Genomic DNA, 55,624 nt, shown 5'->3' with positions numbered 1-55,624 from the left:
GGTTAGACGCCCAGCTCTTCCTTCAGCGCCTGGACGTGGCCCTGCGCAGAAACCTGGTACTGGGCGAGCTGGACTGTGCCTTCGCCATCCAGGACAACGGTGGAGCGGACGATGCCCTCGACGATTTCGCCGTCTACCAGCTTCTCGCCCCAGGCACCGTAGGCCAGGGCAACCTTGTGGTCTTCGTCGGAGAGCAGCGGGAAGGTCAGCGCGAATTCGCCGGTGAACTTGGCGAGGGCCTCGGGGCCGTCGGGGGAGATTCCGATGACTTCGTAGCCCTTGCCCTGCAGGCTGGCCAGGTTGTCACGGAAGTCGCAGGCTTCGGTGGTGCAGCCGGGAGTGGCGGCCTTGGGGTAGAAGTACACAATGACGTTGCGTCCGCGGTAGTCGGACAGCGAGACCTTGGTGCCGTCGGCGTCGAGAAGCGCGAAATCAGGTGCTTGCGTTCCGACGAGGAGTTTCTGGGTCATGGCGATCCTTTACATTCAACCGGTGTGCACCGGCGGTCATTTCAAACAACAGCGATCATTCAAAGAACGAAGTCAATGAAGTAGAACAGCGAAATCAGATGCTGTATTCCGCAGGTCCGCGCACTGTGGCATAAGGCCCTGGCACGAACTGGTAGCCGCCACCACGGACGGTGGCGACAGTGTGTCGGGCAGAGCCGAGCTTCCGCCGAACCCTTCCAACATAAACGTCGATCGAGCGAAATGCCGCCCCCGGGAGGTCAAATGACTCCAGGAAGCGTTGCAATTCTTCACGTGCAATGGCGCGGGAGCAGTTCACCACGAGGTAGCGCAGCAGCTTGTATTCCATGCCAGTAAAGGAAACCGGCTCCCCGTCCAGCAGCACTACTTCAGCGGCGAGGTCCACCGCAAGTTGGCTGCGGCGGCTCGCCAACGTTACGGGCTCGACGGCGGTGCTGTCGCCCGCTGACGGTGACTGGTCGCCGTCGGAACGGTTGCTGCTGCGTGCCTCGGCGAGGGCGTCCGCGAGTGTCACGGTCGCCGCCGACTTGGTACCGGCGTCGGCGGCTTCCTGCGGAGTGCCGCCCCAGGAAGTGTCGCCGACGCCGGAGTGTTCTGCCCCGATGGCGGGCCAGATGCGGACTTCCGCCTCCGGGGCAAGTTTGATGGCACGGGCCAGCACCAGGCGGGCTGCCCGTTCCCAGATTTCGGGATCAATGTCGTCGCCCTCGGCCGGGTTGACCCAGAGCGCCAGCCCGTGGGCTGTCAGACCGTTGCGTTCGTGCAGGCCCGGCCGCCGGCCCGCGGCACCGCGCGAGGCGGTGCCGCGGGACGGCGGTGGCCCGTAGGCATTGACTGCCATGGCGGTGGGCCTAAACGTTGCCGCGGCGGAGCAGCTTGCCGCCGGGGTTCTGGCCGTCGATCGGGGTGCCGCGCAGGTAGGTCTTGCGGACGACGCCGGCCAGGGGACGGCCGTCGTACGGCGTGATCGGGTTCTTGTGCTTGAGCTTGCTGACGTCCACAACGAACGCTTCGTCCTGGGCGAAGATGGAGAAGTCGGCGTCGTAGCCCAGTGCCAGCTGGCCCTTGTTGTGCAGGCGTGCCAAGGCTGCAGGCTTCTCGGCCATCCAGGAGACGACCTGTTCCAGCGGGATGCCGCGGTGGCGGGCTTCGGTCCAGATCAGGGACAGGCCCAGCTGCAGTGAGGAAACGCCGCCCCACGCCACAGCGAAGTCACCGTTCTCTAGGTCCTTCAGATCAAGGGTGGAGGGGGAGTGGTCCGAGACGATGCAGTCGATGGTGCCGTCCTGCAGGCCCTTCCAGAGGAGCTCGCGGTTGGAGGCCTCACGGATGGGCGGGCAGCACTTGTAGGCCGTGGCGCCGTCGGGGATTTCTTCGGCCATGAGCGTCAGGTAGTGCGGGCACGTCTCAACGGTGAGGTTGACGCCGTCGCGCTTTGCCGAGGCGATCATGGGCAGCGCGTCCGAGGAGGAGAGGTGCAGGATGTGGGCGCGGGCGCCGGTCCAGCGGGCACGTTCGATGACCTCGGCGATTGCCTTGTTCTCCGCGCCGCGGGGGCGGGAGGCGAGGAAGGTCTCGTAGTGGTCACCGCCGGGGTGCGGGGCGCGGTCGATAGCGTGGGAGTCCTCTGCGTGCACGATCATGAGTGAGTCGAAGGACTTGAGCTCAGCCATGTCCTCTTCCATCTCGTCTGCATCGAGGTGCGGGAACTCGTCCACGCCGGAGTGGAGGAGGAAGCACTTGAAGCCGAACACGCCTTCGTCGTGCAGCGGGCGGAGGTCGCTCTTGTTGCCCGGAATGGCGCCGCCCCAGAATCCGACGTCAACGAATGCCTGGTCCTTGGCGACGACGCGCTTCTGCTCCAGGCCGTCCACGCTGGTGGTGGGCGGGATGGAGTTCAGGGGCATGTCGATGATGGTGGTCACGCCACCGGCGGCAGCGGCACGGGTGGCGGAGGCGAAGCCCTCCCACTCGGTGCGGCCGGGCTCGTTGACGTGGACGTGGGTGTCCACCAGGCCGGGGAGAAGCGTTTCGTCGTCTGCGAGTTCGATGACCTCGGTTCCGGTCAGGCCGTTGCCGAGCGGTTCGATTGCGACGATAACACCGTCGCGGATGCCAACTTCGCGGGCTGCGATGCCTGCGGTGGTGAGGATGCGCTGGCCCCGGATAACGAGGTCATAGGCGCCGATTGCTTCAGACATTGAGGTACTCCTTGTTTTCGGTCCGTTCCGCCAGATACACGCCTATGTGCTTCCCTAATTGTTCAAGCAACGGACCTGCTTCTGCGATACATTTTTGGACATCTTTTTCCAGGTCGGTCAGGGCATGGACCGTGTGGAAGCCTGCGTCCGTGAGTTGTTCCCGGCTCAGGGTACTCCGGCCGCACACTGCGATCACGGGAACCCCGGCTTTGCTTGCTGCCCGGGACACACCCATGGGGGTCTTGCCGAGCAGGCTTTGCTCGTCCAGGCTGCCTTCACCGGTGATCACCAGGTCTGCGCCCTTCAGTTTGTGTTCCAGTCCAGTGAATTCAAGAACGACGTCGATGCCCGGCCGCCGCTCTGCCTTCAGGGCCGCGATGGCAATGTAGCCAACGCCGCCCGCCGCTCCAGCACCCTCTGCTTTGGCCGCAAACTTGGCGTGTTGCCCGGTTGCGGCTGCGAGCACGTCCACGAAGTGGCTCAGCGCCGCATCGAGTTCGGTGACGTCGTCCGGCGTCGCGCCCTTCTGCGGACCGAAGATGGCTGGGGCGCCACTGGCCCCCAAAAGGGGATTGTCGACGTCGGACGCCAACACGAATTCTGTCGCTTCGATGCGGACGTCGAAGTTGGAGAAGTCGATGCTTTCCACCTGGGCGAGGGCTGCGCCGCCGCCGGGGAGCTCGTTGCCGTTCTTGTCCAGGAACACGGCGCCCAGGCCCTGCAGGACTCCGGCTCCGGCGTCGGTGTTGGCGCTGCCGCCGACACCCAGGATGATCTTGCGGCATCCGAGGTCCAGCGCGGCGCGGATGAGTTCGCCCGTGCCGATGCTGTTGGCCTTCTTGGCCGTGACGCTGCTGGGGCCCTCCGGGAGGAGAGCCAGGCCGGAAGCTGCCGCCATTTCGATGACAGCTTCCTGGTCCTTGATGGCGAAGTCCGCTTTCACGGGTTCGCCCAGAGGACCGGTGACCGTGGTGGTCCGGCGGGTGAAGCCGGAGCCGATGGCGGCGTCGATTGTTCCCTCGCCGCCGTCGGCCACCGGAATGCGTGTTGCTTCAAAGTTGCCCTGTCCGTAGCCGGCGAGCAGTCCTGTTGCGAGATGCTCAGCGACGTCGGGCGCGGACAGCGAGCCCTTGAATTTGTCCGGGGCGATGACAACACGCATTCCGGTGCCTCCTCTTCCTTTAAGCCTTGGTCAGGATCGCGGTAGGTGCGTCTGCCGCGGTCTCTGCCAACTCTTCGAACTCGTTCACGCCGTTGATCTCAACACCCATGGAGATGTTGGTGATCTTTTCCAGGATCACTTCAACAACCACGGGAACCTTGAACTCGCCCATCAGTGCCTTGGCCTTGTCGAAAGCGGCAGGCAGGTCGTTGGGGTCCTCAACGCGGATGGCCTTGCAGCCCAAGCCCTCGGCAACCTTGATGTGGTCCACGCCGTAGCCGTTGGTCTCCGGGGAGTTGATGTTCTCGAACGCCAGGGAAACGTTCTGCTCCATGTTGAAACCGCGCTGGCTCTGACGGATCAGGCCCAGGTAGCTGTTGTTCACCACAACGTGGATGTACGGCAGGTTGAACTGTGCGCCCACGGCCAGTTCCTCGATCATGAACTGGAAGTCGTAGTCACCGGACAGGGCAACAACGGTGGCGTCCGGGGTGCCACGAACAACGCCCAGCGCAGCGGGAGCGGTCCAACCCAGCGGGCCGGCCTGGCCAGCGTTGATCCACTTGCGAGCACCGAACACGTGCAGCATCTGCGCACCGGCGATCTGCGACAGGCCAATGGTGGACACGTAGGTGGTGTCGCGGCCGAAAGCCTTGTTCATCTCCTGGTACACGCGCTGCGGCTTGATCGGCACGTTGTCGAAGTTGGTCTTGCGGTGCAGGGAGCCCTTGCGCTCCTGGCACTCGGCAACCCAGCCCGAGTAGTCCGGCAGGGTCTTAGCTGCCTGGCGCTCGCGGGCCAGCTCCAACAGACCGTCCAGCGCCGCACCGGCATCGGACGCAATGCCCAGGTCCGGGGAGAAAACGCGACCGATCTGGGTGGGCTCAATGTCGATGTGCACGAACCTGCGGCCAGCCGTGTAGGTGTCCAGGCCGCCTGTGTGGCGGTTGGCCCAACGGTTGCCGATGCCGATCACGAAGTCGCTCTGCAGGAAGTTCTCGTTGCCGTAGCGGTGCGAGGTCTGCAGGCCAACCATGCCGGCCATCAGCTGGTGGTCGTCCGGGATGGCGCCCCAGCCCATCAGCGTGGGGATAACAGGTACGTTCAGGATCTCGGCCAGCTCAACCAGCTGGGCCGAAGCGCCGGCGTTGATGATGCCGCCACCGGCAACGATCAGCGGGTGCTTGGCCTCGGTCAGCAGGTCCAGTGCCTTTTCCAGCTGCTTGCGTGAAGCCTTGGGCTTCTCGATGGGCAGGGGCTCATAGGCGTCAATGTCGAACTCGATTTCAGCCATCTGAACATCGATGGGCAGGTCCAGCAGGACCGGGCCCGGACGACCCGAGCGCATCAGCTGGAAAGCCTTCTGGAACGCGCCGGGAACCTGGCCCGGCTCCAGGATGGTCATGGCGAACTTGGTCAACGGCTTGGCGATGGACTCGATGTCCACAGCCTGGAAGTCTTCCTTGTGCAGCTTGGCAACAGGTGCCTGGCCGGTGATGCAGAGCATCGGGATCGAGTCGGCCTGGGCTGCGTACAGGCCCGTGATCATGTCCGTGCCCGCGGGGCCGGAGGTGCCGATGCAGACGCCGATGTTGCCATCAGCTGCGCGGCTGTAACCGTCAGCCATGTGGCTGGCGCCTTCAACGTGGCGGGCCAGCGTGTGGCGGATGCCGCCGTGGGCACGCATTGCTGAATAGAAGGGGTTGATCGCTGCGCCGGGCAGACCGAAAGCTTCGGTTGCGCCTTCCTTTTCCAGGATGGCTACTGCCGCATCAACGGTGCGCATCTTTGCCATGGTGTACTCCTTGGTTTTGCCCTTGCGGGCCAAGTCTGTGGTGTTTTTGGGTGTGGTGAGGGAACCGCCGTCGTTTTTGATGTACGACGGCGGGTTCCCTGCTGTTTGTTTCTTTGGCGCTTTAGCGCCTTGGCTTACTTGCGGCCGCTGAGCTGGAGGACCTGCTTGAAGAGGCCCGAGTGGTCCAGTCCGCCGTCGCCCTGGTTGACGGTTGCGGCGACGAGCTGCGCGACGACTGCGCCGAGCGGGACCGCGACGTTGGCTTCACGGGCTGCGGAGGTGACGATGCCCAGGTCCTTGTGGTGGAGGGCGAGGCGGAAGCCGGGGTCGAAGTTGCGGTCGAGCATCTTCTGGCCCTTCTGGTCCAGGACCTTGGAGCCGGCCAAGCCGCCGCCGAGGACCTTCAGTGCTGCGTCGGTGTCGACGCCGTAGGCCTCGAGGAAGGCGATGGCCTCGCCGAGGACCTGGATGTTGACGGCTACGATCAGCTGGTTTGCAGCCTTGACGGTCTGGCCGGAGCCGGACGGGCCGACGTGGACGATGGTCTTGCCCACTGCGTTGAGGACGTCCTGTGCTGCGTCGAAGTCGGCCTTCTCGCCGCCGACCATGATGGAGAGGACGGCGTCAATGGCGCCCTGTTCGCCGCCGGAGACCGGGGCGTCGAGGGGGCGGATGCCTGCTTCTACGGCTTCTTCGGAGAGGCGCTTGGCGACGTCCGGACGGATGCTGGAGGCGTCGATCCAGAGGGTTCCCTTCTTCGCGTTGGCGAAGACGCCGTCCTTGCCGGTGACTACGCCCTCAACATCGGGGGAGTCCGGGACCATGGTGATGACAACGTCGGCATCCTTGACGGCGTCAGCGATGCTGCTGGCACCCTGACCGCCCTCGGAGACGAGCTTGTCGATCTTGTCCTGGCTGCGGTTGAAACCAGTGACCGTGTGGCCTGCCTTGACGAGGTTGATGGCCATGGGAAGGCCCATGATTCCGAGGCCGATGACTGCAACGTTGCTCATTGTGGTTCTCTTTCTGAAAGTCTGTGTTTTAACTCGTGCGGGCTATTTGGTGAGCGCCGCCGCTTGGTGAGTGCCGCCGTCGTGCGTTAGTTGGCGTTGGCGCGCTGGCGGATGGCCCAGCTGAAAGCCGATTCCTGCGGTTCCTTGTACTCGAGGCCGATGTAGCCGTCGTAGCCGAGTTCGCGGCTGCGGGCGATCCATTCGCCGAGGGGGAGCATGCCGGTTCCGGGAGCGCCGCGGCCGGGGTTGTCGGCGATCTGGATGTGGCCGAAGTCCTTGGCGTGGTTCTCGATGACGGATTCGACGTCGTCGCCGTTGACTGCCAGGTGGTAGAAGTCGGCGAGGAGCTTGATGTTCTGTGCGCCGGATTCTGCCTTGACGCGGGCGATGACCTTGAGCGCGTCTTCGGCGGTGAGCAGCGGGTACTTGGGTGCGCCGCTCACCGGCTCGAGGAGGACAGTTCCGCCGATACGTGCGACGCCTTCCGCTGCTGCGGCGAGGTTCTTTGCCGCGAGTTCGTCCTGCTCTTCAGGGGTGAACTCGTCCTGGCGGTTGCCGTAGAGGGCGTTGAAGGCCTTGCAGCCCAGGCGCTCACCGATGCCGGCGACGACGTCGATGTTGTCCTTGAACTCGGAGCAACGACCCTTCCAGGAAACCAGGCCGCGGTCGCCGCCAGGCATGTTGCCTGCGTTGAAGTTCAGGCCCGTGAGCTGAACGCCGGCGTCCTTGATGGCTGTTTCAAACTCGGTAACTTGGGCGTCGGTGGGGACGGAGGTTTCGAAGGGCCACCAGAACTCGACGGCGTCAAAACCAGCTGCCTTCGCGGCGGCGGGGCGCTCGAGCAAGGGCAGCTCCGTCAGGAGGATGGAGCAGTTCACTGTGTACGTCATCGTAGGTCCTTCCGAGGAGGGGCTTGGATCCAACTTCCTGCTGCTTGGCTGCTGCCTTGGTGCTTGGCCTCAGTTTCCGCTTAGTGGAATTTAGATTCTGCTTTATGAAAAGTTTAGGGAAGGTGGGGGTGTGAGTCAAGGGGGCGTGTGGGGAGGTGGGGGTTTGGGATACCAAAGGCATGCAGGAGGGCTTCTGGAGTGCTGTCGCCGATCCGAGCGTGCCTAGCGCTCATGCTCAGAAGTTTGTTCTAGGCTCGCGTTGTCGACGGAAGGGCTGGGCATATGAGTGACACCAAAAATTTTTTTGAATCTCCACAAGCCGCTGCTGTTTATAAGCACAAGCTGCTTAAGTCCTACATCCCTGCGTGGGCTGGGAAGGTAGGCTCAACTGCAGACGGCCGCAAAGTCGTTGTATACGATGCTTACTCTGGACCGGGGCGGTACGCCAATAATGACCCAGGTTCTCCAGAGCTCCTAGTGGACACTGCCGTCGCGATGGCGGAACTCCGAAACGTATATTCGATTTTCAGTGAGAAGTCGTTAGCGCATTGTGAGCAACTTGAGAACATGCTAAAAAGCAAAGGCGTCGAATCCTCCACTTACGAGATCAGACAGGGCCCAGTCGAGAAGCATATCGATCGCGTGCTGACTGTGAGTGGCGGCCAACCTCTGTTCGTCTTTCTAGATCCTTTCGGCTTGACAGTTCCCTTCGATAGGATCGTTCAAATTCTCAAATCTCGCGACCATCCCGGCCTGCCCCGTCCCCAGCAGCCCAAAACAGAGCTTCTGATGAATTTCTCATATGAAGCGGTCAGGCGTATTGCAGGTGCCCTGAGGTCTCCGAAGGCTTATGCCGCCAAGGATGCCCAGATAGCCGCCCTAGATAGCGCGCTGGGTGGCGACTGGTGGCGTGAGTTAGCCCTTCAGGAAAGTCCTGATTGGGTTCAGCAGGTCTTGGTTGGCTTCGCAGATCGAGTTGGAACAGCTACCGGTTGTAGCTATATCACGGCGGACGTCGCCGACTCGCTGACAGCGAAGCCCGTCTATGAGCTCATCCTGTTTACTCGGCATGATGATGGACTGTGGAAAATGGCCGAGTCCATGTCCCTCGCGCGGAGAGACTGGCGACAGTGGTTGGTAAAACAAAACGATTCGCAAGGGAATGCTCAGCAAGAACTTCCGGGTCTTAACTTTACTGACAATGAGTCTGAATGGGTGCGGGAGATCGCTGAGAACGTCAAGGCTATCCTCTCAAAATTCGGCCGTTTTAGGATTGATGAAAAGCTAGAAAAGGTTTTTGGTCGTACTCTTGGGCTTGCACGCGAGACGCACATTCGAAAGGCCCTCAAATTACTAAAAACTGAGGGAGTGATTTCGATAGTGCCAATTGGGGGTCTACAGCGGGCCTGGGTCGACCCCAACTAGGCAAAGTCGGAGGGCATCTCATCCCATGTGCGGCCGTCCAAGTCTCGGCCTCCTGACTTTGCTCGGAGACCACCCCACTGCTTGAAGAAAAAGGGGGTTCCTGTAGACACGCATGTGTCCCTGACGCCGCGTACCCACTCTGGGTTGAGTGGGCGGGCGTTCGGACCGCTCTCACCGCCAGCAATGACCCAGTCAATGCCGTCGAGGGGTAGGCCAGGAAGCGGTCCAAGTAATGGTTCGCAGGACAAGAAGCGTCGTTTCGCCGGCACAGCAGCTAGGTCTAAAATCCTGTCATATTGGCCGGACGACTCTACGCTGACCCCCATCCACAAGTTTGTGGGCCACTCCAGCTTGTCGGCAATTCGATTCAAACGTCGTGCGCGCTTGGTCAGAACCTGATACGTGTGGTGCGGCGTGTCCGCCATCACGTCGAAGACTTCGCGAATGAAGGATAGCGGCACTTTCGCGTGGAAGAGATCGCTCATCGAGTTTACAAACACCAAGCGAGGGCGTTTCCACTTGTAGGGGGCGTGTAGTGCCTCGGGATGGGTGGCTACACCGAATCCTGGGCCACTGGTTCGGGGGTCTCCGTCCAGTTGATACTTGGCAGCGCCCATCGCTTTGAGTCTTTTGGATAGCGTCAGTGCGTAGCAGTTATCGCACCCAGGCGATATGCGATCGCAGCCTGTGGTTGGGTTCCAAGTTGTTTCAGTCCACTCTATGGCGCTTCTATCTGACACACCGAAAGCCTAGTGGATAGAACAAATATTCGATACCGCTTGTGTGCCAGTGCATGAGGAGGCGATCTGTGGCCATATGGCCGTCCGCAGAGCCTGGCAGCTAGTCCTCGTAAAGGTACAGCTGCGCTCCATCGGCGGCAGCTCCGAAGCCGTAGGTATCGACAGCCGTTCGAATAATCCCCGCGATTCGCCGAATACTCGGGATTCGTAGGTCAACATTCTGTCCTGTTGTATCAGACGGAAGTTGTAGTCGAATGAGTTCATCGAGGCTAATGCCCCACATTCTAGGCTGTTTTGCTGTTTGCGAGCTCAGAAGCTTCTGACGCTTCTTGAGGGCAAGCCATGTTTGCGTCGCAATCCAAACGTCGAGAGTCTCAAGTTCCGAGTCATGATCGACAAGTGGAAAGAATGACATTGCACCCTGAAATGTCATATCAGGAACAGAGCCGCGCTGAAATCGTCTGACTTGGTTCTCGCTCAGAGGGCCATAAAGATATCTTCGAAGTTGCCAAATGTAGGTTGCATAGTCTCGGTCCGTGGCCGTCAGTCGATCAAGGTTCTGGTTGCCTCTCAGAGGCTCCATAAGCAAGTTAGTAAAAAGCAGGTTCTGCACCCGGCTCTTTATGCGGTTAACTGCCGTAGATTTCATTTGTGTCGAGCGAAGGCCGAGAGTGTGCCCCAAGTAGTCAACGCGCTTGGTACCGGACATCTCGTGCGTTTGCGCATCGGCCGGTAGGAGCAGTCGTACGCCTGGGCTTTTGGCAACATTGATCGGGGATCCGATGGCATCCGCAGCGCTGTGAAGGGCCGCGGCGGCATCGCAAACTTTTTCATAATTGGGACTCCAGATGAGAGTGTCATCTGCGTAGCGGGCAAAGCCGACACCGAGGCGTTCCAACGAACGGTCTAGTTGTGATGCAGCAACGTTAGCCAAAAAAAGGCTGATTGACGTTCCTTGTGGTAGCCCCTGCGTGCGGGGTTTGGGGTTGACTTGGTTTTCTGTATCCAAGCTAGGCGGATAGGAAGTCAAGAATGCTGCTATCAATGACCTCTCAAGAGGGGTTGTGATGACTCCCAGATCGGCAATCGCATTCCATAGAAAGTCATGGGATATCTTGTCAAAAAAGCTGCTGAAGTCGTATTCGGCCACAAAGAGACGTTGCTCACGTCCGAACTCTGCGCGAATATGGGATATTGCGTCATGGGGCGTTCTATCGTAACGGTAGGCATATGCATGGCCACTGAGACGCGACGAATTTTTCCGCATCAACGAGCTGTAGAGCCTTTTTGAAATTACCTCATCGGCAATTGCAAAGGTGCTTACCGTGCGATCTTCTCCGTTACCTTTAGGGACAGTAAAACCTGCAGGTCGCCCGGGTAGGTATGATCCGCTTTTGAGTTTCAACGTGACTGCGTGTGCGATCGAAGGTGCACGTTTTCGGACGAGATACGGATTGAAAGCCGGATTGGTCGCCCATCGATCTGGGCGCCGTACTTGAAGGAGTGGGGAAGGGGTCAGAGCTCGGCGTTTTCGCCGTTTATTCTCGTCCAAAACTGCTCGAGAATAGGTTTCGAACTCACGAATTTGCCTGTTAGCGGCTCGAACAATTCCAGATTCCAGATGTTGCCACATGCTTCCTCCAAAGAGCGAGAGGGCTCGTTTGCACGAACCCTCTCGACGGCCACCGACACATGCAGAAAATGAGCTTCACGCAGGCAGTGCACTCGCGCACCCTGCCTCAAGTAGGTCGGTGATGATCAATCAAAACCCGACTACGAACGGAAGGGAGCCTAGTTCCTCTTGGAACCCAGAGGCAGTATATATGCCGAGGTGCGAAGCTGCGCAAATGTATGCCACGTCATTTCCGCACCGCCTCTCGTTCTGGGTCGAGGTCAATGAGAGCTCCGCCATGGGTAATGGATAGGCTGCGAACTCCTTCATTCGTCCTCCCGCTATGCTGAGGAACGCCGACAAGATCTCGGCGGAACGAGCCCATGAACAGCTCGCGGAAGGATAACGAATGGCTCGGCCGACAGTTCAAGACGTCGCCAGGACTGCGGGTGTTTCCGTGGGGACGGTGTCGCGCGTCTTGAACGGGAGTTCGGCGGTCAGCGCGTCGGCCAAGGAAAAGGTCAATGCCGCCATAAAGGAGCTCAGCTACCGTCCGCTCGCCTCAGCACGAGATCTAAGACGAGACCGCACCATGCGCGTCCTGGCCTTGGCCAAGAACCTCGACTCCCTTGTCATCAATGAAGTCTTCCGCGGAGTAGGCGACGCCGCCGCGGATTCCGGCTACGTCAGCCTGATCGCAGCCACTGACGGGGACTTGGATCGTGAGCAGCAGCTCGTGGACATGCTGCGCAACGGCTCAGTGGACGGCCTGGTGATCTTCTCGCCAACGATGCCGGATGAGGACGTGAACATCGTCGCTGAACAGTTGAGCGTCGTCCAGGTCTGTGAAATCGTCGATGCCGAGGCAGCGTTCGGAGTGTCGATCGATGACCGCCAGGCAGGTTACGACATCACCAAACACTTGATCGACTCCGGCGCAAAGAAGCTGGCCATGCTTGCCCATAGGAGTGCCCGTTCGGGTCGGCTCAGGGAAGAGGGCTTCCGCCAGGCGCTCAGGGAGGCAGGGCTGGAGCCGGACATGATCCTGGCCGGCGAGGGCAACTTCGGTTTCCACGCCGGCCGGAACCTCACCAAGGAGCTCCTCAAAGCAAAAGAGCTCCCGGACGCAGTCTTCTGCGGGACCGACGTAGTCGCCGCTGGCTGTGTCCGCGAGCTCACCGACGCCGGTCTAAGAGTTCCACAGGACATCGCCGTGGCGGGTTTTGACGACTCCGCCCAGGCCGAAATGTGCGTCCCCGAGCTGACCACGGTAAGGCAGCCAGCGTATGAGATGGGCCGAGCGGCCTTCGCTGAACTACTGGAACGCATGACAGTCGAAGGCGCCCACCGCAAAGGCCGTACGTTCTTCCCGCACGAACTCGTCATCCGGGACTCCACTAAATAACGAGGGTTGACAGCCCAACGTGGCGCCTGTCACACTACTTTGGAATCGATTCCACGGCCGCAAGGCCGTTTTTCCAAGCAACGTTTGGAATCGATTCCACAGCCCGGCAATGCACCCCGGCAACGAAGCCAAGCACGGGACGCGGGACAGTCAACCGCGGCCGCGAACCACAGTCACCAAAGGAGCCACTCGTGGACTTGAACCGACCTGCTCTCCCGCTCCACAACAAAGCCGCAAACAAAACGGCCCTAGCCGCAACCGCCCTAGCAGCCGCCCTCCTCCTCAGCGCGTGCGGCGGGGGAGTCGCACCCCAAGGTGCCGAGCAAGCGGCAGCTGCCGATCCGTCGTCGGGCGCTAATGCCAGTGGCAACGTGAACATCTGCGGCGTCAAGGACGCGAGCGGCATCTACAAGGGCACGGCGGAAGCGTTCACCAAGGCGAACGGTAAGGTCACGGCCAAGTACACCGAGATCGGCGCCACCACGGACGAGGCCCGTACGCAGATCGTGCAGCGGCTCGAAGGCAAGTCCACCGAGTGCGACCTCTTCGTCACGGACGTCATCTGGACCTCCGAGTTCGCCTCCCAGGGCTGGCTGCTGGACCAGACCAAGCTGGTGGAAGCCAACAAGGACCGGCTCATTCCCTCCACAGTGGAAACCACCAAGTACCAGGACAAGTACTGGGGCTCGCCGTTCTTCACCAACGCCGGGCTGATCTACTACCAGAAGGACAAGGTGGCCAAGCCGGAGACCTGGCAGCAGCTCTACACGGAAGCCGCTAAGGCCCCGGGCAACGGGTTCGTCTACCAGGGCAAGCAGTACGAGGGCCTCACGGTGAATTTCCTCGAAATGCTCTACAGCGCAGGCGGGGAAGTCCTGGATGACCAAGGCAACGTCAAGATCGACTCCGACGAGACCCGCGAGGTCCTCAACTTCATGACCGAGGGCCTCAAGAACGGCTCAGCTGACCGCGCCGTCCTCACCTACAACGAGGACCCGGCCCGCCTGGCCTACGAATCCGGCAACTTCGGATACCAGCGCAACTGGCCGCACGTGTACCGCCTGCTGAACGCAACCCCGCTGGCATCCAGCTTCGCCGTCGCACCGCTGCCGGCCTGGGAAGGCGGCAAGGCCTCGGGCGTGCTCGGCGGCTGGAACCTGGCGATCTCCGCACACTCCACCAACCAGGCTGGGGCAGTTGCCTTCATCGACTTCGCCACGACGCCGGACTGGCAGAAGCACGTTGCTATGGACTTCTCGCAGGCCCCGGTGAATGAGGCAGCCTACTCGGACCCGGGGGTGCTCCAGAAGATGCCGTTCGCTACCGAACTCCTCGCCTCGGTGAAGGCTGCCAAGCCGCGCCCGATCTCGCCCGTGTACCCGCAGATCTCGCAGGCCATCTATAAGAACGTCTACGCCGTCCTCTCCGGCACCGCCTCCACTGAGGATGCGGTGAAGAAGATGGCCGAGGAAATCACCACCGCCAAGGCGAGCTTCTAATCATGGCCCTCAAGACCATCCAACCCGGCAGCGCGCCACCACACGCACCAAGCGCACCCAAAACAAACGCCCGCGACCGCGCCGAACGCCGCCTCGCCTTCCGCATGACCGCACCGTCGCTGATCCTCATGGCCCTCGTGGCCGCGGTCCCCATCGGCTACGCACTCTGGCTCTCCCTGAACCAGTACAGCGTCCGCACCGCAGGGCTCTCCCGCTTCGTCGGCCTGGAAAATTACATCAACGCCCTGGCAAGCCACGAGTGGTGGGCCGCTTTCGGCCAGACCTTCCTTTTCGCGGGCCTCTCGGTCACCCTGGAGCTCATCCTCGGTACGGCCATGGCGTTGCTGCTCAACCTCGCGTTCAAGGGCCGCGCCGTCCTGCGCACGGTGGTCCTGCTGCCGTACGCGATTGTCACCGTGGTCAGCGCCATCACCTGGCAAACGATGTTCCAGCCCAACCTCGGCCTGGTTACCAACGTTCTCTCCGCACTCGGGCTGCCGGGTGGCGACGTCGTGTGGTTGGGTGAGCACGGCTACGCGATGGCCGTGATCGTCCTCGCCGACGTCTGGAAGACCACGCCGTTCGCAGCACTCATCATCCTGGCCGGCCTGCAGGTCATCTCCTCGGAAACCTACGAGGCCGCAGAACTCGACGGCGCCAGCAAATGGCAGACCTTCCTGCACATCACGCTGCCGCTGTTGCGTCCCGCGATCGTCCTCGCCGCAATCTTCCGCACCCTGGATGCCCTGCGCGTATTTGACCTGCCGTTCGTCCTCACCCGCGGCGCCAACGGCACCGAATCGATGTCCATGCTCGCCTACACCGAACTCCGCGAAAACCGGTTGGTGGGTGAAGGCTCGGCCCTGTCCATCCTGACCTTCCTCACCGTCATGGTGGTCTCGGTCATCTATATCCGCTTCGGCGGCGGCAACATCCGCGACGTCGCCAAGGAGGAACAATGAGCACGCTGACTGCAGAACGCACGACGGCGGCACCCGCCACCGGGCGCAAGTCACCGAAGCGTCGGCTCAGGGGAGAAGCGAAACTCCATCCCATGGTGTGGGTGTTCGTTGTGGCGGTCATGGGCTTCTCGCTCATCCCTTTCTACTGGCTGGTCAACACCTCCCTTAAGAAGGGCGCGAGCCTGTCCCAAGGCGAGCTCTTCCCGAGCCAGCCGACCCTCGAGAACTACCTCGTCGTCTTCCAGAACCCCGAATTCCTCCTGGCGTTGCGCAACTCGGTGATTATCGCCGTCGTGACTACAACAGTGGCGCTGGTGTGCGCGTCCTTCGCCGCCTACGCGCTGGCTCGTCTGAAGATGCGCCGCAAGGCGATGATCCTGACGCTGATCCTCTCGGTGACGACGTTCCCGGCCATCGCCATCGCGGCCCCGATGTTCTCCATCTGGCGCGACATCGGCCTGTACGACACATTGCTGGGCCTCATCATCCCGAAGCTGACGTTCGCGTTGCCGTTGGCGATCTACACGCTGACGTCGTTCTTCAAGGAGATTCCGCGTGAGCTGGAGGAATCCGCGTACATGGATGGCGCCACCCCGTTTGTCGCGTTCCGCAAGGTGATTCTGCCGCTGGCGGTCCCTGGCCTGGCAACGACGGCGATCCTGGTGTTCATCTCGGTCTGGAACGAATTCCTCCTGGCCGTCACGCTGACCAGCTCGCCGGAAGCCCGTCCGGTTCCGGTGGCGATTGCGTTCTTCAGCGGAACCAGCGAGTTCGACCAACCACTCGGCACCATCAGCGCGGCATCGGTGATCATCACCGTCCCGCTCGTGATCCTGGTGCTCCTTTGCCAGAAGCGCATCGTGTCCGGCATGACCGCGGGCGCGGTCAAGGGCTAACCCCACTTTCAGCCATCCGAAGTAACCACAGAAAGAACAGGAACAACGTGAGCATTCAGCAGCAGGCCCCGTCCGCAACCCTCAAGGTGGGAGTTGTGGGCATCGGTTGGGCCGGCCAGCAGCACCTCAAGGCGTACAGCACCATCGACGGCGTCGAGATCGTCGCCGTCGCGGGCATGGAGCCGGAACTTCTTGCCCAGCTGAAAGAGGAGTACAGCATTCCTCACGCGTTCGCCCGCTGGGAAGACATGATCGAACTCGAAGACCTCGACGCCGTCAGCGTCGCGGTGCCGACGTTCCTCCACGCGCCCATCTCCATTGCCGCGCTGGAGCGCGGCCTGCATGTGTTGAGCGAGAAGCCGTTGGCGCGTAACGCCGTCGAGGGTCAGCAGATGGTGGACGCCGCCCGTGAGGCCGGACGCGTCCTGGACGTTGCGTTCAACCACCGCCGCCGCGGCGACATCCAGGCGCTCAAGAAAGTGATCGACGACGGGACGCTCGGCCGCCCCTACTACGCCAAGGCGTCGTGGCTGCGCCGCCAGGGCATTCCCATGCTCGGCAGCTGGTTCACCAACCCGGCGCTCGCCGGCGGTGGTCCGCTGGCCGACATCGGCGTGCACGTCCTGGACTACGCGCTGCACCTCCTCGGAGAGCCGAAGGTCCTGTCCGTTTCCGCCTCGACGCACTCGGAACTCGGTCCGCGCGGGCTCGGCGGCAACGCCCGCTATACGGCGTCGAGCGCAAGCCATAAGTTTGAAGTGGAAGACTTCGCTTCGGCGTTCATCCGGCTGGAAGGCGGCGGTACCTTGATCCTTGAGGCAGGCTGGGCCACGTACCGGGACGAGCGGGACCTCATGGATTTCACGGTTTACGGGACCGACGGCGGAGCGGACCTGCGCTCGGTGGGCGCCTCCGAGAACCCCGTCGCTGACGTGCACATCTTCACGGAAAAGGATGGCGAAAATGCCGACTTCGAAGTGGTGGCCGAACCCGGGCGAGCCCACCAGGCCGTCGTCGACGACTTCGTCGCCGCTGTGCGCGGCGGCGAAACCGTGTGGGGAAGCCACGACGGCTCGCTCGCCCTCAGCCGCGCACTGGTGCTCGATGCCTGCTACAAATCCGCCCAGGAACAACGAGAAGTGAGCCTCTGACATGACCGAGACCAAGTTGAAAATCGTTGTCTGGAACGAAGCCGTCCACGAAGCGCGCAACGAGCCCGCGACCATCGGCGAGATGTACCCCGAAGGGATCCACGGCGCCATCGCCGCCGGGCTTCGGGGGTTCTACCCGGACTCTGAAATCACCACCGCTACCTTGGCTGATCCTGAGCACGGACTTTCCGAAGAAGTTCTAGAACAGACCGACGTGCTGCTGTGGTGGGGGCACATCGCTCATGGGGACGTCGCTGACGAAGTAGTGGACCGCGTGCAGCGGCATGTGCTCGGCGGCATGGGGCTGATTGTGCTCCACTCCGGGCACTTCGCGAAGATCTTCACCCGCTTGTTGGGGACCACGTGCTCCTTGAAATGGCGCAACGAAGGGGAACGCGAGCTGGTGTGGACCGTCAAGCCCTCGCACCCGATTGCCGCCGGCATTGAAAGCCCGATCGTGATTCCGCAGCAGGAAATGTACGGCGAACTGTTCGATATCCCGGAGCCCGATGACCTGATCTTCATCAGCTCGTTTGAGGGCGGCGAGGTGTTCCGCTCCGGCGTGACGTTCTCCCGCGGCAAGGGACGGATCTTCTACTTCAGCCCCGGCGACCAGGAATACCCGGTGTACCACCAGCCGCAGATCCAGAAGGTCATCGCCAACGGTGTCGGTTGGGTGGCCCAGCCGGGTGTCTTCCGGGAGGCGCCCGAGGTTTCCAACCCTGCGCGGGACTGGTTCGCCTAAGCCATGAACACTTCTCTTCCTGTGGGGCGTCCCTTGGGCGTTGCTGCGATCGGCTATGCGTTCATGGGGAAAGCCCATTCGAACGCGTGGCGGAATGTGGCCAGCTTCTTCGACGTCCCGGCCTTCGAGCAGAAAGTGCTCGTGGGCCGGGACGCCGGCTTGGTTTCAGCGGCTGCCGCCAAGTATGGATGGGCCGAGTCCGCTACCGACTGGCGCTCCGTGATCTCGCGGGACGACATCGACATCGTGGACATCTGCGCTCCCGGCTGGATGCACGCCGAGATCGCTCTTGAAGCTTTGGCCGCGGGGAAACACGTGCTGGTAGAGAAGCCGCTCGCCAACACGCTGGAAGAGGCCGAGCTGATGGCTTCCGCGGCGGCTTCGGCCCGGGAACAGGGGGTGCAGTCGATGGTCGGGTTCAACTACCGGCGGGTTCCCGCGCTCGCCTTGGCTCGGGACCTGATTGCCGAAGGACGTCTCGGAACTGTGCGGCACGTACGCGCCGCCTACCTCCAGGACTGGCTTTCCGACGTCGACGCCCCCATGAGTTGGCGTCTGCGGAAGGAGACCGCAGGCTCCGGGGCCCTCGGCGACATTGCTTCCCACGCCATCGACCAGGTCCAGCACCTCACCGGGCAGATTGTCACCGAAGTGACGGGGACGCTGCGGACATTTGTGACCGAACGCCCCGGTGCCGCTGGGCTGGAGAAAGTGACAGTCGACGACGCCGCGTGGGCCACCTTGGGGCTGACCGGCGGCGTGGGGGCCTCGGTGGAAGCGTCACGGGTGGCTACCGGGCAGAAGAACTCGTTGAAGATTGAGATCTACGGGTCCTTGGGTTCGCTGACGTTCGACCTGGAAAACCTGAACGAGCTCGGTTTTCTTGACGCTACGCTGCCTGTGCGGGAGCAAGGGTTCCGGCGGATCCTGGTGAATGAGCCCGAGCACCCTTACGCTGCGGCGTGGTGGCCGCAGGGGCACATCATCGGGTGGGAACACACCTTCACGCACCAGGTGCGCGACTTCCTGCTTGCCGTTCGCTCCGGTGAGACGCCGTCGCCGTCGTTCGACGATGGGCTGCAGGTCCAGCGAGTGCTGGCCGCCGTTGAAGAGTCGGCGCGGAACCGGAGTGTGGTGACGGAGGTGGAGAGACGCTTTCACGGACGACTATCTTCGGGTCCGTTGCACCAGTAGATGGACTTCCCGAGTTGATGGGCAACAGATCTACGTGACAGGAGAACCCCGCCGTCACAACAACGTCGCCCTTTGTTCGCAACCTACTAATCCTTAGACCACCATCCGTTGACCAGGCGGGTGCTTCGAATTCCCCGGGTACGCTGCCGATGATTTCGATTCTTCTAACTCGACAACGACATTGCGTCGGTTGCCAGCCGTGACTACGGGATTGGTTCCGCTCCAGTCTCCGGATATCAGATCAACAGTCGTGGCCAGTAGGTGGCTCGGATGCGAAACGAGGCTCTGATTGCCGCTAGAGGCCTACGCTTCTTTGCGAGCCCTGCGGCGCGAGGATATCCCAGCATCGATTGCCAAGGCGGCTGCTGCTACCACGAGCCCGACACCTAGCGAGGGTAAAACGCCGAGGATCGGCCACATAATGGCGAAAGAGATGAATCCAGCCAGAAACACGATTAGAGTGCGGCGCATTTGAGGAGTCACTTTCATAAGGTGACGCTACCACGGCAATTCTGCCGTGGTAGCGCCTTAGCGGGAATGGATCAACTGTTTGCAGCACCGATGACGCCACTGACAAAGGCCCAGAACGCGCCCGCCGCCATCGTGCAGTAGAACGAGTTATCTGAGCACCATTGGTTCAGGTCGAGCTCTGTGCGAGGGGGCTGGTCAGCAATCAGTTGAACCATATTGACTGATCCCACGTTATAGCCGTCCCGGTAGCCGGTGAGGGTACCGCTACAAGCGTAGGGATCGTGGCCGTTCCAAACCGTTGTTCCCCAACTGCTTGCACAAAAGTAGTCGACGCCCCCAGTTGCGTTTGCTGGCGCAATGGCAAGTGGTGTTACTACCGCGCTGACTGCCAGGGCGGCCCCCAAGAGTGTAATTCGAAGCTTGGTGTGCCGCTTTTTCTGGGCTGGCGTCGCGTCATTGACTAGTACATCAGACTGCATAATTCCCCAGATCCGGAATGGCTAAATGGCCCATTCCTCTTCGTCGGTCAAGACCGAGTTGCCTTGATTCGACGAACCTAAATGGGACTTGACTTTGATCTACAACGTCCCGAGAGGTACCTTTCGGTCATGGTTAGCTGGGGGCAGGAGAGCGGAGTGGCATTCGGCGCGCATTGGTTGTGTTTGCGGTTTTGGCTGTCCTAAAGAAGGGCCCAGCTCATGCATATGAAATGACACAAAAACTGCGAGCGGTGCACGAATTGCTGGCATGCGAAAGCGATCTGTATGGACTGTTGAACAGACTCACCGGTCAGGGACTGTTGCAGTACAGGTGGGAACTCTCACCCAGCGGTCCACCTCGAAAACGTTACGAATTGACGGCGGCAGGGTATGACGCCTTGGAGCAACGACACTCAACTTGGAAAGAGTTGCGCGCGGCTCTACTTCAACTACTGGAGACGGGACCTGGGGACTGCAGCTCTTTGGGATTGCAAGCCAATAGACGGAATCAGGTTCAGAACCGGCCGAATCTGCACCGCGGAGACTAAGCTACATGTCCACCCGCCTCCAACCCCGCACCCACAGCAGCCACAAACGCGTCCGTCTCAGCCGACCGACGGCTCTTCAACCACAACGCCGACGTCCGCCACGCCAAGGGATCACCAACCAGCGGTCGCCACACTATTCCTGAAGGCAACGGAGTCCACGGCTCCTCGTTGAAGTGCACGCCACGGCCAGCCATGATCAGCCCGTGCGTGAAGTGTTGGTTCCGGGCATGGACAATCGCGGCCGGCAAGTACCCGGCGTCCCGGCAGGTATGCAGGAACGAGTCGTACAGCGTGGGCGCCATGTGCCGTGGGAAGATGATCAACGGGCTCCCGGCCAGGTCACCCAACCTGACCGATGACAATGAAGCCAGCGGATGTGAAGCATTCATCACCACCCCCAGCGCCCGCGAGAACACCGGCCCTGACGCAAAACCCACGCTGCTCAAAGGGTGACGGACCACTGCAACGTCCAGTTCGCCGTCGCGCAATCGCTCAACCTGCTCCACTGTGGTGAGCTCGTGGAGGTTCAACAGTACGTCCGGCGCCGATGTGGCAAAGGAAGACACCATCGTGGACAGCGCAACCGGGTTCGTGTCCGGCGGCACCGCCACCTGCAGCACCCCGGAAGCCCCAGGGCGGATCCGGCGCATCGACTCCTGCGCCATGGCCACATGGTCCAGCACCCCACGTGCGTGCTCCAGCAGAAGGGCGCCGGCTTCGGACAGCTCCACACCGGTCCGTCGCCGGTGAAAAAGCAGCACCCCGAGCTCTTTCTCCAGGTCTTTGATCCGCTGCGACAGCGGTGGCTGGGCCATGTGCAAACGCTGTGCCGCACGGCCGAAATGCAACTCCTCGGAGAGCACCACGAAGTACTTCAGATGGTGGAGGTCCATCGCCGCACCATATCAGTTTGGTATCAAGGTGAGTAGATATTGATGTTAGACCGGTCACAATTGGCGATGGTCAGATGGGACAACACCAAAGGCAAACCTAAAGGAAACACCGTGTCCCAGGAAGTACTCTTCGAACAGAACGGCCCCGTCGCCACCATCACGCTCAACCGCCCGGACAAGCTCAACGCCTGGACCAAATCCATGCGGGATGAACTCATCGCCCACCTCGAAGGCCTCAATGGCAACGACGAAGTCCGCGCCGTCATCCTCACGGGAACGGGCCGCGCCTTCTGCGCCGGGCAGGACCTCGCCGAAACCGCTGGCATGAACCCCGATGACCACGCCTCGGCCGAGGCATGGATCGACGGCTTCGACCGCCTCTACCGCGCCGTACGCAACCTCGACCAGATCACCATCGCCGCGGTCAACGGCGTCGCCGCCGGCTCCGGTTTCCAGTACTCGCTCCTCGCGGACCTCCGCGTCGGTGACTTGCAGGTCCGCATGGGCCAGCCCGAAGTCCTGTCCGGCATCCCCAGCATCACCGGAATCTGGGCCATGTGGAGCATCCTGGGCAAGTCCAAAACGTCCCAGTTCGTCCTCACCGGCGAACTGGTGGACGCCGCCGAGGCTCAGCGTCTCGGCCTCCTCAACTACTTGGCGGACGACGGCGGCACGCTGGCTTACGCCCAGGAACTCGCCACGCGCTTGAGCCTCCTTCCTCCGGGTGCCGTTCGCTTGACCAAGAACCGCCTGCGCAGCCTGGAAGATGACGACCTCACGGACGCCATGGCGGAAGCCAAGCGCGTGCACCGCGAGGCGTATGGCACGGGCGAACCGCAGCGCGAGATGGCCCGCTTCCTCTCCGGCCGCCGCTGAACCGCTGAATCGCTGAAGGGAGGAGACAACACCATGAAGACCGCAACCCAAGACCGCTACGCCGAGCTGCGCGACAGTCACCGCTGGGAGGTGCCGGAGCTCTACAACATGGCCGTCGACGTCGCCGACCACCACCCAAGGGACAAGCGGGCACTCATCCTGGAGTCCGCCGTCGAAGGTCAACGTGAGGTGAGCTGGGGCGAAATCCAGGACCGTTCCCGCCAGATCGCCGCGACCCTGCAAAAGGCCGGCATCAAGAAGGGCGACCGTGTGGCCGTTCTACTGCCGCAGCGGTCCGACACCCCCGCCGCGTACCTCGGAGTGCTGCGGACGGGCGCCATCCTGGTGACCATGTCTCTGCTCTGGGCCGCGGAGCCGATCCGTTTCCGGCTCGAAGACAGTGGAGCGTCGGTGATTATCGCCGAAGACAAGGCGCGGCATCTGTTCGAGGACTTCGAAGGTACGTTCATCGACATCGACAGTCCGGCCATCCAAGAAGCGCCGACCGAATTCCAGGACGTCGACACCAAAGCCGACGACCCCGCCCTCATCTTCTACACCTCGGGCACCACCGGCCGGGCTAAGGGGATTGTCCACGCGCACCGCACACTCCTGGGCCACAACGAGTTCGAGTATTGCCACCAGCTCGGCGACGGTGATGTGTTCTACGGCGCAGGGGACTGGGCGTGGTCGCTCGCTAAGCTGATGGGTCCGCTGCGGCTCGGTGCCACCCATTTGGTCTTCCGGCCCGAAGGCGGCTTTGATCCCGCAGCCCTGCTGGACAGCATGAGCCGCCACCGCGTCACCAGCGCGCTGGTCAACCCGACGTTCCTGCGCAAGATGCGCGAAGACGTGCCCGACGCCGGCGCCCGCTTCCCGCTGTCCCTGCGGACGGTTTGTTCGTCCAACGAGCCGCTGACACCAGACCTGATCACGTGGTTCGAAGCGCAGTACGGCGTGACGCTGCTGGACTACTACGGCTCCACGGAGTCCTACCCTTTGCTGGGCAACTACCCGGACGTTCCGGTGAAGCCTGGGTCCATGGGCCGTCCACTTCCTGGATGGGATGTCCGCTTGCTGGACGACAATGAGCAGGAGGTGGCCCCGGGTGAGACGGGTGAGGTCTGCCTCCGCGCCCGATCCAACCCCCAGTTTCCCTTGGGATACTGGAACATGCCGGACGCCTCTGCCTCCGCGTTCGGCGGCGGTTGGTACCACACCAAGGACCAGGCCTACGCGGATGAGGACGGCTATTTCTGGTTCCTGGGGAGGACCGACGACGTTATCAAAACGTCCGGCTACCGGGTTGGGCCGTACGAGCTGGAGGCAGTAATCCGCGAGCTCGACGCAGTGAAGGACGTGTCCGTAACGGGCGTGCCCGACGAACTCCGCGGCCAGTCCATCAAGGCCTGGATCGAACTCATGCCTGGTCACGCCGGGGGAGCGGAACTGAGCGAAACCATCGTGGCGCACGTCAAGGAGAACTTCTCCCGGTTCGCGTACCCGCGGTTCATCGAATACGTCGCCGCGCTGCCGAAATCGGCCACGGGCAAAGTCCAGCGCGCCCAACTCCGCGCACTCCCGCACAATCTCCGTGAAGGACAGTCATCATGAATACTGTGACCCAGAATTCCGCCGCCGAAACCGAGGCGTCCCCGCGCCGGAGCCTCAAGCGCGTTGCCGCGGCAGCCGCCGTTGGAAATTTTGTCGAATGGTTCGACTCCGCGGCCTATGCGGTCATGTCCGTCACCATCGCGAAGCTCTTCTTCCCGGATTACAGCACGACGGCGTCACTTCTGGCCGTGTGGGCGATCTTCGCCGGCGGCTTCATCGCCAGGCCGCTCGGGGGAGCTTTCTTTGGACGCTACGGCGACCGGATTGGCCGGAACAAGATGCTCGGGTTGTGCGTCCTGATCATGAGCGCGGCGACGTTCTGCATCGGTATCCTGCCAACGTTCGCGGTCATCGGGGTGTGGGCGCCGATCCTGCTGTTTGTCTTCCGTGCGGTGCAGGGCTTCACGACCGGTGGCGAGTACACGGGATCATCTGCCTTCATTGTCGAATACGCTCCGGAAGGTAAACGGGCAACGTACGCCAGCATCATTCCGGCGACCGTCGGGCTGGCGTCGGTTGCCGGTGCTTTGCTTGGTGTCGCTATTACCTCCACGTTGAGCACGGCCGATCTCCAGGCTTGGGGCTGGCGGATTCCCTTCCTGCTGGCCGCACCGCTGGGTCTGATTGGGCTGTATATCCGGTCCAAGGTGGACGACACCCCGGTGTTCCGTGGCCTGGAAAACAAGGGTGAAGTGGCTAAGCGGCCGTTGGGCGATGCCATCCGGATGTGTTCGCGCCAGATCTTCACGCTTTTCGGCTACAGCATCACCAACGCGATCGCCTACTACCTGATGAGCAGTTACATGATCGCGTACATGACCTCGAGCCTTGGTTACTCCTCGGCCGAGTCGATGCTTACGAGCGTGATCACCATGCTGGTGTACACGGCTGTCTGCCCGCTGGCTGCGCGTTTGAGTGATCGGCATGGTCGGAAGAAGATGCTGCTGGTGGCGTGCGTAGGTTTTGTGGTGATGACCATTCCGGCGTTCTCGATCATGCCACTGGGACTCGGTTTCGCAATCCTGGGAACCAGTGTCCTGGGTGCGTTGGTGGCCGTGATCGGTACGTCGAACGTGCCGGCACTCGTGGAGATGTTCCCGTCATCGGTCCGGGCTTCGGGCTCTGCAATTGGGTACACGCTGGCCTACGTGCTCTTCGGCGGAACAGCTCCGTTCGTTGCTACCGGCTTGGTAGCTGGCTTTGGAACCCCGCTGGCTCCGGCCTTCTACCTGATGGGCATGGCGCTTGTGTCAGCGGTGGTTGTGGTCCTGTTCTTCCGTGAAACCAAGAACCTGTCGTTGTCGCGGACGACAGTTCTGTAGGGGTTCGAAACGAAGCCCCGGCGAGTCTGTTTATGCAGGCTCGCTGGGGCTTCGTTGCGTCCAGTTGCAGGCTGCTGCTTGGCTAGGCAGTATGGAACAACGCTTTGTGCGCTACCAGTCGACTACGCCTGATGCCAAGGGGCGATACCTCGGGATCTTCGCCCTGGCGAACAGATTGGCGAAGGAAGGCCGTCTCAGCCCCGAAGACTGGGGTCTTTGGCGCAGCGCCAACGACTTCTACGACGCTGCATACGCCACGCCTGAGGCGCCAATCTATGCATCCCTGCACGCACAGGCTTGGTTCAAGCTCTCAGCTACACACCTGATAGACAGAATAGGTCTCTATTCCGATCTTCTGCGTCGCCACGACATCCCCTGCGACGCATTCTATTCAGCTGATCCCGGCACGATCCTTTATGAAGACGACGTTCAAGTTGTTGCCGTCCCTACGAATACTCATGCGGTTCCGGTAGCTCCGTCGCAATGAATTCCTCGATTCGCTCAAACACCTCGCCCTGAGCCGTCTGCGAAGCCCGCCAATCGTCCGGGATCTGCAAAGAATGACCGGCTCCCGGCACCTCCAGGAATGTCCCGCAACGCTCGGACTTCCTTCCGCCGTCCCACAGCTTGTCCAGCGAACCGCCAACAAAGAGGTCGTCCTTGGACGTCGCCGCAATTGTGGTCCGTACGAGAGAATCTGTCAGCAGCGGCGTCAGCCAGATACCCGGCACGTTGTTGTTTTCTGCCCACGGAATGCTCAACGTGCTGAATGACTTGGCAACAATCAGCCTCTGGTGGGCATCCGGAGAGGAAGCGAAGGCGCTTTCGACGGCCCTGGCCATAAAGGAGTGCGGGTCAACACTGGGCGAATCATCGGGAGTCCACCGCACGGCCTGAACGTGCCAACCAAGCGAACCCAGCATTTCCCCGACCCAAAACAGGACCGGGCCTTCCACTGGATACCCGGACCCCGGCAGCAGCACAGCGACCTTGGTTTTATCCGGGTTTTCTGCAGGGGCTTTTGCCCACGTGAATGACTCCATATGGCAGGCTACTCCGCTGGTGGAACAGAGCTCCAATTCGATGGCTCGCTGCGCATTAGATGGTTGGCAACGTCTAATGCGCAGCGATCCATCGAAATGGGGTGCCGGGTTCGCCAGCGTGAGGTCCCAGGCCACGTGGACCGCCGACGCCGCCCAGCGAAACCACTCCAGCTGGAACCACGCTCCACCTTTCACCACCTAGATACCCTCAATTCAGCACCTAGGTACCCCTAAATTCCGGCCGAAACGGGCCTGTTCACCACCTAGTTTCGGCTTTCCACCCTGTGGCCCTCCAGCCCGCCCATAGTGTCCTTCCCAGAACGAGCCCGCGGTAAAACACGGCGGCCGCTCCAGAAGAACGTGAACGACTATTGGGGTTGGGGAGTTGAAGCTGAGTCAGCAACAACGCATTGCCGCCGCCACGGATCAGTGGATCACCGGCATTCCGGGTCGCATTCCGGGTCATGTCATTTTCGTAGAGAATCCCGAACACACGGACTACGCCAAGACCCTCGCCGCTGAAGGCTCCACCATCCTCGTCTACAACGGCGACAAGGATGACCAGGCCATTGTCACAGTCACCGGATCGTTCGACACCGCCGGCGAAGAACTTCTGGTGGACGGCACGCTCAGCCTTGAGATCCAGGATTACATAGCCATCCCGTTCGTGAACCTGGTGGGTGTGACGGTCGTCAGGATCACCACCAAGGAGGACTGGCAGGCCTTCTTTGACGATGCGGAGGAAGCCCGCCGCTCGGGCCACTTCGTCCCGCAACTCACCGAGGTCAACGCGGTACTGGCGGAACGGGGACTCCTGAACGGCACGCAGAAGAACAACCTGCTGATGTCCAGGCTCCACATCGCCAAGGACGGATCTGTCCTCAACGGACCATACGGAACCAGGATCGGCAAGGTGGGTGACCACCTGGCGGATCTCAAGATACGGGCCATCATGCTCCGTCCGGAGTCGGCGGTGGCCGCTGTTTACTACCCGTGGGACATCCAGGATTCCTTGGCTGCCAAACCTTGGATACCCCGCTACTTGGCCGCCTTGGACGCGTGGAAGTTTATTCCCCGTGAGGAGCGCTCCTCCACCAAGCTGGTGGGATTTGGCACGAGCCTTTACGGTGCAGCACCCAGTGACGACCTCCCGTCACCACAGGCCCCCTTCATCCTCACCAGGGGCTCGGACCGCACCCTTTTGGATACCAAGACGGGCCGTCTCTTCAAACTCGGCCCGGATGCAGCAGCCATCATCGAGGCCGTTTCCAACCTGAGGGATGTCAAAGCTGCCGCCATCAAGGCAGCACCGCAACTCAACGTAACAGCCGAGATCGCTGAGGAATCCGCACGTGCTGTCCTGGCACGATTTGACCAGCTCGGCATCGACATCATGGGCGGCATGTGATGACCGTCGTGCCCCTGCTCCCAACGCCACGCACACAGTTGCCGCTTTGGGTTCCGCTGACAACCCAGCATGATTTCGCCGCGGACAGCTTCACAGCTGTGAAGGCCGACGGCGTTCACGTCACCTTTGAGGATGGGCAGCGGAGGCTCTGTGCCAAGAGCGGGCTCTGGAACGCCAATCTGGGCTACGGCAACCAACGCATCGCCGCGAACATCAGCGCGGAACTTCAAGCTGCCTCGTACTTGCCGCTCTTTCGTTCAGCCCACCGCCAAGCCATCGAGGCCTCCGCAGCCCTCCTGGGACTGCCAAAACACCCCTTTCACCGCGTTGTCTTTTCAACCTCCGGCGGTGCCGCTAACGACGCCGTGATGAAGCTCGCCCGTCAGTACTTCGTCTTGGACGGGCAACCGGAGCGGAAACTCATTGTCGGCCTCAAGGGCAGCTATCACGGGCTCACGTACGGGAGCCAGGCCCTCAGTGGCGACGAACTCGGGCAGGCCATGTACGCCGTGGATCAGAGGAACATCCGCCACATTGCGTTCGATGACGATGGCAGGGAACTGACCCAACTGATGAACCGCGAAGGCCACAGGATCGCAGCGGTCATTGTGGAACCGGTCCTCGGATCGGGCGCGGAAGCAGTTCCGGACGACTTCCTGCAAGAAGTCATGAAGCACAGAAAGCAGCACGGCTTCCTCCTGGTGGCGGACGAGGTTGCCACCGGATTCGGCCGGGTGGGTGGCTGGTTCGCGTCCGATGACTGGGCGGAGCAGCCGGACGTCATCATTACATCCAAAGGCCTGACCAACGGCACCAGCGCCTGCGCCGCACTGCTCATCAGCCAAAAAATCACCGAAACCTTCGACAAGAACGAGGCCGTGTTCGTCCATGGGGAAACGCAGGCAGGAACCCCCGCAACATGCGCCGCGATCCTGGGCACCATCGACGAAATGCGGCGGCTCGACTTCAGGACCCTCAACAAAAAAGTTTCACGTGGCCTGGACACACTCATCGCCGAACTCCAGGATACCAAAGGCGTGGGCAACGCGTCCGGCCGCGGCTGCATGCGGGGCCTCAAACTCCTCTCCAACAACGGGCTGCCCCTGTCCGCCAACAGCGTCCTGGCGGTGGTGAAACGGATCCACCTTGCAGGCGCCATGGTGCAGCCAGGGCCCGGGCGCATACAGCTTCTTCCAGCGCTCGTGTACACCGAGGAGAACTTCGAGGAGCTCAGGGCCGCCCTCAAAGCGGGCCTCACCATGGCCCATTTCGACGGAGTGTTCGCATGATCGCCGACCACCTGTGGAAGACACGCTGCGTAGTGCTGGGCGCGGGAATGTCGCCCAAGTACATCGGTGGAATCACCCGCGGCCGGACAGGCCTGGTGGTAGACAAAGCACTGCAGCAGCACAGGGACAAACTCCTGGCCGGTGACCTCAAAGGCGTGCCGGTCCTCGAGCTCGCCGCCGCACCCGTCGCCGTTGGGACCCTGCGTGCGGTGGGGACGTTCATTCGCGAGAACGGACTCCAAACCGTTGTTGGGCTGGGAGGCGGGTCGGTTCTGGACGCCGTGAAACTCGCCGCCCTTTTCACAAGTGACCCAAGCCTGCCCATTTTCGCGGAGCGGCACGCGAAACGCTCTGGACTCCTGGTCCTGCCTCCAGTCACCGCAACCAAGGAACGCCCCAAGACCATTCTTATGCCGTCCACCGTGGGGACCGGCGCGGAAGTCAGCGGCGTAGCGTGCCTGGACACCGCCGTCGGGCGCCGTTTGATCGTCTCCCGCCATCTGGCGGGTGACACCGCAATGCTCGACGCCGGCCACCTCGCCACCCTGCCGACGGCGCTGGTCTTCGAGGGCCTCCTGGAAGCGTTCCTGCGCGTGGCTGGGACCATGATCGGCAGCACAGCGAACATCTTCGACGACGACGGCTACACCCTCATCCAGCGGATCATTCGGCTGGGGCAACGCCTGCTCAAGGGCGAATCGCTGGAGCTGAGGCTGGCTGCCGGCCGGCTGAGCATGGAGACCCACACCGGCTGGGCGCTGATGGGACGCAATCCTTACGGCGCGAAACATTGGTATGTCGCCAACGAGCTTGCCTACGTCACCGGGGCGCGGAAGATGACGGCGACGGCGTCAGTGATCGGACCTATCTGGCGGGAGATCGCCAGCGGCGGCGCAGCCTGGGGCGACAAAGCCCGGCTCGACGAGCTGTGGTCCGTGGTGAGGGACGTCGAGCCATCGCTTGACCGCGGCCCGGGCGACGGCATCGATGAGCTGATGTGGCGCTGGGGTATCGCCCGGCTCAGCACCATCAGCAAAGACGCGGAAGCACGGACCGCCGACGCAAGCATCCTGAACTGGGGCGGAGCGCTGCCCATGATGCGCGGAATTGACTCCGTTCAGGTGCAGCACGTGCTCGCCGAAGCAGCAGCAACTGTCGAAGCGGCGGCGACAGCCCAAGACTTGCCAAGCCCAGTGGGCCAACTACGAGTGGCAGGGGAGAGGGGGTGAATCACATGAACAGCAGCACAGCACTCAAGCCCTTGGACCTCAGCATCCAGGAACTTGAACCCATGGATGTCCCGGACGACTGGGACGAGCGCATCAAGGGAATCTCAGCAGGCCTGGCTTTGGTGGGGATCGCGGTGGCGATCACCTGATCGATCCACAGGCTGAAACGCAAAGCCGCAGTACACCCGAAAGGAGGTGAACACACATGCAGGATCAGCTCAACATCTCCATCCAGGAGATCGAGTCGATGGATACCCCGGACTTTAACAACTGGTTCATCGGAGTCACCCAGGGCGTCGCCATCGGCATCATCGCCGTCAGCATCACCTAATCAGGCACCGGTCCACAACCGGCAAGCGCCAGAAAGAAAGGAGGAGCTAATGATCGCAACCTCGAACCTCCAGCTGTCCATCGAAGAGCTCGAGAACCTCGACACCCCGGACGATACACCGTGGTACATCCGGGTCGGTGACGTCATCATCATCGCCGGCATCGTCGTCGGCATCGCCGCCACCTAGCCAGTGCACGCGGGTGGTGTTCTGTTCCGTCGCCACCCGCGTGCGCTCCCGGCCCAACCAACTTCCGGAGGACACCAGTTGATGAAAACCGCTCCCGACAAGACTGCCGACGCCATCCTGCGCGTGCTCGGACACCTCGATCCGCCCGAGGATTTGTACAGCGTTGCCGGGTCCCGCCTCTACGACCGGATCACCGCCAACGACCTCACCGAACTTCCCGAGATCCTGGCGTCGGCAAGCAAAACGTCCGGTCCCATCCTCGAATTGGCTTCAGGTTCGGGGCGGATCACACGGCCCCTCCTCACGCTGGGACGTCCGCTGACCGCCGTCGACTCTTCACCGGAAATGCTCGCACTACTGCAGGCCAGGGTGGCGAGCCCGGCCTTCAACCCGCGGCAGGTCCACGTGGAGTTGGTGGAGGCGGACATGTCCCGTTTCGAGCTCGACGGCGGATACGGTTGCGTGGTTCTCGGTGCCAGTTCCATCACTCTCCTGGACGTGTCCGCGCGGCGTGAGCTCTTCCGCCGCGTCCGTGACTGCCTGACGCCCGGCGGCGTCTTCCTGCTGACCGTCCTGAACGCTGACAGCCACCAAGCAGCAGACGACGACGGCGACACCACCATCTCTGCGTTCGGGGAAGACTCATTCCTGATCACCGCCGAAAGCCGTGATCCTGTTAATGGGGCACGGCATGTGACCATGATCCACGTCAGCTTCAACGAGGGCGGCACCTACCGGTCCTCCGCCTATACCAGCGAGGTTGCCTTCGTCAGCAACGACCTCATCGCGGAGGAAATCGTGGGCCAGGGGCTCACCATCCGGGAACGCCGTCCGGTTCGGATCGCGTCCCGCAGTTCCCGCCTGAACGACATTGAGCTGTGGGTGTGCGCAGCATGAGCCTCGATCCCGTCCGCACGCTGGACCCATCCTCAGGGCTGGTGTCCGAAGCTTCCGTGTATGTGCCGAACGACGTCGGCTTATGGCGAACCGTGGGGGTGCTCGCGCAAGCGCGGGCGTCCCAACCTGGGTTCGCCTCCGCCGTCGGTGCCTTTGATGTCAACAAACGCGCCTCCCTGACCAGGGGCGCCGGGGAGGCTGTGGAGCGTTTCGCCTTGGTACCCGCTCAGACCGATGACGAGCACCTTCGTGCCCGGCCAGGTAGTGAGGAGCAGCGCCTTGATTTCGTCACGGCCGGGCTGGGTCGAGCGTCGGCGTTGGCGTTCGATTTCCCTTGGTACCGCGCTACTGACCTCCTCACGCAGAAGACGACGTACGTTCCCGCTCCGCTGGTGGATTACAGTCCCGGCCTCGCGGAGCCAAATCCGTGGGAGGCGTTCTTTGATCCTTCACCGAATGGTGCTGCTTCCGGGCCGTCCGAGGGTTTCGCCCAGGCTGCAGGGATTGCTGAAGTTCTGGAGCGGGATGCTTTCCTTTCTGCCTGGCACACCAAGACGCCGCTGCACCTGTTCGACGCTGCAGGCTTGCACGAAGCGCCCGCGAACCGGAGCCTCCTGGAGCTTCTCGCCATGAGCCGGGCGGCGGGGATCGAGCCCACTCTCGCGTTCGTTCCGCACCTTGGCAGCCCACTGGAGACAGCGGTTTGCATCATTACCAACCCCTCGGGGACCAAGCCTTTCGGCGCTGTCGGGTTGAAAGCGTCGCCGGACCCAATAGCAGCGCTGCGGGGAGCCCTCCAGGAAGGACTGCAAATACGCGAACTCTTCCTTGCCCGCGTGCAGGCCGCTGTTCCCACGCAGGAAGTCACCGACGACGAATCACGCGCCGAGTTCTGGAGTACCGAGCCCGCCATCAGCGAGTTGCTTCAGTGGGTCAACACCTTCACGCCGAGTCCGCTGCCTGCCCGTCAGCCGGCGGCGAGTGTCGACGCCCTGGCGAACCACTTGGACGGGAGGGGCATCTCCGCCCTGTGGGTCAGCCTTACCCACCGGCTCCCGGAAGCCATCCGGGACATGGGCTGGGTGGCTGGCAAGGCGATCTGCCCGGGTGCCGTTCCTTTGTCGATGGACGAAACCAAAGGCCTGTCCGGGACGGCCTCTACCCCGCATCCCCTGATATGAACCGCGCAGCAAAAGCCGGAACCACTGTGGAATGGCCGGTTCAACTCGCCCCCACGGCTTCCATCGACGAACCGCTCCAGGAGGGCGGACCGTGGATTGTTGCCGTGAACGGTGTGCCGAAAGCGCGGGTCTCTGCCGACGTCGCCCATGTCCTTAAAGTGGTGGACGGCCAGAAGGATCCGGCGCAGGTGGCCGTCCGCCTGGGATCGCCGTGGACATCCGCGGATGTCATGGGAATTGTGCGTCAGCTCGCTCCCACCGGGATGTTCGACGGCGGCGCGGGGCCGGCCGAGGTGCGACGGGTCCAGTTCCGGGCGCCGCTGACATTACAGTTCACCTTGTTCAACCCCGCCCCTTTGCTGTTGGCACTTCGACCGGTGGTCGCCGCGATGATGCGGCCTGCTGCGGCCATCGTTGCTTTGTTGTTGCTGTTCGGAGGCTTGGTTGGTGCCGCGATGGCGGGGCCCCAATTGTGGCGGGTACTTGCCTCGCCGCTTCCCGTTGAGGCGTACTTGTACGTTGTTGGCGCCATGTTCGTGTCCACGCTTTTGCATGAGCTGGGGCACGGGATGGCCCTCAGCTACTTTGGCGGAACACCGCGACGCATCGGGATCATGTTGTTCTACCTGTCGCCCGCGTTCTTCTGCGACGTTACAGACGGGTGGCGGTTGAGCTCACGAAAACAACGAGTACTGGTTGCCCTCGCGGGGCCCTTGGTACACGTTGCGCTCGGCAGTATCGCTCTGAGTTTTCAGGCTTTTCTGCCGGAGTCGTCCGCCAAGGACGCGGCAGTCCTTTACGGCCTCATCTGTTACGCCGTGGCGGTCCTGAATCTTTTCCCCTTCATCAAACTGGATGGCTACGTCGCGTTGATGTCCGCCGTAGACGTCCCCCATCTCCGGAAGAAATCGCTGAGCGTCCTGGGCGATATGGTCAGTTCCCGCGTACTCGGTTCGCGGAGGACCCTCAAGAGCCAAGGCCTACTGCCGTGGTTCGGCCTCGCATGTTTCATCTCCGGGATCGTCTTCATGCTGGTCGGGTTCCAGCGACTCATGCCGATCTTCCTGCAGCTCGGCTACCCGGGACACTTGGTTGTTCTCCTGGTCCTTTGCCTGCTGCTTGGAATGGCCGCCAAGAGTGTTTACCGGTTTTTCAGCGCAGCGGCCAGAAACGGAAGTGCCCTGTGGCGGCGGATCCTCATGGCGCTGTTGGGGTCCCTGGTGGCTTGTTTGCTCCTTGCCATCATTCCGGTGCGGCCAGTGACGGTAGCCGGGTACACCTATCACGATGGCCAATTGAGCATCGTGGTCCCGCTCGAAGGCTCGGCCTATGCGCTCTCACCGGGGGATCACGTCACCTTGCAATCGCAGGGAATGATCATTCACGAGAACCTGGGGCGGGCCACTGTGGGCGAGCAGCCGCCGTCGAAATCCACGGCACCGCTGGACACTTTGGTCCCGGTAGCGCTGGAAGGCGACAGCCTTCCCGTGCTCGCCTTCCCAGGGCGCTTGGAATCAGGGACCAACCTCTCCATCTCAGGACGTGCGGAAGTCACCAGCCAACAGCAATCAAGCCTGGGGGAGTGGCTGTGGGACTCGGTTACGACATCGCCGTTGTGGCCCGCCCATTCCGTCGATGCGTTGAAAGGGCGATCATGACGATTCATGCCAGCTTTGATCATTTCAGCAAGAAACGAGGCTCGAGATTCGCCGTCGAAGACCTGACGTTCGACGTTCGGGCCGGCACTGTCGTGGGCCTGATCGGCCCCAACGGGGCAGGGAAAAGTACTGCGCTCGCAGGTCTGACCGGGCTCTTGGAACCGACCTCCGGCAGGGCGACTGTGTTCGGCTCCGACTACCGGATGCTGCGTCGTCCCGCCACCAAAGTGGGCGTGTACTTGGAGGGGATGGACGTGGAGCCCGGGCTCACCGGACGGCGCCACCTGCAGATCTGCCAACTCGCGGCAGGAGTTGACCGCGAAAGCGTGGACCGCGTCCTCGATCAGGTGGATCTTGTCGCCGACGCAGGCCGGAGGGTCCGGGACTACTCGTTGGGCATGCGGCAACGCCTCGGGATTGCTTCCGCTCTTGTGGGCAGCCCCGAGCTCCTTGTCCTCGACGAACCCGCCAATGGACTGGACCCTGAAGGCATCCAGTGGCTCCGCTGGTTCCTGCGCGATTTCGCTGCCGCCGGAGGCTCTGCGCTGGTTTCGAGCCACCAACTCATGGAACTGGAACAGGTAGCTGACGAGGTAGTCATCCTCAAGCAAAGAACACTGTTCCGGGGAACCCTGGACGAAGCGAAGGCCATGGGCGGCGGCAGCTTGGAATCCGCGTACTTCACCATTCTGGGGGCGGCGGCCGAATGAACAGCCTTGCCTGCGGCCTCCGTTCGGAACTCCTGAGATACTTCAGCGGCTACTCTGTCCTGGGAATCCTGGCGTTCAGCGGCCTGGTGCCCTGGTTCGTTGCCAACTTCCTCGGCTGGCCCCAAAACCCGGATCGCTTCCAGGCCTCGGACAACGTGGGGATCTTCTGGGCCGTCGCCGCCGGCATCGCCCCTGTGGCCACGTTTGCGGGGGGCTACCTGGTCACCCGGGAGTCGTACTACGGGACGATTCGGCGCAGCGTGGTGACCTCGGGCGCGATGAGCGTGTTCAGGGCCAAATACGTTGCAGCGCTCGCGGTAGGAATTGGTACGGCGCTCGCAGGCATCGTGGTGTGGGGCGGTAGCGTGGTGTTCTCCCTGGCGCCGGCTACCCGTGAACTGCTGCTGGCGCCCGGATCACTCGGCCCCTTAGGCGCCGTCGTCCTCGCGTCCTGCCTCGGTGCGCTTTGGGGATGCTCCCTCGGTTGGATCATCCAGCATTACTACGCGACGACGATTCTCACCTTGCTCATTCCACTCGCCATTGAGCTGCCGTTGATGGCCAACGCTCCCGGGGTTGCCCGCTGGCTTCCCTCCGGGGCCCTGGCGGGTGTGGCGTCGCTGCCGATGGAAGGGCTGATGGAGCCCGTCCCGGCGTTCCTGGTATCCGTTGCCTGGACGCTCGTTGCTGGCGTGGGGGCGCTGTGGGTGGTTCGAAGGAAGGAGTTCTAGTGGTCAATCCGGGACCCGCCCTTCTCTCGGACCTCCGGCGGCCATGGTTGTGGAAGGGATCGGCGATCAGCGCTGCGCTGGCTCTGGGACTCACCGGAATGCTGCTCGTTGCGGGCACCAGTGAAGCCGGAGCGGACTCACCAGGGTTGTCTGCGCTCCTCCTGGAAGCGGTGATCCCGTTGGTGCTGACCGTCTCCGCGGTGTTCGGGTCGTTCTCGTTCACCGCCGACTACCGGGCAGGCAGCTTCAACCGCCGGGTCTTGCTGTTCCAGCGGAGGCCTGCGTTCCTCGGACGCGCTCTCTCGACGGCGGCGGCCGCCCTCTTTGCCGGGGCCGTTATCGGCTTGGCGTTTGGTTTCTCTGCGGCTGTTCTCAAGGTTGCCGGGACGCTGAGCCCGCTGTTGGTCCTGGCCTTCGCGGGGACAGCCGCCATGGGGGCACTCTGGGGCTTCGCCCTCGGTTCCCTCCTCCGCAACCACCTGGTCAGCCTCTTCGCGGTTCCCCTCAGCGTGGCCCTTCCCGGGCTGTTGCCCGACCTGTCAGAACCAGTGACAACGTTCTTCTTCCCCGTTCTGGCCGCCGACTGGGCGAAACAAGCGGCTGTCAACATACCGGCGTCGGGGGCTTTCTGCGGAGCTGCAGGCTGGCTTGTACTGGTGGCAGCGGCAGCATTCACGGTGTTCGTGAAGCGTGACCTGGTCTGAAAAATCACCACACATTAAGGAATGCATTGTGAATCGAAAACCCTTGGTCTGGCTGCTCCTATCGTTGGTGCTGGCGGCCTACGCCGTCTCCATTTTCGTGTCCAACACCCAGCAGGCGTGGTGGTCCACGGTTTCCGGAGTCATCATCGCGGCCGCCGCACTGGCGATGGCGTGGAGGTTCAGCCGGGAGCTCAAGAATAACCGCCGTCCTTGAGCCACCGGCAAGCCTCAACGTCCCTTCGTAGCTTTGACAACCATCGCTGATCCGCCGCCTCGACGAACAGGCTCGGCAGCAGCAGTTGTAGATCCATCCTTGTTGAACTCGATTGCTGTTGCGGCACCGATTTCCGGATCTGACGTGAGGCCGTCACCGGCAGGAACCAGTTGGTGGCCAAGGGACGTCAGCGCGTCGCCATACTTGGCGATGAAGGCTGGTTCGGAAGTCACCGTCGCGCCGTTCCTGGGCGCCGCACGGGGAGCGGCAAGGGCTTCGGATACCGTCATTCCCAGATCCACCCGGTTCAGAATGGTTTGCAGGACCGTAGTGATGATGGTGGAACCACCGGGGGAACCGAGGGCCAGGAACGGATTGCCGTCCTTCAGGATGATCGTGGGTGACATCGACGACCTTGGACGCTTGCCTGGTTCGATCCGGTTCGGGTCCGTGGCTTTGTATTCCGTGCTGAAATCGGTCAGTTCGTTGTTGAGCAGGAAACCACGGCCGGGCACAACAATTCCGGATCCACCGGTCTGTTCGATCGTCAGCGTGTACTCCACCACGTTGCCCCACTTGTCGGCGACGGTCATGTTCGTCGTCGAAATATTCTCTGTATCCGTCTCATCGGCGAGCGGCGCCGCCGAAGGCGAGCACACGCCGTCGTACGTTTCTATGTTGCCGGCGACCACTGGCTTCTTGGCCGCCGTCGGGCCGATTTCGCAGGCACGTTCTTTAGCGAACAGGTCACTCAGCAGGGTCTGGGTGGGGACATTGACGAAGCGGGGATCGCCCACGTAGGCGCCACGATCAGCGAAAGCGAGGGAACTGGCCTCGATGTAGTGATGCAGTGCGTCCACCGGCTGCATGTCTTTAAGGTTGTAATTCTCCAGGATGTTCAACGCTTCGCCCACCGTGGTGCCGCCGCTGCTGGAGGGAGTCATGCCGTAGACGTCGTATCCCCGGTACTGCACCTTGGTGGCGTCCTGGTTCACCACTTTGTAGTTCGCCAGGTCCTGGGCAGTCATTGAGCCGACCGGGACGGGAAGCGGGGTGTCCGTGGTCTTCGGGGGAGCCTGGACGGTTTTGGCGATTTCTTCGGCAAGAGCGCCGCGATAGAAGGCGTCAGCCCCCTCTTTTGCGAGCAGCTTGTACGTCGCCGCGAGATCGTGGTTCTGGAACACGCTTCCGACGGCGGGAGCGTCGCCACCGGGAAGGAACAGGTCCTGCGTGGAGGTGAAGGCATTGAAGCGGAGCTTGTTATCGAGCGTCTGCTTGCGGAAGGTGTTGTCCACCACAAAACCGCGGGTAGCTACCTTGATGGCCGGTTTCAGGGCATCGCCCAAGTCCATCGTGCCCCAGCGCTTCAGCGCTTGCTCCCACGTTGCGGCAGTGCCGGGGACTCCGACCGAGACACCGCTGGTCACCAGTTCCGGGGTGAAGTTGTAGGGCTTCGTGGTGGCGGGGTCGATGAACGCATCGTTGGTGATGCCGGCCGGGGCAGTTTCACGGCCGTCGATGGTGCCCACCTGCTTGCTTTTGGCGTCGTAGTAGACGAAGTAGCCTCCGCCGCCAATGCCTGCGCTGTAGGGTTCGGTGACGCCCAAGGTAGCCGCTGCCGCGACGGCTGCGTCGGCCGCGTTGCCACCCTTGCGCAGCACTTCGATGGCCGCCGCCGAAGCTTCAGGATCCACTGTGCTGACAGCCCCGCCGTAGCCCGTGACCGTAGGGGTTTTGTCTGTTTGGCGGGGATCGGCGAAGGCTGGACTGGCCATCGCTCCGCTGGTCACGGTCAGTGCCAAGGCTGCCGTGACAGCAGCCAACTGACGTCTCACATGTGTCATGGTGTCTCCCAGAATTTCCCAGACGATGATGTGGTTGGACGGTCCGGTCACCCTACCCCGGGGTTCTGCGGGGGACAACGGTTGCCTTGGCGCGGCGTTGGGAGTATGCGGGCGCGTGCGAATCGAGAATTCCACCATGGTTGCGACACACTTGGGGGTGTGGCGGACAGGTACAGGGTATGAGCTACCCATCGAGAGCCGCTGACAGCCAACGGGCCTTTCGGTTTCTATATGAGTCCGCATACGCCGACCTCCTCAAATTCGTTCAACGCCGAACAGATCCGGTGAACGCCGAGGACGTCGTGGCGGAGACATTTCTGATCGTTTGGCGGCGGTTCCAGGAAGTACCGGGGAACCAGGATGACGCCCGGGCATGGATCTTTGGAATCGCACGCAATCTGTTGCTGAATGCCCGTCGCAGTGAACAGCGGCAGCAGGCCCTCGGGGTCCGTCTGGCTGAAGCGTCGATGGAATCACCTTCGGATTCCCACGCTGATCTGGTCAGCAGCCGGGTTGATCTAAGCAGGGCTTGGGCGCTCCTTTCAGAGGTCCATCAGGAAACCCTCGGGCTCGCCGTATTTGAAAACCTGGCCGCGCCCCAAGCAGCTCGTGTCGTCGGAATCTCCCCAGTGGCATTTCGATTGCGCCTCACCCGAGCCCGGCGAGCTTTGAGGCTCCTGCTGGAACATTCCCCGCACAACGCTCATGCCACGCCTACCCCGACGCTTTCAGAAAAGGCATCGACACCATGAAAGACAACCAGCACATTGCAGAGCTCCTCTCGTCCATGGATGCAGCTGAGCAGAGCCCGGCTCCGGATCCGGATCGACGCAAGAAAGACCTTCGCCTAGTTCTTGAAACGAACCCCAGCGTTTCTGTCTTGCCGGCGGTGGCACGCTTAGGCCGTCGTTGGAAAACCCTGGCGCTGGCTGGCTCTACGGTCGCAGCAACCGCCGCCCTCACCATCGTTCCGGCACTTTCCGGGGGAGACCCCGCCTTTGCAACGTGGACTGCCGCGCCTGGTCAGCTCAGCGGCACCGAACGGGATAACGCTGTTGCCGACTGCCTCCGATCACGCGAAAGCGTCGGCGGCGGTATGTATGCGGACGATTTGGCCGCCGCTGATGTCGCTATCGCTGAGCGACGAGGTGCCTGGACAACAGTGGTCCTTACGGGATCTGACGGCTTTGAAGTAACCTGCACCACAGATTCCTCGGCTCCGTGGTTCAACAAAGGGTCATTCGGCTCTATAGGAAAACCATTCCCTGGAGAATCCCTATCGGCCCGTGGCGTCAGGGCCACAGAACTGGGGACAGGTGTCATCTCCAACAAGCCCCTGTCCATGGCCGCTGGTCGAGTGGGAGCAGAAGTCACTGCGATCGTTTACACCAGCGCAGCGGGAAAACGGATCGAAGCAACGGTTTCCAAAGGTCAGTTCGCGTTTTGGCTGCCCGGTGCCGAAATAACAAACTCTTCCGATCAACGGGTCCCTATCGAGGTGACTTTCGTCGATAACTCGAAGGAAACCCTCTATCTCAGCCTCTGACTGGCTACACTCAGTTGACACTTACGAAACGGGGGAATTGTGAGTTCTTCAACAACGCAAGTACCGCTTTCCAGCCAAACAGTAAACAAACTGGCGATCGTAGCAGTAGCTCTTGGTGGCGTGGCTTTTGTCGGGATTTGGGTGTTCGGACTCGGTGTTCTAGCCACTTTCGCTGTTGGTGCCGGGCACGTTTCACTGAACCAGATCAAACTGAAGCACCAGAAGGGGCGGGGTTTAGCCCTGGCCGCGTTGGCGATCGGCTACGGAATTGCGACGTGGGCCTTCCTGAGCGTTCTCATGTACATACCGACTTCAGTTCAGCAGTGGATTAACTGAGTCACGCTAATTTCCGAGAGGCGGATTGAGATGAAGCAATGGATCCGACGCCACCCTTACCTCGCGTTGGTTTGGGGCTATGTCATCTTCTTTGTGCTTCTGACTGCAGGCTGGATGGTCATCGGTCGCCGTGACCTGTTGGACTCGCTGATCACTGCGCTCATGTACACGGTTGTGTATGTTCTCCTTGCCGTGTTCCAGCTTCGACGCATCGGGAAAACCAATCAGCGGTTGGGCGAGGCTGGCCAATTCAGGGCTTTCCTGAGGTACCCGGATTCCCGGCCGGGATCCCTTAGTGGTATATGGAACCAAGGTATCGCCACCCCGTCTCCAGGAGTTATTCACTTTCAACCCGCCGTCTATGACAATTTGGAACCTTCCGGACGTGCGACTGAGATTGAAGTGCTTGAGGTGGTCCACGAGCGCCGGAATGTTGGGGGAAAAGACCGGAAGTACATTACCGGCTACGGGTACGAAGTACTAACGTTGCTGACCGAGGGAAGCCGAGTGGAGCTTGCTGCCCGCCCGGAGTCGCTCGACCAAGTCATCGAAAACGTGGACATGAAACCCGGACCCCCAACAACGACCACCTGAAGTGCGGGAGGTACAGGGCACACGTTCGGCCAACCGCAGAGGAAGAAGGAGAGGCGCATGCAGGGCAACCGAATTCGTTCACGGCTTCTTGTCTGTTGCCCAGTCCAAATGACTGAAACTCAGGTACTTCTTGTACCAAGAAGCTGTCGTTTCTGAGATGCCGACGGTGATGGGCACTACCCTCGCTATCTCCCAGATGGCCTCGGAGTTGTACCAGTGGTCTTCGGCGATGAGGTTGATCTGATGCCGGGTCAGGCCCAAGGCTTCCATGATGGGCTCTGCCCATTCACGGGAGACAGACGAATCCAATTCAAGGGGGACGATGCGGTCGTTGATGCAGTGGAGTATCTGGCCGATCGTGACAGGTGCCGGCAGAGCTGCGTGGAAAGCTCCTCCCTGCGAATAGCCGACCCTCGCAAGACCGGCGACCAGTTGACCCAGCTGGTGCGCATCAATGACCGAGAGAAGATTCTCGGCACCATCAATACGCGTCTTGAGATGTCCGAAAATCTTCGCCAGGGCCGGGATGAACCATCGGTCTCCCGGCCCGTAGATGAGGTGGGGTCTGATTACTGTTCCGCCTGATTGCAGGACGGCGTCATCGGCGAGGGCACGAGCCCGGCTGACCACAGATTCAGGACGTATTTCGGCCCCTCCCATCGTCAGGTTTCGGTGAGGACCGGAACCGTATATCGCCGTCGTGCTGATCTGAATGAGTGGCACGCCAAGTGTTTTGCATGCTGAGACAAGGTTGAGTGTTCCGCGGTGGTTGACTGAATCGGCAAGGTCGCGGGATTTTCCCGTGTACGACGAGGCGTTGATCGCAATGTCCATCCCCGCCATGGCCCGTCTAAGCGAACCGACGTCGGTGACGTCACCGCCCACAAAGGTTCCTCGTAGTGTTTGGGTTTCGTTTGCGGGACGTCTCGTCAGCCCTATAACGTCGACGATATTGTCTGCTTCAAGCACGGTACGAATGTGGCTGCCGATAAAACCCGAGGCGCCAAGCAGAAGGACTCTCACCGTTGTCTCCGTGCTTCCGCAGGACGACGATTCGCAGTCTTTGCCCGCGCCGCGCTCAGCCGGCCAGGCAGAAGTTCTATATGCATGATGGTCTCCATCAGAAAGAGGCGTTTGTGGCTCAGCAGGAAAGAGCCCGGGCTACCCGGGCAACTGTCATTGAAGGGGCTGCCCGTACTTTCGAAACAGTCGGTTACGGAAACGCCAGCCTTGCCGACATCGCAGAAGCTGCTTCGGTTACCAAGGGGGCCCTATACTTTCATTTCAAATCCAAAGAGGACCTGGCAAAAGCCGTGATCGCAGAGCAGCACTCCAGGGTTCGCGCAACCAGCGAACCCATCCTGGGTGGGGGACACACACCTCTGACAACGATGGTGCTGCTCTGTCGACATTTCGCCGAGCAACTCATTGCAGATTCGGTCATCCGTGCCGGTATCCGGCTTACGCTGGAGGCTTCCGCTTTCGGCGGTTCAGTCAAAGACCCATACGAGGACTGGGTCTCCACCATGCAGCAACTGGCATCCCAAGGCCAATACCAAGGCGAAATCAATCCTGACGTCGAGGCCGAAGTTCTGGCCAGGTTCGTAGTTGCCGCCTTCACGGGCGTGCAGCTTGTTTCGGATGTCCTGACGGCACGCACTGACTTGTTGAAGCGGGTGGATGACATGTGGATGATCCTTCTGCCCGTTCTGGCTTCCGCCTCGGAAACCCGGACATCACTTGCTGAGATAATTGGCACCAACCCCTGAAATCACCGGCTCATCGCCCAGGCGCGGAACAATAGCCACGACCCGGGCCAAAAGCTCCCCTTCGGCGCTCCTGAAATCGACGCCGACGGAGGTCGTTCCATCCGGCCGTTGGACCACATGCTCGACGCTCAGCGTCGTTTTGGCAGTGAGCTCCACGAGCTTATGGAACCGCGCGCTGTATGACCGCACGTCAAGGTCGGCCTGCCCAACGAAGGCTCTGATGCACTGGCGCGCCGCCTCGGTAAGGAGCGCACCGGGAACATGATCAATTGGATGATCGAAGTAGATCGGATGGCTCGTGTCTACACGAAGGACCCAGCTTCCCGCGGTCGATGATCCACCGAGGACAACATTGCGGGACGAAAGGCACCCCAAAACCGCTTCGCTGATTCCCACCGGCAGCGGCAGTGCCGTAGCTTGTGGGTTCATCACTTCACGCCGCCGAAAACGTTCATATGTGTTCTCGTTCAGAATTCTCGCGCCGGCGGACGCCGTGGCAACCACGGTGTTCTCAACTAGGAATTGGGCATCAACCTGCAGACTTGTCGCCCCGCGGCTACCCGACTTGAGGCCTGAGACGCGGACGAAGAGAGTCACATCTGCCGGCCTACCCCCATCGGGCCCCCGCACCTCCTCCTTTGCCACCTCCATGTGGGGAAGCAGGAAACGGCTACTGAGTGGAACTCCCAACTGGGTGTGAGCAACCAAAATGGTCGCCTGCCTCAGCGTTTCGTATATGAGCGCAGAATCGTAACCCTCAGAGCTTGATCCATAGAACACATGCCACCGCGGCCACTGTGCAGCAACCAAGAATAGATGGTCTTCTTGTTGATGAACGTCGGTTACGAAAACTTCCGACATGGCCGAACGGTGCACTAAACGCCGGGGAACCGGGTGGTCGAAAGACAAGTCGCGCGCAGATGTGGCCTTCAAATGGTTTCCCTCTCTGAGAGTCGGATCATCGAGCAAACGCATACCGGTCAAATGGATTGTTTCAACTGTCGAGGAGAGCGTACCTACGGACGTCCCCGCTGCCGCTGCGAACCGATTGTGACCGGGGAGCAATCCGCAAGAAAACGAGATGGGGAGTAAAAACCGGTCATCCGGCTTGATAAGAAATTTAGGCCGTGCAAGCATCGGCGTGGGCTTCGAAAAGCCGGCTTTCCATCGATGCCACTTCCTTTTCCATCGAGCGACAGGCGATCAATGCTTCAGTTTCCGAGCAACCATCAACCCCGATACAACGACTTCTCGATCAAGGCCATCTCTGACGAAACAATCCGTGAAGGCGGTGAACGCGCCCCCTTCGGAGCCAGCAATGAGGACAAGCTGGAGCTGGTCATGAAGATCACCAACTCAGGTGTGAAAGACATCGATGTTGGCTCCGGTATCCGTGAGCCCGCGTTTGTGGATCAACTGCTGCGGGCACAAGATGCCGGCAAAATCCCCGCCGATGTGACCTTCTCGTTCAACCTCACCCTCAAGACCTGGGAGCCCCTCTGCCATGCGCTGGAGGGAACCCTGAGCCGGGAGCAATTGGGACGTCTCTACGTAAGCATCGGCATGATCGAGATTGACTCCCACCGCCATCTGTTCGAAAGGGTTGCTGACCGTGTGCGCTCCCTCGGTGTGGGAACGCTGCGGTCGAGCCTGCTCAACGCTTTCTCCAACACCATCGAGGAGGATAAGTACGCGCATCTGATCAGCCAGATCGAACGTTGCCGCCAGCAGGGAATCGCCCTGATCCGCATCAATGACTCCATTGGAACCCTTTACCCGGACGCAACGGCAGTGCTGGCAGCGAACCTGGTTGCCGACAACCCGGACACTGTCTTTTACCTGCACGGACACAACGACAGGGGAATCGGTACAGCCAACTCCCTGGTCAGCGTCTTCCACGGATTCCAAATGATCGAAGGCGGCGTCGCAGGGGTCGGCAACCGGGCTGGCCTGGCCGAGCTTGAGTCCATCGCTTCGGTGTTCGCCGACAACAACATCACGGTCGACTCCGGGCCGTTGGACATCGATGGACTGGTCGACGCAGCACGCTGGTCCGAGCGGACCTACCTCACGACGCCGACACCGTTCCGTCCCGTGAGCGGCTTCCTCGTCCTGAACGAAAACGCAGGCATCGTCAACGTTCCCGACTACCTGGGAGTGAGTCGTGAAGTCGAGTACTTCATCAATGAAATCGGACTGTTCCCGAACTACATACGCCAAATCCTGATCGACAACGGCGTGCCGGCAGAGCACGTGACCGAAGAGTTGATCGGTGAGGTCTACCGTCATTTGAGCACAAAGATGCACGAGCTGTACGAAGACCGCCAGCAGCTCTTCGTCCGCCTTCACGAACAGATACTGGACTTCTACAACCCGATCATCAGGCTCCCCGACGTCGGCAAGCTGGGGCTGGAGCTGCTGAACTCCGCTCCGGCCAGCCTTAGGAGTTGAGGCCGTGAACATCCTCGTATACGGCGCCGGTGGGATGGGCTTGTACTTCTCCGCACGCCTGACCCAGGCCGGCCACAGCGTAGTGCTGAAAGCCCGGTCATCCACCCAAGACGCCAAACTGCACCTGTTCACAGAAGTTCGAACAGAAACCATATCCGGAGTAAGCGTGGTATCTGAGATTGACCCGGTAGATGTCGACGTTGTGCTGATAGCCACCAAAGCATGGCAAGTAGAGGACGCCCTCCTCGAACTGCGGGGCAAGATCAATAACGGGACCCCGCTGGTGACACTGCAAAACGGTATAGAGGCCCCCGAAATCGCCCGGCGCATCTTCCCCGCCTCCCCGGTCATCGCCACAACCTGCGTTGTCATCGTCAAGCGCACCGCCCCACTGGCTGTTGAACTCATCGGCGGAGAAGCCACACTCAGTGCCGGGCTCTTCGATGAGGTCGGCATTGACACCGACATCGCCGAGAGAGTGGTCAATGCCATCAACGAAAGCTCCGTCACGGCGACCCTCGCCCAGGACGTCCAACGCGCGCTCTGGAAGAAGATCGCTTTAATCGCCTCCTATGGCGGGGTGGGAGCGGTTTCCGGCGTCCCTGTCGGGGTGACCCGTACGCATCCCGAGACCCGGTCAATGGTCCGGGATGGCATTGTTGAGGTCGCCTCGGTCGCCCAGGCCTTCGGCGTCACGTTTACCAGCGATGACGTGGAGGAAGTCTTCTCTATTTACACCGACGTCTTTGACCCTTCGACGACATCATCCATGCAGCGCGATCTGGCCTCAGGATTGCCGTCAGAGCTGGCGGATCAAAACGGGGTAATAGTTGCCCGGGCCGCCAACGTAGGGGTGGCAACGCCAATCCATTCGTTCATTCTGAACTCACAGCTGCCTAGGGAACGGCAAGCAAGGCTGGTCTCATGAGCGAGGCTCCCGCGGTGCGGCGAATGGCTGTCCCGCTCCTGATAGCGGTCAGCATCGGAAATTTTCTGGTCGCCTTTGATGCCTCAGCCATCAACGTTGCCGTACCTCAGATCATCAACGAGCTCGGTGGCACAACAACAGATCTGCAGTGGATCCTGGACGGTTACACGATCCCGTTGTGCGCTTTCCTTTTTCTGTCCGGAGTCCTTGGCGACCGATATGGTGCATTTCGCGTTTACCGCTGGGCGACGGTAGCCTTCCTGGCCAGCTCCATCGGATGTGCCCTGGCTTGGTCTACGCCTGTGCTCGTCGGAATGCGACTGATGCAAGGGGCTGCGGCCAGCTTCATGCTTCCGATGACGCTGGCCATCATCGCGGCCTCGGAACCGGACCCCAATCGCAGGGCCCGGGCCGTCGGAGTCTGGGGAGTCGTCGGAGGGTGCGCCATCGCCCTGGGCCCACTGATCGGTGGAGCTCTCTCCGAAGTCCTGACCTGGCGATCTATCTTCTGGCTGAACCTGCCTGTATGTGCCGCCGCGCTGCTCGTCATCCGCAAGCATCACAGCACGCCCGGGAACGCATCGAGGAAGATCTCCGCTCTGAGCCAGGGGCTGCTGCTGTGTTTCCTCTTTTCCGTGGCTTGGGTGCTCATTTCGATGGCCCACGGCCAGCTTTCCACCCTCTGGCTGGTTCTGGCTTGGGTGTTTGTCGCGCTTGTGGCCGCAGCGCTGGTCATCACGGACCGGCGGGCGCAGACACCGATGATTCCAGAGCAACTATGGCAGGACCGCAGCTTCCTGAGGCTCACTTCTGCCGGAGCCATCTACCAGTTCTGTTCCTACGGTTCCTTGCTCGTATTCACTCTGTGGGCCTCGTCTTACCAGCAAAGTGGGCCGCTGAGCGCCGGGATGCTGGTGTTGCCTTGCTCGGTGGCGTGGCTGTGCGGAAACCTCACCGTGTGGGCCAGCCGGCCCGGTTGGCGGTTGCGGATCATTGCAGCAGGAACCGTTACCGGCTTCCTTGGGGCACTGGCGAGCATCATCTCTTCCGGAGAATCATCCGTTGTTCTCATGGTTGGAATGATCCTCGTAGGGTTCGCGTCGGGGCTACTGGCATCGACCCTTAGCGCGCAAGCCATGCACGTAGCACCCGGAGAAGTCAGTGGTGCCGCCTCCGGAATGTTCAACACCAGCCGTCAGTTTGGCATGGTCGTAGCTGTTGCAACCATCGGCGGGATCGGTTTTGAAACGGGATTGTTGCCCCAATTCAGCATCGTGATCGTGGGCTTCGCTGTGATCCTGGCACTGGTCTTTTACCCGGGCAAAACCAGGCGTACACGACCATTGGAGAATCATGGGGCCGCGAACCGGCCCCAAGCTGAGGTGACAATTCGAACCTCTCACTGAGGAAGAGCGATGGGCCTGGCTGCAGGGCTATTGGCAAGCTGGCCGGGACGCGTCGTCCCGGCCAGTACCTGTTTAAACCGAGCAGTCGACCGGGTTGGACGAAAAAGTTTTAGGGGCCCGTTGAGGGGTCCATCAGCGGACGCTTCTCCACTGCAGCGCCGAGTGGGGACCCGGAACCTCAAAACAAGGCGGTCGGACAGGACTTATCGCGCATGTCATAATATGCGTATGAATGCAGATAAGTGTGGATTGTCCGTCGATAGCGGGTATGTAGAGCTGGCCGTCGAAGTCTTCTCCATGCTTGCGGACGCTACCAGGGTCCGGATTGTTCTGGCCCTGCGGGATGGCGAGATGTCCGTGAATGAGATTGCTGAGAAGGTGGGCAAGCCCCAGTCTGCTGTGTCCCAGCACCTGGCAAAGATGCGTTTGGCGAGGATGGTGTCCACGCGTCAGGAAGGGACACGCGTGTATTACCGGCTGGAGAACGAGCACGCCCGTCAGCTGGTCGCTGACGCTATCTTCCAGGCCGAACACAGTCTTGGAGGCACACCACCGCACCACCACCAGGCGACCGCGGATGGAGCAGCATGAACCGCCCCGAGAGTAGCCCCGGACAGCTGACTGAAGAAGCCGGCCGTAACGAGGCCCACGGCCGCCGACACGGACACCTTGACCATGCTCATGAACGCGACCACGACCACGACAAGCATGACCACGGGCATGGTGACCACCACGACCACAACCATGATCACGGGCATGAGCACCCGGGTGGGTTGAAGGGCTTGCTGCACGGATTGTTTGTCCCGCACAGTCATGACGCCGCTGACTCGGTGGACGAGGCCATGGAAAGCTCGGCCAAGGGCATTCGCGCCTTGAAGATCTCACTGGCAGTCTTGCTGGTCACTTCCCTGCTCCAGCTGGCTGTTTTCGTCATCAGCGGGTCAGTGGCCCTCCTTGCTGACACGATCCATAACTTCTCAGACGCTTTGACGGCCGTTCCGTTATGGGTGGCATTCATCCTGAGCCGACGGACGGCCACGAGGGCCTACAACTATGGATTCGGTCGCGCCGAAGACTTGGCAGGGCTTTTCATCATCGCCATGGTGGCGCTTTCAGCCATCGTCGCCGCCGTTGAATCCGTTGGCAGGATCTTCCAGCCGCAGCCGTTGAGCAACCTCGGCTGGGTCCTGGCCGCGGGTTTGATCGGATTTGCGGGGAACGAAATCGTGGCCGTGTACCGCATCAGGGTCGGCAAGGAGATCGGCTCCGCTGCGTTGGTGGCCGATGGTGTCCACGCCCGGACGGACGGCTTCACCTCCCTTGCCGTAGTCGCCGGGGTTATCGGGGTCTGGCTCGGCTTCCCCCTCGCGGACCCGATCATCGGTATTCTGATCTCGGCCGCTATTTTCGTTCTGTTGTGGGGGACAGCCCGGGACATCGGACGCAGGCTCCTTGACGGCGTGGACCCGGACCTGCTTGGACGCGTCGAAAGCGCCATTGCACCGGTAGCCCCGGCGGAGTCGACTGTGAAACTTCGCTGGAGCGGGCACCGACTGCACGTTGAGGTCACCTCCCCGGTGGATCCGCATTGGACTATGGCTGACCTAGGCAGTCTCAAGCACCGGGTAGAAGAAGCGGTTCGGACCAAGATCCGCAATATCGGCACGGTGACGGTCATTGTCAGCTGACCGCCATTTTCGGCAAATCGCTGCACTGCTACCTCGGACCAGGAGGCTGCCGCAAGCAAGGCCTGTACTTCTCCCGCACCATCCCACGGAAAGCGCTGCACTGCAGCCTGGACTTTCAGCCCCCGGACGGCAGGAATCCTGGCACCCAGGAGGAGATTACGCTCAGCGTCAGCCACGAACTGGCCCCAAAACTCGACGGAGCAACACTCGACTTCGGTCTCTACAACAAAATGGAACGCTTCGTCTGGCTGAGCCTACCGGCAGTGAAACAGCCGCAATGCACCTGCCTGCGCTCCACCGGTGTCCCTGCCGGCAAACACGCACCATGCCTCGATGACAAAGGCATCGGCCTGACTGACCTGTAGTAGAACGCCCTGAGTTTACATCCCAAGACATTGCCGTTCAGCCTGCTCGCAAGCCGGTCCTGCACCGGCCGCCGTCCAGACTCGTTCGGCTCGCGTCGGCACTCCTGCTTATCAAACAACCAGCCGCAGCGGCCGCTGCCCCAGCTGAACCGTGATCTCCTGTCCCCACGACGCCGTCAACCGGTCGTCCTCCATCCCGTCCCCGAACACCACCAACTGGTCGGATGCCACGGTGATCCGGAGGACCTCGCCGGCTTCCAGTACCCCTTCGGTGAGCGAAGCACCCGTAACCGGGGACGGCCACGCTTCCCGCACGAACCAGGCAAGCCGTGGATCAGTGGGCGCCGGCAAGGCACGTCCGCCGCGCTCCAAAGCGATTGATGCGCACCAGCCCGTGGCGCCCGTGCCGGTGGAGACAATAAGGCCCGACGACGACTGCCGCTCCGTCTGTCCTCCTGCTTGGGTGAAACTGGGTACAGAGAGGGTGTATTTCGCCGATTGATGCGAGGCGTGCCCGACGAAAACCTCGTTGAGCGCCGAAAGCTGCTGACCGTCGTCGAGCGTTGCTGTCACAGTGGTGAGGTCCTGGCAACGCAGCCGCTCAACGTTCCCGGTGCGCAGCAGCGCGGCGGCGGCCGCCGGTGTGTGGCGGACCAGGACGCCGGGGTTGGCGCCGGGTTCGGGATCGACGCCGATGACCGGCTGGCCATTCAGGTATTTGGCCACGTTCGCCACCAATCCGTCCTGCCCCACCACGGCGATGATGTCCTCGGCGGTCAGCAGAAAGCGGCTGAGGTCGGCGCGTTCCACTTCGGCTTGGCGCCAATCCGACGGTACGGAAGCCCTGATAGTTGCCAGGGCGTTGGCTAGACGGTCGTGCCGGTCCTGCACGTCCTGGATGCTGCGGCCCCGGGTGCTGAGGAAGAACTCGGCCTGGCCGCGGGTGGCGTGCCGGTCCAGCAGTTCCTGGAGCTCCGTCCTCCGGTGGACAATGACGATGCGCGGGGATGCCATGGTGGGTCCTTACTTGGTGATTTCGGAGGTGGCTGCGGGTTCCTTGAACAGCCCGGCGAGTGCTCCGCTGAGCAGGTCCGGGGTGATGGTGAGATTCCCGATGTTCGGGAGGCTGCCGGCGGCGTCCTTGAGCGCGAGGGCCAGCAGGGTGGCTTGTTCCATGCCGCGGTACACCTCCATTGTGGCGGATTCACGGGCCGCGGCAGCTTCGCCAACCAGGCGGATCTGGTTTGCTTCCGCAGCCGCGCCGATGCCCTTTCGCTCCGCTGATGCCTGGGCTTCGATGAGCCCTGCGGCGGCTTTTTCCTCGGCGGCACGGCGTGCGTTGGCGCCCTCTTGGGCCACGAGGTTCTCGCGGCGGACGGCCAGTTCGATCTGGCTGGCCATCTCGTTCTCGGAAATGGTGCGTTCACGTTCGACGGCGACCGCTCGCCTTTCGTAAACCGCCCGGTCCGCTTCGGCTTGGAGTTGTTCGCGCACCGGGGTCTGCAGGGCGCGCTCCACATCAGACTCGGGGCGAACGGCGAGGACCTGGACACCGAGGATCTCAATACCGGTGGACTGGAGACGTGCATCGGCCCGCAGTGCGTCGGTGAGCACCAGTCGGAGTTGGCTGACTCCGCGTTCCAGGGCTTCGGCGAGGGTAGTGGTGGCGATCTGGTCGATCGCGTGGCTCTGGCAAAGCTGGCCAATGATGGTGGACACCTGCTCGCGTCCGGTGGCCGGCGCCTTGCCTGCGGTCTGCAGTCCGAAGTCCAGGCGGGTGGAAACCGCCACGGGGTCGATGAAGCGGTAGGTCACGTTCGCCTGAACGCTCACGTCCTGGTGGTCGCGGGTGATGGCGTGGAAAAGAGTGGGGAGCTCCTGGTCGTCCACGGGAACCTCGCTGAGCACCGAGTTGGCGGGGCGGAAGAAGAACGCCTGGCCCACTCCTTGGTGCTTGACTGCACCCTTCTGCAGGTGCACGACGTAGCCGGTGGGGCTGCCGAGGAAGTGGCTGATCCAGGGGTAGCGCTTGATGGTGGCCATGATGTTCGCTCCTTCGTGTTGTTATCGTCAGTTTGACGATAACGTCACACTAAGACCATCCGCTCTTTATTGTCAACATGACGATAACTCACCTAGGATTGCCGTATGCCTGCATCCCATCCAGCGCCCGCCCGCTTTCCGGTGACCGTGGACGTCGTCGCCCTTACTGTGCGCGATGGCGTGCTGAACGCCCTGCTGATCACCCGACTCATCGAGCCGTTTCGTGGCAAACTGGCGCTTCCCGGTGGCTTCGTTCTGGCGGGGGAGGACTTGCTTGAAGCGGCGGGCCGGGAGCTCGCGGAGGAGACCGGCGTCGAGCGTCTGCCCGGGCACCTCGAGCAACTGGGCAGTTACGGCCCGAAAGGCCGCGACCCCCGCGGGGACGTCCTGACGGTCGCACATCTGCTGCTGGCGCCGGACTTTCCCGTATTGGCGGCAGGCAGCGACGCCGAGAAAGCGGCTTGGTACCCGGTTCGGGAAATCCAGGATGGCACGCTCGAGTTGGCGTTCGACCATGCGCAAATCCTCAACGACGCCCTGGAGCGGGCCAAGTCCAAGCTCGAATATTCACCCCTCGGGGCGGCATTCTGCGGTGAGGAGTTCACCATCGCCCAGCTTCGCGCCGTCTACGAGGCGGTGTGGGGCACGCGATTGGACCCGCGGAATTTTCACCGGAAGGCGACAGGGACGCCCGGATTCCTCGAGGAAACCGGCCGCATGACAACGGGCGACGCCGGTCGGCCCGCCGCGCTGTTCCGGCTCGCCCCCGAGGCGCGTCCGACGGCAGGTCAGCCCACCCGGGCGGTTCTCAATCCGCCGCTGATGCGCCCGCGGGAATCATGATGACAAGCCCGTTCTGGCATCAAGGTCGCACTGGTGGCACGACTTCCGGAGCTTATTCGTGAGCCAAAGAAGCTATGTTCTTATACTCATTCCCGCGTGTCGCGCGATAGACCCTGAGGCCGCTTCGAGCCTCTCGGAAACGCCTTATATAAACTGCTAAAGAAGCTATATGCTTATGTGTATGTCAGGTCAAATTGTGGCTCTTATTGTGGACATCGTGAACTCCCGCAAGCTCGTAGATCGTGTGGGAGCGCAACGGACCGTCCGGTCGGTTTTCGAAGACGCAAGCAAGGAACATCCGGCTCTCCGGCCATTGTGGCCGACTGTCGGGGATGAGTTTCAGGCCGTGTTCGAGACGCTGGGTGACGCGCTCCTTACGACAGCCTTGGTTCGTCTGGCCCTTCCTGAGGACGTCGACTGCAGGTTTGGGTTGGGCCGCGGAGAGACAGCCGATGTCGATTCATCATCTCCGGTAGCCATCCAGGACGGATCGGCTTGGTGGAACGCGCGGGAGGCGATTGACGAGACCCATCGCAGGGAGCATAAGAACGAGCCATACCTGCGTTCGTGGTTTGTTTCAAGCGACCATAAGGAATCAGGGACCGTGGCTGTGGTCAACGGTTTTATATTGCTCCGGGACTCGCTGATCAGTTCGATGCGACCGCGCGACCGGAGGTTAACTCTGGGCGCACTTTCGGGCTCCCCACAATTGGACTTGGCGCAGCGCGAAGGAATCAGTCAGTCTGCTGTCTCGCAGAGTCTTCGTCGCTCGGGAGGAGCCGCGCTTGTCGCAGCTCAGCAGGAACTGACGAAAGGAGCCATCGAATGATCGGCTCCACACTTCTCCTGATGGTCGGCCTTGTAGACCTTGCAGATGGCTGCCGTCGCGAAGTTTCTCTTGCACTTCAACTATTGGTCCTCCTGGGGGTACCGGCGCTCGCCTTCTGGGGCTTGGGGTTGAACCCTTTAGCTGCTGGGGTATGTGCGGTGGCCGTTTTGGCTTGGATCTTGGTTACTACATCGCAGTCCCCAAAACCGTCGTGGAAACTCCTCCTTCACCCTCGTGAGCCTGCTCCACGGCTGTGGCCGGCCATCGTACTCTTCGTGCTGGTCTTTGGGATCAGCGCATACGACCGCAGTTTCGACGTTGCAGGCGGCTTCCTCGTTGACATCTACTCACTGACTGATCGGCGGTTTGCGACGTCGTTCCCTCTTGAAACCATCATGGCCGCCACCGCGGTTGGTATCTTCCTCACCAAAAGCGCCAACAACATCACCGCTTCAGCTCTTAACTGGGCCAAAAAGGAAGACACCAAAGCGGAGCTGGAACAAGCCGTCAGTGCGAAAGCGGTCGGTCCGAAACCCGAGAATAAGTGGGAGTTGTTCGTCAGCAGCAAAAAAGTCGCCAGCCTTCGCGCAGGAGACAAGCCGGTGTCGGGTCCGGCCCTGAAGGGCGGCAGGCTCATCGGCCCTATCGAAAGACTCCTCATCGTCGTCCTGGCTTTCGCCGGGGCTTGGCAGGTCATCGCGGGATTGGCGGCTGCGAAGGGAGTCATTCGTTTCCCGGAAATTTCGGAAGACCGCGCCTCGGGCTCCAAAGCGGAGGAGTTCTTGGTAGGCAGCCTCGCAAGCTGGACAATGGCGGCAATCGCGATCCTCTATCTGGTACTGGTTCGCGGCCATTAATACGAGTGGTCCGTAGGGCTGCAGAGGATCTCAAGCGGAAGCCAAAGACGCTCAAACCCGGGCCGGCTCGGCTGCGGCCATTGCACGGTTGAGCTGGGCCAGTACGTCCTCTGGCGTACCGTTCGCATCAACCACCACGAAGTCGTCGAACTCCGGGAGGGATCGGTAGGCCGCCCGGAAAGCCACCAGGTCTGCGAGGGATTCCTTGTCGGTGCCGCGCGCCAGGACCCGCTCGTGGGCTAGCTGCGGATCGACGTCGAAGTGGATCATGAGGTCCGGAACGGGAAGCTTCCCCAGCAGCCACGGAATCAAACGGCCGCGACCCAATCCGTTGGCCTGGCGCAACGCGAGTTGGCAGTGGACGTGGCGGTCCATCACCACCAGCCCGTCGCACTTTTCAGCACGCGCGTGATGCACCAGCACATTGAAGAGTCGAATTCCGGTCTCAACGACATCGACAAACCGCGGATGCAGATGCCAGCCGAATCTCGCGGAAAGAAGCGATAAGTGCCTCCGGCCGGCGTGGTTGCTGAGCAGCAGGGCGTTCCGTCCCTCGGCGCGGGCCGAATCGACCAAGGCGCGGGCCGCCGTCGTCTTTCCTGAACCGTCAATTCCCGTCAGAACAATGAGCATGTGGCCTCCCCTCGTTTCCTTTCCAACGAAACGAGGGGAGGGATTGTCCCGCGATGCGGCGCAGATCACCCCATGGGCCGCCACTGGAACCGGGGTTGCTTGCGGTTCAGAAAAGCGCTGATGCCGATCTCCATGTCCGGGCTGGCAGGCATCGCAGCCCAGGCATCGGCCCATTCCTGGTCCACCACCGGTTCACCCGCTGACCCCTCACAATCCACCAGCCGCTTCATCGCGTGCATGGAGAAACGGGATCGGCTGCGCAGCGTGTTGATCAGTGCTGCGCACTTCTCTTCAAAGGACTCAGAGGGAACGACGTCGGCCACCAGGCCAAGCGCTTTGGCTTCAGTGGCGCTGAACGTCTGTCCCGTGAGGAGGATGTACTTTGCGTTGGCGTGGCCCACCAAACGGACAAGCCGTTCCAAGCCGGGACGGGGATAGATGATGCCGATCTTCGCCGGGGTCAGCCCAATAACGGCGCGTTCGTTGGCGATGACGAAGTCGCACGCTGCTGCAATCTGCCAGCCACCAC

At 61.6% G+C, this 55,624-nt stretch carries 57 protein-coding genes and 1 pseudogene (1 of these 58 running past the window's edge); 39 read left to right on the top strand and 19 right to left on the bottom strand.

The features are described from left to right. Positions 1 to 2 precede the first annotated feature (2 nt). From bcp to LRQ04_RS03350, 7 genes and pseudogenes are all read right to left on the bottom strand, one after another. On the bottom strand, positions 3 to 470 hold the full coding sequence (bcp, locus tag LRQ04_RS03380) for a thioredoxin-dependent thiol peroxidase (protein ID WP_235517697.1): 468 nt from the start codon (positions 468 to 470) through the stop codon (positions 3 to 5). 94 nt (positions 471 to 564) lie between these two features. Then, positions 565 to 1,329 (bottom strand): winged helix-turn-helix domain-containing protein, encoded by a 765-nt coding sequence (locus tag LRQ04_RS03375; RefSeq protein ID WP_235517695.1) that lies wholly within the window; start codon positions 1,327 to 1,329, stop codon positions 565 to 567. 10 nt (positions 1,330 to 1,339) lie between these two features. Continuing rightward, on the bottom strand, positions 1,340 to 2,689 hold the full coding sequence (gene allB, locus LRQ04_RS03370) for an allantoinase AllB (RefSeq protein WP_235517693.1): 1,350 nt from the start codon (positions 2,687 to 2,689) through the stop codon (positions 1,340 to 1,342). After that, complete coding sequence (locus tag LRQ04_RS03365; protein WP_235517692.1) at positions 2,682 to 3,851, bottom strand: glycerate kinase; 1,170 nt, start codon at positions 3,849 to 3,851, stop codon at positions 2,682 to 2,684. Before LRQ04_RS03365 ends, allB begins: the two co-directional genes overlap by 8 nt. A 19-nt stretch (positions 3,852 to 3,870) precedes the next feature. After that, a complete protein-coding gene (gene gcl, locus LRQ04_RS03360) occupies positions 3,871 to 5,646 on the bottom strand; it encodes a glyoxylate carboligase (protein ID WP_235517690.1) in 1,776 nt (591 codons plus the stop codon). A 134-nt stretch (positions 5,647 to 5,780) separates the two neighbouring features. Beyond that, positions 5,781 to 6,665, bottom strand: a pseudogene (locus tag LRQ04_RS03355) (2-hydroxy-3-oxopropionate reductase); the annotation flags it as partial. Positions 6,666 to 6,745: 80 nt separating this feature from the next. Further along, positions 6,746 to 7,549, bottom strand: coding sequence for a hydroxypyruvate isomerase family protein (locus tag LRQ04_RS03350; protein WP_235517686.1), 804 nt, complete (start codon positions 7,547 to 7,549; stop codon positions 6,746 to 6,748). A gap of 282 nt (positions 7,550 to 7,831) precedes the next feature. On the opposite strand from LRQ04_RS03350, the gene tcmP reads away from it, so the two are divergent. After that, positions 7,832 to 8,974 carry a three-Cys-motif partner protein TcmP gene (tcmP, locus tag LRQ04_RS03345; RefSeq protein ID WP_235517685.1) on the top strand — a complete coding sequence of 381 codons (1,143 nt, stop codon included), beginning with the start codon at positions 7,832 to 7,834 and terminating at the stop codon, positions 8,972 to 8,974. Here the strand turns inward: tcmP and LRQ04_RS03340 are convergent. Together LRQ04_RS03340 and LRQ04_RS03335 are read right to left on the bottom strand one after the other, a co-directional pair. Further along, positions 8,971 to 9,714 carry a DUF5131 family protein gene (locus tag LRQ04_RS03340; RefSeq protein ID WP_235517684.1) on the bottom strand — a complete coding sequence of 248 codons (744 nt, stop codon included), beginning with the start codon at positions 9,712 to 9,714 and terminating at the stop codon, positions 8,971 to 8,973. The two genes, tcmP and LRQ04_RS03340, sit on opposite strands and share 4 nt — an antisense overlap. A 100-nt stretch (positions 9,715 to 9,814) precedes the next feature. Then, a complete protein-coding gene (locus LRQ04_RS03335; RefSeq protein WP_235517682.1) occupies positions 9,815 to 11,119 on the bottom strand; it encodes a reverse transcriptase domain-containing protein in 1,305 nt (434 codons plus the stop codon). 616 nt (positions 11,120 to 11,735) lie between these two features. Between LRQ04_RS03335 and LRQ04_RS03330 the strand changes: the two genes are divergently transcribed. The 7 genes from LRQ04_RS03330 (at position 11,736) to LRQ04_RS03300 (ending at position 19,178) form a co-directional block, all read left to right on the top strand. Continuing rightward, positions 11,736 to 12,731 (top strand): LacI family DNA-binding transcriptional regulator, encoded by a 996-nt coding sequence (locus LRQ04_RS03330; RefSeq protein ID WP_235517680.1) that lies wholly within the window; start codon positions 11,736 to 11,738, stop codon positions 12,729 to 12,731. Positions 12,732 to 12,922: 191 nt separating this feature from the next. Continuing rightward, positions 12,923 to 14,230 (top strand): ABC transporter substrate-binding protein, encoded by a 1,308-nt coding sequence (locus LRQ04_RS03325; RefSeq protein ID WP_235517679.1) that lies wholly within the window; start codon positions 12,923 to 12,925, stop codon positions 14,228 to 14,230. 2 nt (positions 14,231 to 14,232) lie between these two features. Next, positions 14,233 to 15,192, top strand: a complete 960-nt coding sequence (locus tag LRQ04_RS03320) for a carbohydrate ABC transporter permease (RefSeq protein ID WP_235517677.1) — start codon at positions 14,233 to 14,235, stop codon at positions 15,190 to 15,192. Next, positions 15,189 to 16,088, top strand: coding sequence for a carbohydrate ABC transporter permease (locus LRQ04_RS03315; RefSeq protein ID WP_235517672.1), 900 nt, complete (start codon positions 15,189 to 15,191; stop codon positions 16,086 to 16,088). Before LRQ04_RS03320 ends, LRQ04_RS03315 begins: the two co-directional genes overlap by 4 nt. Positions 16,089 to 16,135: 47 nt before the next feature. Continuing rightward, complete coding sequence (locus tag LRQ04_RS03310) at positions 16,136 to 17,239, top strand: Gfo/Idh/MocA family protein (RefSeq protein ID WP_235517670.1); 1,104 nt, start codon at positions 16,136 to 16,138, stop codon at positions 17,237 to 17,239. A gap of 1 nt (position 17,240) precedes the next feature. Next, the gene (locus LRQ04_RS03305; protein ID WP_235517668.1) at positions 17,241 to 17,984 is read left to right on the top strand and encodes a ThuA domain-containing protein; all 744 of its coding nucleotides are present in this window, start codon (positions 17,241 to 17,243) and stop codon (positions 17,982 to 17,984) included. A 3-nt stretch (positions 17,985 to 17,987) separates the two neighbouring features. Beyond that, positions 17,988 to 19,178, top strand: coding sequence for a Gfo/Idh/MocA family protein (locus LRQ04_RS03300; protein WP_235517666.1), 1,191 nt, complete (start codon positions 17,988 to 17,990; stop codon positions 19,176 to 19,178). A gap of 542 nt (positions 19,179 to 19,720) precedes the next feature. On the opposite strand, the gene LRQ04_RS03295 is transcribed toward LRQ04_RS03300, so the two are convergent. Next, the gene (locus LRQ04_RS03295) at positions 19,721 to 20,128 is read right to left on the bottom strand and encodes a hypothetical protein (RefSeq protein ID WP_235517665.1); all 408 of its coding nucleotides are present in this window, start codon (positions 20,126 to 20,128) and stop codon (positions 19,721 to 19,723) included. A 179-nt stretch (positions 20,129 to 20,307) separates the two neighbouring features. Between LRQ04_RS03295 and LRQ04_RS03290 the strand changes: the two genes are divergently transcribed. Next, positions 20,308 to 20,676, top strand: coding sequence for a PadR family transcriptional regulator (locus LRQ04_RS03290; protein WP_308194861.1), 369 nt, complete (start codon positions 20,308 to 20,310; stop codon positions 20,674 to 20,676). On the opposite strand, the gene LRQ04_RS03285 is transcribed toward LRQ04_RS03290, so the two are convergent. Continuing rightward, entirely contained in the window at positions 20,673 to 21,569 is an 897-nt protein-coding gene (locus LRQ04_RS03285; protein ID WP_235517663.1) for a LysR substrate-binding domain-containing protein, read from the bottom strand. The genes LRQ04_RS03290 and LRQ04_RS03285 overlap by 4 nt on opposite strands. Positions 21,570 to 21,680: 111 nt before the next feature. On the opposite strand from LRQ04_RS03285, the gene LRQ04_RS03280 reads away from it, so the two are divergent. The 4 genes from LRQ04_RS03280 (at position 21,681) to LRQ04_RS03265 (ending at position 25,868) form a co-directional block, all read left to right on the top strand. Continuing rightward, complete coding sequence (locus LRQ04_RS03280; RefSeq protein WP_235517662.1) at positions 21,681 to 22,445, top strand: enoyl-CoA hydratase/isomerase family protein; 765 nt, start codon at positions 21,681 to 21,683, stop codon at positions 22,443 to 22,445. A 33-nt stretch (positions 22,446 to 22,478) separates the two neighbouring features. After that, the gene (locus tag LRQ04_RS03275; protein ID WP_235517661.1) at positions 22,479 to 24,059 is read left to right on the top strand and encodes an acyl-CoA synthetase; all 1,581 of its coding nucleotides are present in this window, start codon (positions 22,479 to 22,481) and stop codon (positions 24,057 to 24,059) included. Next, positions 24,056 to 25,381: an MFS transporter gene (locus LRQ04_RS03270; protein WP_235517657.1), complete on the top strand. Its 1,326-nt coding sequence runs from the start codon at positions 24,056 to 24,058 to the stop codon at positions 25,379 to 25,381. The genes LRQ04_RS03275 and LRQ04_RS03270 overlap by 4 nt, the downstream gene beginning before the upstream one ends. Positions 25,382 to 25,472: 91 nt before the next feature. Beyond that, a complete protein-coding gene (locus LRQ04_RS03265) occupies positions 25,473 to 25,868 on the top strand; it encodes a hypothetical protein (protein WP_235517654.1) in 396 nt (131 codons plus the stop codon). Here LRQ04_RS03265 and LRQ04_RS03260 read toward each other — a convergent pair. Next, a complete protein-coding gene (locus tag LRQ04_RS03260) occupies positions 25,828 to 26,424 on the bottom strand; it encodes a hypothetical protein (RefSeq protein WP_235517653.1) in 597 nt (198 codons plus the stop codon). The genes LRQ04_RS03265 and LRQ04_RS03260 overlap by 41 nt on opposite strands. A gap of 385 nt (positions 26,425 to 26,809) precedes the next feature. Here LRQ04_RS03260 and mpaB point away from each other — a divergent pair, with 385 nt between their 5' ends. The 13 genes from mpaB to LRQ04_RS03200 all read left to right on the top strand — a co-directional run bounded on the left by mpaB (position 26,810) and on the right by LRQ04_RS03200 (position 36,963). Then, positions 26,810 to 27,832, top strand: coding sequence for a daptide biosynthesis RiPP recognition protein (gene mpaB / locus LRQ04_RS03255; protein ID WP_235517651.1), 1,023 nt, complete (start codon positions 26,810 to 26,812; stop codon positions 27,830 to 27,832). Continuing rightward, positions 27,832 to 29,121 carry a daptide-type RiPP biosynthesis aminotransferase gene (mpaD, locus tag LRQ04_RS03250; RefSeq protein WP_235517649.1) on the top strand — a complete coding sequence of 430 codons (1,290 nt, stop codon included), beginning with the start codon at positions 27,832 to 27,834 and terminating at the stop codon, positions 29,119 to 29,121. The genes mpaB and mpaD overlap by 1 nt, the downstream gene beginning before the upstream one ends. Beyond that, on the top strand, positions 29,118 to 30,350 hold the full coding sequence (mpaC, locus tag LRQ04_RS03245) for a daptide-type RiPP biosynthesis dehydogenase (protein WP_235517647.1): 1,233 nt from the start codon (positions 29,118 to 29,120) through the stop codon (positions 30,348 to 30,350). Before mpaD ends, mpaC begins: the two co-directional genes overlap by 4 nt. A 5-nt stretch (positions 30,351 to 30,355) precedes the next feature. Further along, positions 30,356 to 30,499 (top strand): daptide-type RiPP, encoded by a 144-nt coding sequence (locus LRQ04_RS03240; protein ID WP_235517646.1) that lies wholly within the window; start codon positions 30,356 to 30,358, stop codon positions 30,497 to 30,499. Positions 30,500 to 30,555: 56 nt separating this feature from the next. Further along, positions 30,556 to 30,681: a daptide-type RiPP gene (locus LRQ04_RS20570; protein ID WP_255773712.1), complete on the top strand. Its 126-nt coding sequence runs from the start codon at positions 30,556 to 30,558 to the stop codon at positions 30,679 to 30,681. Positions 30,682 to 30,730: 49 nt separating this feature from the next. Further along, positions 30,731 to 30,868, top strand: a complete 138-nt coding sequence (locus LRQ04_RS03235; protein ID WP_211713282.1) for a daptide-type RiPP — start codon at positions 30,731 to 30,733, stop codon at positions 30,866 to 30,868. Positions 30,869 to 30,949: 81 nt separating this feature from the next. Beyond that, on the top strand, positions 30,950 to 31,765 hold the full coding sequence (mpaM, locus tag LRQ04_RS03230; RefSeq protein ID WP_235517645.1) for a daptide-type RiPP biosynthesis methyltransferase: 816 nt from the start codon (positions 30,950 to 30,952) through the stop codon (positions 31,763 to 31,765). Further along, the gene (locus LRQ04_RS03225; protein WP_235517644.1) at positions 31,762 to 32,946 is read left to right on the top strand and encodes a YcaO-like family protein; all 1,185 of its coding nucleotides are present in this window, start codon (positions 31,762 to 31,764) and stop codon (positions 32,944 to 32,946) included. The genes mpaM and LRQ04_RS03225 overlap by 4 nt, the downstream gene beginning before the upstream one ends. Further along, complete coding sequence (gene mpaP / locus LRQ04_RS03220; RefSeq protein WP_235517643.1) at positions 32,943 to 34,604, top strand: daptide biosynthesis intramembrane metalloprotease; 1,662 nt, start codon at positions 32,943 to 32,945, stop codon at positions 34,602 to 34,604. Before LRQ04_RS03225 ends, mpaP begins: the two co-directional genes overlap by 4 nt. Beyond that, positions 34,601 to 35,314 carry an ABC transporter ATP-binding protein gene (locus LRQ04_RS03215; RefSeq protein ID WP_235517642.1) on the top strand — a complete coding sequence of 238 codons (714 nt, stop codon included), beginning with the start codon at positions 34,601 to 34,603 and terminating at the stop codon, positions 35,312 to 35,314. Before mpaP ends, LRQ04_RS03215 begins: the two co-directional genes overlap by 4 nt. Next, positions 35,311 to 36,045: a hypothetical protein gene (locus LRQ04_RS03210; RefSeq protein ID WP_235517641.1), complete on the top strand. Its 735-nt coding sequence runs from the start codon at positions 35,311 to 35,313 to the stop codon at positions 36,043 to 36,045. The genes LRQ04_RS03215 and LRQ04_RS03210 overlap by 4 nt, the downstream gene beginning before the upstream one ends. After that, positions 36,045 to 36,749: a hypothetical protein gene (locus LRQ04_RS03205; protein WP_235517639.1), complete on the top strand. Its 705-nt coding sequence runs from the start codon at positions 36,045 to 36,047 to the stop codon at positions 36,747 to 36,749. The genes LRQ04_RS03210 and LRQ04_RS03205 overlap by 1 nt, the downstream gene beginning before the upstream one ends. 28 nt (positions 36,750 to 36,777) lie before the next feature. Continuing rightward, complete coding sequence (locus LRQ04_RS03200; RefSeq protein WP_235517637.1) at positions 36,778 to 36,963, top strand: hypothetical protein; 186 nt, start codon at positions 36,778 to 36,780, stop codon at positions 36,961 to 36,963. A gap of 14 nt (positions 36,964 to 36,977) precedes the next feature. Here LRQ04_RS03200 and ggt read toward each other — a convergent pair whose 3' ends face one another. Beyond that, positions 36,978 to 38,807: a gamma-glutamyltransferase gene (gene ggt / locus LRQ04_RS03195; protein WP_235517636.1), complete on the bottom strand. Its 1,830-nt coding sequence runs from the start codon at positions 38,805 to 38,807 to the stop codon at positions 36,978 to 36,980. Positions 38,808 to 38,986: 179 nt separating this feature from the next. Between ggt and LRQ04_RS03190 the strand changes: the two genes are divergently transcribed. The 4 genes from LRQ04_RS03190 to LRQ04_RS03175 are packed head-to-tail and all read left to right on the top strand — an operon-like array spanning position 38,987 to position 41,283. Next, positions 38,987 to 39,559, top strand: a complete 573-nt coding sequence (locus tag LRQ04_RS03190) for an RNA polymerase sigma factor (protein WP_235517634.1) — start codon at positions 38,987 to 38,989, stop codon at positions 39,557 to 39,559. Then, entirely contained in the window at positions 39,556 to 40,353 is a 798-nt protein-coding gene (locus LRQ04_RS03185) for a hypothetical protein (protein WP_235517633.1), read from the top strand. The genes LRQ04_RS03190 and LRQ04_RS03185 overlap by 4 nt, the downstream gene beginning before the upstream one ends. Before the next feature lie 39 nt (positions 40,354 to 40,392). Next, complete coding sequence (locus LRQ04_RS03180) at positions 40,393 to 40,689, top strand: DUF4190 domain-containing protein (protein WP_235517632.1); 297 nt, start codon at positions 40,393 to 40,395, stop codon at positions 40,687 to 40,689. Positions 40,690 to 40,719: 30 nt separating this feature from the next. After that, positions 40,720 to 41,283, top strand: a complete 564-nt coding sequence (locus LRQ04_RS03175) for a hypothetical protein (protein ID WP_235517628.1) — start codon at positions 40,720 to 40,722, stop codon at positions 41,281 to 41,283. A 78-nt stretch (positions 41,284 to 41,361) separates the two neighbouring features. On the opposite strand, the gene LRQ04_RS03170 is transcribed toward LRQ04_RS03175, so the two are convergent. Beyond that, positions 41,362 to 42,306 (bottom strand): NAD-dependent epimerase/dehydratase family protein, encoded by a 945-nt coding sequence (locus tag LRQ04_RS03170; protein ID WP_308194855.1) that lies wholly within the window; start codon positions 42,304 to 42,306, stop codon positions 41,362 to 41,364. Positions 42,307 to 42,419: 113 nt separating this feature from the next. On the opposite strand from LRQ04_RS03170, the gene LRQ04_RS03165 reads away from it, so the two are divergent. After that, on the top strand, positions 42,420 to 43,052 hold the full coding sequence (locus LRQ04_RS03165; protein ID WP_235517626.1) for a ScbR family autoregulator-binding transcription factor: 633 nt from the start codon (positions 42,420 to 42,422) through the stop codon (positions 43,050 to 43,052). Here the strand turns inward: LRQ04_RS03165 and LRQ04_RS03160 are convergent. Beyond that, entirely contained in the window at positions 43,020 to 44,027 is a 1,008-nt protein-coding gene (locus LRQ04_RS03160; RefSeq protein WP_255773710.1) for a ScbA/BarX family gamma-butyrolactone biosynthesis protein, read from the bottom strand. The two genes, LRQ04_RS03165 and LRQ04_RS03160, sit on opposite strands and share 33 nt — an antisense overlap. Positions 44,028 to 44,258: 231 nt before the next feature. Between LRQ04_RS03160 and LRQ04_RS03155 the strand changes: the two genes are divergently transcribed. The 5 genes from LRQ04_RS03155 (at position 44,259) to LRQ04_RS03135 (ending at position 49,525) form a co-directional block, all read left to right on the top strand. Beyond that, positions 44,259 to 45,503 (top strand): hypothetical protein, encoded by a 1,245-nt coding sequence (locus LRQ04_RS03155; RefSeq protein ID WP_211713296.1) that lies wholly within the window; start codon positions 44,259 to 44,261, stop codon positions 45,501 to 45,503. A gap of 4 nt (positions 45,504 to 45,507) precedes the next feature. After that, complete coding sequence (locus LRQ04_RS03150) at positions 45,508 to 46,431, top strand: ketopantoate reductase family protein (RefSeq protein WP_235517623.1); 924 nt, start codon at positions 45,508 to 45,510, stop codon at positions 46,429 to 46,431. Next, positions 46,428 to 47,837, top strand: a complete 1,410-nt coding sequence (locus LRQ04_RS03145) for an MFS transporter (protein ID WP_235517622.1) — start codon at positions 46,428 to 46,430, stop codon at positions 47,835 to 47,837. Before LRQ04_RS03150 ends, LRQ04_RS03145 begins: the two co-directional genes overlap by 4 nt. Before the next feature lie 228 nt (positions 47,838 to 48,065). After that, positions 48,066 to 48,428 carry a metalloregulator ArsR/SmtB family transcription factor gene (locus tag LRQ04_RS03140; protein WP_235517621.1) on the top strand — a complete coding sequence of 121 codons (363 nt, stop codon included), beginning with the start codon at positions 48,066 to 48,068 and terminating at the stop codon, positions 48,426 to 48,428. Then, positions 48,425 to 49,525: a cation diffusion facilitator family transporter gene (locus LRQ04_RS03135; RefSeq protein ID WP_235517619.1), complete on the top strand. Its 1,101-nt coding sequence runs from the start codon at positions 48,425 to 48,427 to the stop codon at positions 49,523 to 49,525. The genes LRQ04_RS03140 and LRQ04_RS03135 overlap by 4 nt, the downstream gene beginning before the upstream one ends. Positions 49,526 to 50,001: 476 nt before the next feature. On the opposite strand, the gene LRQ04_RS03130 is transcribed toward LRQ04_RS03135, so the two are convergent. Together LRQ04_RS03130 and LRQ04_RS03125 are read right to left on the bottom strand one after the other, a co-directional pair. Then, complete coding sequence (locus LRQ04_RS03130) at positions 50,002 to 50,904, bottom strand: hypothetical protein (protein ID WP_235517617.1); 903 nt, start codon at positions 50,902 to 50,904, stop codon at positions 50,002 to 50,004. Positions 50,905 to 50,913: 9 nt separating this feature from the next. Then, a complete protein-coding gene (locus LRQ04_RS03125; RefSeq protein ID WP_235517616.1) occupies positions 50,914 to 51,933 on the bottom strand; it encodes an SPFH domain-containing protein in 1,020 nt (339 codons plus the stop codon). 105 nt (positions 51,934 to 52,038) lie between these two features. On the opposite strand from LRQ04_RS03125, the gene LRQ04_RS03120 reads away from it, so the two are divergent. The 3 genes from LRQ04_RS03120 to LRQ04_RS03110 all read left to right on the top strand — a co-directional run bounded on the left by LRQ04_RS03120 (position 52,039) and on the right by LRQ04_RS03110 (position 54,462). Further along, positions 52,039 to 52,776 (top strand): NUDIX domain-containing protein, encoded by a 738-nt coding sequence (locus LRQ04_RS03120; RefSeq protein WP_235517615.1) that lies wholly within the window; start codon positions 52,039 to 52,041, stop codon positions 52,774 to 52,776. A 181-nt stretch (positions 52,777 to 52,957) separates the two neighbouring features. Further along, positions 52,958 to 53,605, top strand: coding sequence for a SatD family protein (locus LRQ04_RS03115; protein ID WP_235517614.1), 648 nt, complete (start codon positions 52,958 to 52,960; stop codon positions 53,603 to 53,605). Then, positions 53,602 to 54,462: a hypothetical protein gene (locus tag LRQ04_RS03110; RefSeq protein ID WP_235517613.1), complete on the top strand. Its 861-nt coding sequence runs from the start codon at positions 53,602 to 53,604 to the stop codon at positions 54,460 to 54,462. Before LRQ04_RS03115 ends, LRQ04_RS03110 begins: the two co-directional genes overlap by 4 nt. Positions 54,463 to 54,513: 51 nt before the next feature. On the opposite strand, the gene LRQ04_RS03105 is transcribed toward LRQ04_RS03110, so the two are convergent. Together LRQ04_RS03105 and LRQ04_RS03100 are read right to left on the bottom strand one after the other, a co-directional pair. Then, positions 54,514 to 55,095, bottom strand: a complete 582-nt coding sequence (locus LRQ04_RS03105; protein WP_235517612.1) for a dTMP kinase — start codon at positions 55,093 to 55,095, stop codon at positions 54,514 to 54,516. A gap of 65 nt (positions 55,096 to 55,160) precedes the next feature. Beyond that, a protein-coding gene (locus tag LRQ04_RS03100; RefSeq protein WP_235517611.1) for an enoyl-CoA hydratase/isomerase family protein crosses the window boundary here: on the bottom strand, positions 55,161 to 55,624 show its 3' portion. 349 nt of this gene lie beyond the right edge of the window; only the last 464 of its 813 coding nucleotides appear in the window; its start codon lies off the right edge, out of view — the gene reads right to left on this strand; the stop codon is at positions 55,161 to 55,163.

It is taken from the genome of Paenarthrobacter sp. AR 02, from assembly GCF_021538675.1.
Classification (GTDB): domain Bacteria; phylum Actinomycetota; class Actinomycetes; order Actinomycetales; family Micrococcaceae; genus Arthrobacter.
Note: the sequence above shows the minus strand (reverse complement) of the source record. Positions and strands in the feature narration are given on the sequence as shown.

Bases quoted from the DNA above. Each gene is read 5' to 3' on its own strand.
- bcp (WP_235517697.1), bottom strand. From the start codon at position 470: ATGACCCAGAAACTCCTCGTCGGAACGCAAGCACCTGATTTCGCGCTT.
- LRQ04_RS03375 (WP_235517695.1), bottom strand. From the start codon at position 1,329: ATGGCAGTCAATGCCTACGGGCCACCGCCGTCCCGCGGCACCGCCTCG.
- allB (WP_235517693.1), bottom strand. From the start codon at position 2,689: ATGTCTGAAGCAATCGGCGCCTATGACCTCGTTATCCGGGGCCAGCGC.
- LRQ04_RS03365 (WP_235517692.1), bottom strand. From the start codon at position 3,851: ATGCGTGTTGTCATCGCCCCGGACAAATTCAAGGGCTCGCTGTCCGCG.
- gcl (WP_235517690.1), bottom strand. From the start codon at position 5,646: ATGGCAAAGATGCGCACCGTTGATGCGGCAGTAGCCATCCTGGAAAAG.
- LRQ04_RS03350 (WP_235517686.1), bottom strand. From the start codon at position 7,549: ATGACGTACACAGTGAACTGCTCCATCCTCCTGACGGAGCTGCCCTTG.
- tcmP (WP_235517685.1), top strand. From the start codon at position 7,832: ATGAGTGACACCAAAAATTTTTTTGAATCTCCACAAGCCGCTGCTGTT.
- LRQ04_RS03330 (WP_235517680.1), top strand. From the start codon at position 11,736: ATGGCTCGGCCGACAGTTCAAGACGTCGCCAGGACTGCGGGTGTTTCC.
- LRQ04_RS03320 (WP_235517677.1), top strand. From the start codon at position 14,233: ATGGCCCTCAAGACCATCCAACCCGGCAGCGCGCCACCACACGCACCA.
- LRQ04_RS03315 (WP_235517672.1), top strand. From the start codon at position 15,189: ATGAGCACGCTGACTGCAGAACGCACGACGGCGGCACCCGCCACCGGG.
- LRQ04_RS03305 (WP_235517668.1), top strand. From the start codon at position 17,241: ATGACCGAGACCAAGTTGAAAATCGTTGTCTGGAACGAAGCCGTCCAC.
- LRQ04_RS03300 (WP_235517666.1), top strand. From the start codon at position 17,988: ATGAACACTTCTCTTCCTGTGGGGCGTCCCTTGGGCGTTGCTGCGATC.
- LRQ04_RS03295 (WP_235517665.1), bottom strand. From the start codon at position 20,128: ATGCAGTCTGATGTACTAGTCAATGACGCGACGCCAGCCCAGAAAAAG.
- LRQ04_RS03285 (WP_235517663.1), bottom strand. From the start codon at position 21,569: ATGGACCTCCACCATCTGAAGTACTTCGTGGTGCTCTCCGAGGAGTTG.
- LRQ04_RS03275 (WP_235517661.1), top strand. From the start codon at position 22,479: ATGAAGACCGCAACCCAAGACCGCTACGCCGAGCTGCGCGACAGTCAC.
- LRQ04_RS03270 (WP_235517657.1), top strand. From the start codon at position 24,056: ATGAATACTGTGACCCAGAATTCCGCCGCCGAAACCGAGGCGTCCCCG.
- LRQ04_RS03265 (WP_235517654.1), top strand. From the start codon at position 25,473: ATGGAACAACGCTTTGTGCGCTACCAGTCGACTACGCCTGATGCCAAG.
- LRQ04_RS03260 (WP_235517653.1), bottom strand. From the start codon at position 26,424: ATGGAGTCATTCACGTGGGCAAAAGCCCCTGCAGAAAACCCGGATAAA.
- mpaD (WP_235517649.1), top strand. From the start codon at position 27,832: ATGACCGTCGTGCCCCTGCTCCCAACGCCACGCACACAGTTGCCGCTT.
- mpaC (WP_235517647.1), top strand. From the start codon at position 29,118: ATGATCGCCGACCACCTGTGGAAGACACGCTGCGTAGTGCTGGGCGCG.
- LRQ04_RS03240 (WP_235517646.1), top strand. From the start codon at position 30,356: ATGAACAGCAGCACAGCACTCAAGCCCTTGGACCTCAGCATCCAGGAA.
- LRQ04_RS20570 (WP_255773712.1), top strand. From the start codon at position 30,556: ATGCAGGATCAGCTCAACATCTCCATCCAGGAGATCGAGTCGATGGAT.
- LRQ04_RS03235 (WP_211713282.1), top strand. From the start codon at position 30,731: ATGATCGCAACCTCGAACCTCCAGCTGTCCATCGAAGAGCTCGAGAAC.
- mpaM (WP_235517645.1), top strand. From the start codon at position 30,950: ATGAAAACCGCTCCCGACAAGACTGCCGACGCCATCCTGCGCGTGCTC.
- LRQ04_RS03225 (WP_235517644.1), top strand. From the start codon at position 31,762: ATGAGCCTCGATCCCGTCCGCACGCTGGACCCATCCTCAGGGCTGGTG.
- mpaP (WP_235517643.1), top strand. From the start codon at position 32,943: ATGAACCGCGCAGCAAAAGCCGGAACCACTGTGGAATGGCCGGTTCAA.
- LRQ04_RS03215 (WP_235517642.1), top strand. From the start codon at position 34,601: ATGACGATTCATGCCAGCTTTGATCATTTCAGCAAGAAACGAGGCTCG.
- LRQ04_RS03210 (WP_235517641.1), top strand. From the start codon at position 35,311: ATGAACAGCCTTGCCTGCGGCCTCCGTTCGGAACTCCTGAGATACTTC.
- ggt (WP_235517636.1), bottom strand. From the start codon at position 38,807: ATGACACATGTGAGACGTCAGTTGGCTGCTGTCACGGCAGCCTTGGCA.
- LRQ04_RS03190 (WP_235517634.1), top strand. From the start codon at position 38,987: ATGAGCTACCCATCGAGAGCCGCTGACAGCCAACGGGCCTTTCGGTTT.
- LRQ04_RS03185 (WP_235517633.1), top strand. From the start codon at position 39,556: ATGAAAGACAACCAGCACATTGCAGAGCTCCTCTCGTCCATGGATGCA.
- LRQ04_RS03175 (WP_235517628.1), top strand. From the start codon at position 40,720: ATGAAGCAATGGATCCGACGCCACCCTTACCTCGCGTTGGTTTGGGGC.
- LRQ04_RS03160 (WP_255773710.1), bottom strand. From the start codon at position 44,027: ATGCGTTTGCTCGATGATCCGACTCTCAGAGAGGGAAACCATTTGAAG.
- LRQ04_RS03155 (WP_211713296.1), top strand. From the start codon at position 44,259: ATGCTTCAGTTTCCGAGCAACCATCAACCCCGATACAACGACTTCTCG.
- LRQ04_RS03145 (WP_235517622.1), top strand. From the start codon at position 46,428: ATGAGCGAGGCTCCCGCGGTGCGGCGAATGGCTGTCCCGCTCCTGATA.
- LRQ04_RS03140 (WP_235517621.1), top strand. From the start codon at position 48,066: ATGAATGCAGATAAGTGTGGATTGTCCGTCGATAGCGGGTATGTAGAG.
- LRQ04_RS03135 (WP_235517619.1), top strand. From the start codon at position 48,425: ATGAACCGCCCCGAGAGTAGCCCCGGACAGCTGACTGAAGAAGCCGGC.
- LRQ04_RS03130 (WP_235517617.1), bottom strand. From the start codon at position 50,904: ATGGCATCCCCGCGCATCGTCATTGTCCACCGGAGGACGGAGCTCCAG.
- LRQ04_RS03125 (WP_235517616.1), bottom strand. From the start codon at position 51,933: ATGGCCACCATCAAGCGCTACCCCTGGATCAGCCACTTCCTCGGCAGC.
- LRQ04_RS03120 (WP_235517615.1), top strand. From the start codon at position 52,039: ATGCCTGCATCCCATCCAGCGCCCGCCCGCTTTCCGGTGACCGTGGAC.
- LRQ04_RS03115 (WP_235517614.1), top strand. From the start codon at position 52,958: ATGTCAGGTCAAATTGTGGCTCTTATTGTGGACATCGTGAACTCCCGC.
- LRQ04_RS03110 (WP_235517613.1), top strand. From the start codon at position 53,602: ATGATCGGCTCCACACTTCTCCTGATGGTCGGCCTTGTAGACCTTGCA.
- LRQ04_RS03105 (WP_235517612.1), bottom strand. From the start codon at position 55,095: ATGCTCATTGTTCTGACGGGAATTGACGGTTCAGGAAAGACGACGGCG.